General features: G+C 68.4%; 52 protein-coding genes and 2 pseudogenes (2 of these 54 only partly in view). 39 read left to right on the plus strand and 15 right to left on the minus strand.

Annotation, left to right across the window (positions count from 1 at the left end):
• From ACFOW8_RS07315 to ACFOW8_RS07365, 11 genes are all read left to right on the plus strand, one after another.
• A protein-coding gene (locus ACFOW8_RS07315) for a hypothetical protein (RefSeq protein ID WP_378547294.1) crosses the window boundary here: on the plus strand, window positions 1-457 show its 3' end. The gene continues 1,352 nt to the left of window position 1, outside the view; 457 of the gene's 1,809 nt are visible here — the last part of the coding sequence; its start codon lies off the left edge, out of view; it ends in the stop codon at window positions 455-457.
• Window positions 454-1,227: an ESX secretion-associated protein EspG gene (locus ACFOW8_RS07320; RefSeq protein ID WP_378547297.1), complete on the plus strand. Its 774-nt coding sequence runs from the start codon at window positions 454-456 to the stop codon at window positions 1,225-1,227. Before ACFOW8_RS07315 ends, ACFOW8_RS07320 begins: the two co-directional genes overlap by 4 nt.
• Window positions 1,228-1,236: 9 nt before the next feature.
• Window positions 1,237-1,569 carry a hypothetical protein gene (locus ACFOW8_RS07325; protein WP_378547300.1) on the plus strand — a complete coding sequence of 111 codons (333 nt, stop codon included), beginning with the start codon at window positions 1,237-1,239 and terminating at the stop codon, window positions 1,567-1,569.
• A gap of 25 nt (window positions 1,570-1,594) precedes the next feature.
• Entirely contained in the window at window positions 1,595-1,891 is a 297-nt protein-coding gene (locus tag ACFOW8_RS07330) for a YbaB/EbfC family nucleoid-associated protein (protein WP_378547303.1), read from the plus strand.
• 100 nt (window positions 1,892-1,991) lie between these two features.
• Entirely contained in the window at window positions 1,992-2,303 is a 312-nt protein-coding gene (locus tag ACFOW8_RS07335; RefSeq protein WP_378547306.1) for a type VII secretion target, read from the plus strand.
• A 2-nt stretch (window positions 2,304-2,305) separates the two neighbouring features.
• Entirely contained in the window at window positions 2,306-3,655 is a 1,350-nt protein-coding gene (locus ACFOW8_RS07340) for a hypothetical protein (protein ID WP_378547309.1), read from the plus strand.
• 28 nt (window positions 3,656-3,683) lie between these two features.
• Window positions 3,684-3,986 carry a PE family protein gene (locus ACFOW8_RS07345; RefSeq protein WP_378547312.1) on the plus strand — a complete coding sequence of 101 codons (303 nt, stop codon included), beginning with the start codon at window positions 3,684-3,686 and terminating at the stop codon, window positions 3,984-3,986.
• Window positions 3,986-4,960 (plus strand): PPE domain-containing protein, encoded by a 975-nt coding sequence (locus ACFOW8_RS07350; RefSeq protein WP_378547315.1) that lies wholly within the window; start codon window positions 3,986-3,988, stop codon window positions 4,958-4,960. Before ACFOW8_RS07345 ends, ACFOW8_RS07350 begins: the two co-directional genes overlap by 1 nt.
• On the plus strand, window positions 4,957-5,748 hold the full coding sequence (locus tag ACFOW8_RS07355) for an ESX secretion-associated protein EspG (protein ID WP_378547318.1): 792 nt from the start codon (window positions 4,957-4,959) through the stop codon (window positions 5,746-5,748). Before ACFOW8_RS07350 ends, ACFOW8_RS07355 begins: the two co-directional genes overlap by 4 nt.
• A 40-nt stretch (window positions 5,749-5,788) precedes the next feature.
• A complete protein-coding gene (locus ACFOW8_RS07360; protein WP_378547321.1) occupies window positions 5,789-6,121 on the plus strand; it encodes a WXG100 family type VII secretion target in 333 nt (110 codons plus the stop codon).
• A 45-nt stretch (window positions 6,122-6,166) separates the two neighbouring features.
• Window positions 6,167-6,460, plus strand: a complete 294-nt coding sequence (locus ACFOW8_RS07365; RefSeq protein WP_378547324.1) for a WXG100 family type VII secretion target — start codon at window positions 6,167-6,169, stop codon at window positions 6,458-6,460.
• Window positions 6,461-6,520: 60 nt separating this feature from the next.
• Here the strand turns inward: ACFOW8_RS07365 and eccE (ACFOW8_RS07370) are convergent, their stop codons facing one another.
• Window positions 6,521-8,257 (minus strand): type VII secretion protein EccE, encoded by a 1,737-nt coding sequence (eccE, locus tag ACFOW8_RS07370; protein ID WP_378547327.1) that lies wholly within the window; start codon window positions 8,255-8,257, stop codon window positions 6,521-6,523.
• 117 nt (window positions 8,258-8,374) lie between these two features.
• Here eccE (ACFOW8_RS07370) and eccB (ACFOW8_RS07375) point away from each other — a divergent pair, with 117 nt between their 5' ends.
• Window positions 8,375-9,880, plus strand: a complete 1,506-nt coding sequence (gene eccB, locus ACFOW8_RS07375) for a type VII secretion protein EccB (RefSeq protein ID WP_378547330.1) — start codon at window positions 8,375-8,377, stop codon at window positions 9,878-9,880.
• A 12-nt stretch (window positions 9,881-9,892) separates the two neighbouring features.
• Here eccB (ACFOW8_RS07375) and eccA read toward each other — a convergent pair whose 3' ends face one another.
• Window positions 9,893-11,725 carry a type VII secretion AAA-ATPase EccA gene (gene eccA / locus ACFOW8_RS07380; protein WP_378547333.1) on the minus strand — a complete coding sequence of 611 codons (1,833 nt, stop codon included), beginning with the start codon at window positions 11,723-11,725 and terminating at the stop codon, window positions 9,893-9,895.
• Between the two features lie 158 nt (window positions 11,726-11,883).
• Here eccA and eccD (ACFOW8_RS07385) point away from each other — a divergent pair, with 158 nt between their 5' ends.
• Genes eccD (ACFOW8_RS07385) through eccCa (ACFOW8_RS07395) form a run of 3 tightly spaced genes read left to right on the plus strand, consistent with a single transcriptional unit; the run spans window position 11,884 to window position 18,826 of the window.
• Entirely contained in the window at window positions 11,884-13,344 is a 1,461-nt protein-coding gene (gene eccD / locus ACFOW8_RS07385) for a type VII secretion integral membrane protein EccD (RefSeq protein WP_378547336.1), read from the plus strand.
• On the plus strand, window positions 13,341-14,750 hold the full coding sequence (mycP, locus tag ACFOW8_RS07390; protein WP_378547339.1) for a type VII secretion-associated serine protease mycosin: 1,410 nt from the start codon (window positions 13,341-13,343) through the stop codon (window positions 14,748-14,750). Before eccD (ACFOW8_RS07385) ends, mycP (ACFOW8_RS07390) begins: the two co-directional genes overlap by 4 nt.
• A gap of 8 nt (window positions 14,751-14,758) precedes the next feature.
• On the plus strand, window positions 14,759-18,826 hold the full coding sequence (eccCa, locus tag ACFOW8_RS07395) for a type VII secretion protein EccCa (protein WP_378547342.1): 4,068 nt from the start codon (window positions 14,759-14,761) through the stop codon (window positions 18,824-18,826).
• A gap of 3 nt (window positions 18,827-18,829) precedes the next feature.
• On the opposite strand, the gene ACFOW8_RS07400 is transcribed toward eccCa (ACFOW8_RS07395), so the two are convergent.
• Window positions 18,830-19,408, minus strand: a complete 579-nt coding sequence (locus tag ACFOW8_RS07400) for a GNAT family N-acetyltransferase (RefSeq protein ID WP_378547345.1) — start codon at window positions 19,406-19,408, stop codon at window positions 18,830-18,832.
• Between the two features lie 8 nt (window positions 19,409-19,416).
• A complete protein-coding gene (locus ACFOW8_RS07405) occupies window positions 19,417-20,226 on the minus strand; it encodes a GntR family transcriptional regulator (protein ID WP_378547348.1) in 810 nt (269 codons plus the stop codon).
• A 173-nt stretch (window positions 20,227-20,399) separates the two neighbouring features.
• Here ACFOW8_RS07405 and ACFOW8_RS07410 point away from each other — a divergent pair, with 173 nt between their 5' ends.
• Window positions 20,400-20,900 carry a DUF4254 domain-containing protein gene (locus ACFOW8_RS07410; protein ID WP_378547351.1) on the plus strand — a complete coding sequence of 167 codons (501 nt, stop codon included), beginning with the start codon at window positions 20,400-20,402 and terminating at the stop codon, window positions 20,898-20,900.
• 4 nt (window positions 20,901-20,904) lie between these two features.
• Here the strand turns inward: ACFOW8_RS07410 and ACFOW8_RS07415 are convergent, their stop codons facing one another.
• Window positions 20,905-24,543 carry a MinD/ParA family ATP-binding protein gene (locus ACFOW8_RS07415; RefSeq protein WP_378547354.1) on the minus strand — a complete coding sequence of 1,213 codons (3,639 nt, stop codon included), beginning with the start codon at window positions 24,541-24,543 and terminating at the stop codon, window positions 20,905-20,907.
• A 268-nt stretch (window positions 24,544-24,811) separates the two neighbouring features.
• Here ACFOW8_RS07415 and infA point away from each other — a divergent pair, with 268 nt between their 5' ends.
• The 16 genes and pseudogenes from infA (at window position 24,812) to ACFOW8_RS07495 (ending at window position 36,092) form a co-directional block, all read left to right on the plus strand.
• On the plus strand, window positions 24,812-25,033 hold the full coding sequence (infA, locus tag ACFOW8_RS07420; RefSeq protein ID WP_003418601.1) for a translation initiation factor IF-1: 222 nt from the start codon (window positions 24,812-24,814) through the stop codon (window positions 25,031-25,033).
• A 150-nt stretch (window positions 25,034-25,183) separates the two neighbouring features.
• Entirely contained in the window at window positions 25,184-25,297 is a 114-nt protein-coding gene (rpmJ, locus tag ACFOW8_RS07425; protein WP_025347279.1) for a 50S ribosomal protein L36, read from the plus strand.
• Window positions 25,298-25,476: 179 nt separating this feature from the next.
• Window positions 25,477-25,848 (plus strand): 30S ribosomal protein S13, encoded by a 372-nt coding sequence (rpsM, locus tag ACFOW8_RS07430; protein WP_019045109.1) that lies wholly within the window; start codon window positions 25,477-25,479, stop codon window positions 25,846-25,848.
• 9 nt (window positions 25,849-25,857) lie between these two features.
• On the plus strand, window positions 25,858-26,271 hold the full coding sequence (gene rpsK / locus ACFOW8_RS07435) for a 30S ribosomal protein S11 (protein ID WP_378547364.1): 414 nt from the start codon (window positions 25,858-25,860) through the stop codon (window positions 26,269-26,271).
• A gap of 21 nt (window positions 26,272-26,292) precedes the next feature.
• Entirely contained in the window at window positions 26,293-26,898 is a 606-nt protein-coding gene (gene rpsD / locus ACFOW8_RS07440; RefSeq protein ID WP_378547367.1) for a 30S ribosomal protein S4, read from the plus strand.
• Between the two features lie 124 nt (window positions 26,899-27,022).
• Entirely contained in the window at window positions 27,023-28,081 is a 1,059-nt protein-coding gene (locus tag ACFOW8_RS07445; protein ID WP_022567324.1) for a DNA-directed RNA polymerase subunit alpha, read from the plus strand.
• A gap of 44 nt (window positions 28,082-28,125) precedes the next feature.
• Entirely contained in the window at window positions 28,126-28,638 is a 513-nt protein-coding gene (gene rplQ, locus ACFOW8_RS07450) for a 50S ribosomal protein L17 (RefSeq protein WP_378547371.1), read from the plus strand.
• 157 nt (window positions 28,639-28,795) lie between these two features.
• Entirely contained in the window at window positions 28,796-29,626 is an 831-nt protein-coding gene (gene truA / locus ACFOW8_RS07455; protein WP_378547374.1) for a tRNA pseudouridine(38-40) synthase TruA, read from the plus strand.
• 155 nt (window positions 29,627-29,781) lie between these two features.
• Entirely contained in the window at window positions 29,782-30,834 is a 1,053-nt protein-coding gene (locus tag ACFOW8_RS07460; RefSeq protein WP_378547377.1) for a hypothetical protein, read from the plus strand.
• Window positions 30,835-31,237: 403 nt separating this feature from the next.
• Window positions 31,238-32,254, plus strand: coding sequence for a helix-turn-helix domain-containing protein (locus tag ACFOW8_RS07465; RefSeq protein WP_378547380.1), 1,017 nt, complete (start codon window positions 31,238-31,240; stop codon window positions 32,252-32,254).
• Window positions 32,255-32,267: 13 nt separating this feature from the next.
• Window positions 32,268-33,248, plus strand: coding sequence for a helix-turn-helix domain-containing protein (locus ACFOW8_RS07470; RefSeq protein ID WP_378547383.1), 981 nt, complete (start codon window positions 32,268-32,270; stop codon window positions 33,246-33,248).
• Window positions 33,249-33,320: 72 nt separating this feature from the next.
• Complete coding sequence (locus ACFOW8_RS07475) at window positions 33,321-34,241, plus strand: nitrilase-related carbon-nitrogen hydrolase (protein WP_378547386.1); 921 nt, start codon at window positions 33,321-33,323, stop codon at window positions 34,239-34,241.
• Window positions 34,242-34,260: 19 nt separating this feature from the next.
• Window positions 34,261-34,647: pseudogene (locus ACFOW8_RS07480) on the plus strand (AraC-like ligand-binding domain-containing protein); the annotation flags it as partial.
• Window positions 34,648-34,684: 37 nt separating this feature from the next.
• Window positions 34,685-34,936 (plus strand): hypothetical protein, encoded by a 252-nt coding sequence (locus tag ACFOW8_RS07485; RefSeq protein WP_378548617.1) that lies wholly within the window; start codon window positions 34,685-34,687, stop codon window positions 34,934-34,936.
• A gap of 12 nt (window positions 34,937-34,948) precedes the next feature.
• Window positions 34,949-35,095, plus strand: a pseudogene (locus ACFOW8_RS07490) (helix-turn-helix domain-containing protein); the annotation flags it as partial.
• 106 nt (window positions 35,096-35,201) lie between these two features.
• Window positions 35,202-36,092, plus strand: coding sequence for a nitrilase-related carbon-nitrogen hydrolase (locus ACFOW8_RS07495; protein ID WP_378547389.1), 891 nt, complete (start codon window positions 35,202-35,204; stop codon window positions 36,090-36,092).
• Here ACFOW8_RS07495 and ACFOW8_RS07500 read toward each other — a convergent pair.
• Complete coding sequence (locus ACFOW8_RS07500; protein ID WP_378547392.1) at window positions 36,049-36,390, minus strand: metal-sensitive transcriptional regulator; 342 nt, start codon at window positions 36,388-36,390, stop codon at window positions 36,049-36,051. The two genes, ACFOW8_RS07495 and ACFOW8_RS07500, sit on opposite strands and share 44 nt — an antisense overlap.
• 133 nt (window positions 36,391-36,523) lie before the next feature.
• Between ACFOW8_RS07500 and ACFOW8_RS07505 the strand changes: the two genes are divergently transcribed.
• Window positions 36,524-37,333 (plus strand): S-methyl-5'-thioadenosine phosphorylase, encoded by an 810-nt coding sequence (locus tag ACFOW8_RS07505; RefSeq protein ID WP_378547395.1) that lies wholly within the window; start codon window positions 36,524-36,526, stop codon window positions 37,331-37,333.
• Here the strand turns inward: ACFOW8_RS07505 and ACFOW8_RS07510 are convergent, their stop codons facing one another.
• Window positions 37,334-38,320, minus strand: coding sequence for a GAF domain-containing protein (locus tag ACFOW8_RS07510; RefSeq protein WP_378547398.1), 987 nt, complete (start codon window positions 38,318-38,320; stop codon window positions 37,334-37,336).
• A 108-nt stretch (window positions 38,321-38,428) separates the two neighbouring features.
• Between ACFOW8_RS07510 and ACFOW8_RS07515 the strand changes: the two genes are divergently transcribed.
• Entirely contained in the window at window positions 38,429-38,989 is a 561-nt protein-coding gene (locus ACFOW8_RS07515) for an NADPH-dependent FMN reductase (protein ID WP_378547401.1), read from the plus strand.
• 4 nt (window positions 38,990-38,993) lie between these two features.
• On the opposite strand, the gene eccE (ACFOW8_RS07520) is transcribed toward ACFOW8_RS07515, so the two are convergent.
• Entirely contained in the window at window positions 38,994-40,640 is a 1,647-nt protein-coding gene (gene eccE / locus ACFOW8_RS07520; RefSeq protein WP_378547404.1) for a type VII secretion protein EccE, read from the minus strand.
• An 83-nt stretch (window positions 40,641-40,723) separates the two neighbouring features.
• Here eccE (ACFOW8_RS07520) and eccB (ACFOW8_RS07525) point away from each other — a divergent pair, with 83 nt between their 5' ends.
• Complete coding sequence (gene eccB / locus ACFOW8_RS07525) at window positions 40,724-42,217, plus strand: type VII secretion protein EccB (protein WP_378547407.1); 1,494 nt, start codon at window positions 40,724-40,726, stop codon at window positions 42,215-42,217.
• Here the strand turns inward: eccB (ACFOW8_RS07525) and ACFOW8_RS07530 are convergent.
• From ACFOW8_RS07530 to eccD (ACFOW8_RS07540), 3 genes are all read right to left on the minus strand, one after another.
• Window positions 42,214-42,990: a potassium channel family protein gene (locus ACFOW8_RS07530; RefSeq protein ID WP_378547410.1), complete on the minus strand. Its 777-nt coding sequence runs from the start codon at window positions 42,988-42,990 to the stop codon at window positions 42,214-42,216. The genes eccB (ACFOW8_RS07525) and ACFOW8_RS07530 overlap by 4 nt on opposite strands.
• Before the next feature lie 65 nt (window positions 42,991-43,055).
• Window positions 43,056-44,453 (minus strand): type VII secretion-associated serine protease mycosin, encoded by a 1,398-nt coding sequence (mycP, locus tag ACFOW8_RS07535; RefSeq protein WP_378547413.1) that lies wholly within the window; start codon window positions 44,451-44,453, stop codon window positions 43,056-43,058.
• Entirely contained in the window at window positions 44,450-45,916 is a 1,467-nt protein-coding gene (eccD, locus tag ACFOW8_RS07540) for a type VII secretion integral membrane protein EccD (protein WP_378547416.1), read from the minus strand. The genes mycP (ACFOW8_RS07535) and eccD (ACFOW8_RS07540) overlap by 4 nt, the downstream gene beginning before the upstream one ends.
• Window positions 45,917-46,097: 181 nt before the next feature.
• Here eccD (ACFOW8_RS07540) and eccCa (ACFOW8_RS07545) point away from each other — a divergent pair, with 181 nt between their 5' ends.
• From eccCa (ACFOW8_RS07545) to ACFOW8_RS07560, 4 genes are all read left to right on the plus strand, one after another.
• Window positions 46,098-50,135, plus strand: coding sequence for a type VII secretion protein EccCa (eccCa, locus tag ACFOW8_RS07545; protein ID WP_378547419.1), 4,038 nt, complete (start codon window positions 46,098-46,100; stop codon window positions 50,133-50,135).
• Between the two features lie 152 nt (window positions 50,136-50,287).
• A complete protein-coding gene (locus tag ACFOW8_RS07550) occupies window positions 50,288-51,583 on the plus strand; it encodes a type VII secretion-associated protein (RefSeq protein WP_378547422.1) in 1,296 nt (431 codons plus the stop codon).
• 122 nt (window positions 51,584-51,705) lie between these two features.
• Window positions 51,706-52,020: a WXG100 family type VII secretion target gene (locus ACFOW8_RS07555; RefSeq protein WP_378547425.1), complete on the plus strand. Its 315-nt coding sequence runs from the start codon at window positions 51,706-51,708 to the stop codon at window positions 52,018-52,020.
• Between the two features lie 39 nt (window positions 52,021-52,059).
• The gene (locus ACFOW8_RS07560) at window positions 52,060-52,365 is read left to right on the plus strand and encodes a WXG100 family type VII secretion target (RefSeq protein ID WP_378547428.1); all 306 of its coding nucleotides are present in this window, start codon (window positions 52,060-52,062) and stop codon (window positions 52,363-52,365) included.
• 66 nt (window positions 52,366-52,431) lie between these two features.
• On the opposite strand, the gene ACFOW8_RS29135 is transcribed toward ACFOW8_RS07560, so the two are convergent.
• The 4 genes from ACFOW8_RS29135 to ACFOW8_RS07575 all read right to left on the minus strand — a co-directional run.
• Window positions 52,432-53,613 (minus strand): DUF7373 family lipoprotein, encoded by a 1,182-nt coding sequence (locus ACFOW8_RS29135; protein ID WP_449289756.1) that lies wholly within the window; start codon window positions 53,611-53,613, stop codon window positions 52,432-52,434.
• Window positions 53,614-54,777, minus strand: coding sequence for a DUF7373 family lipoprotein (locus ACFOW8_RS07565; RefSeq protein ID WP_378547431.1), 1,164 nt, complete (start codon window positions 54,775-54,777; stop codon window positions 53,614-53,616).
• Between the two features lie 69 nt (window positions 54,778-54,846).
• A complete protein-coding gene (locus ACFOW8_RS07570) occupies window positions 54,847-56,430 on the minus strand; it encodes a serine/threonine-protein kinase (RefSeq protein ID WP_378547434.1) in 1,584 nt (527 codons plus the stop codon).
• 131 nt (window positions 56,431-56,561) lie between these two features.
• Window positions 56,562-56,642, minus strand: the final stretch of a protein-coding gene (locus tag ACFOW8_RS07575; protein ID WP_378547437.1) for a DUF7373 family lipoprotein. 1,113 nt of this gene lie beyond the right edge of the window; only the last 81 of its 1,194 coding nucleotides appear in the window; its start codon lies off the right edge, out of view; its stop codon occupies window positions 56,562-56,564.

A 56,642-nucleotide genomic window follows, 5' to 3' on the forward strand; every position in this document is an offset into this window, starting at 1 on the left:
GGCGAGTTCGGCAGCCCAATCGGCGCTGGATCAGGCGACCAGCGCGGCCGAGCAGAGCGCGCTGTCCTCGGTGCCGGGTCTGGCCGGTCTCAGCTCCGCGCTGGAGGACCAGGCGAAGAAGATGACCTCGGCGGCCAAGAGCGGCGGCGGTGCCGGTGGCGGCGCGGGCGGCGGTGGCGCGGGCGTGCCGGGATCGAACCTGCAGAACGCGTCGAGCCTGTTCCCCCGTGCCGCGGTCACCTCCACCGGGATGGAGGCGATGGCGAGCCGGGCGGGCCTGGCAGGCGGGTCGGGGATGCCGATGGGCGGCATGCCGATGGCGCCGATGGGTGGCGCGGCGGGCCAGGGCGGGCAGCAGAAGGAGCACAAGCGCGCCGACTACCTCGATTCGGTGGAGCATCTGGAAGAGGCGATCGGCGCGGCGCCGATCGTGGCACGACCGGTCATCGAGCAGTGACAGCCGTTCTGGAGTTCAGCCCCGTCGAGTTCGCGGCGATGTACGAGGCACTCAAGGAGGAGGGCCTGCCCGCCCCGCTGAGCTATCGCGGTGCACCGCTGAGCTATTCCGAGAGCCAGTTCGTCAAGCGCGAAGCCTGGCAGGCGGTGCGCAGGCGCGGCGGCGCCGAACTCGAGCAGCTCATCGAGGCGCTGACCAGGCCGGATATCCGGGTCATCGCCCGCGGTGTGGACGGTCGCGAGCCCGAGAACCCGCAGCGGGCACTGCGGGTGCTCGCCGTCCGCAAGGGCGACGACGCGTTCGTGGTGCGCCAGCAGCCGGGCCCGACCATGCTTGATTCGGCCGGATTCACCGTCACCAGGCACGACGCGCTCTCGCTCGGCGGCGCGGTGGCCGCGGCGTTGCGCCCGGCCGAGGCGGGCAGGCGCAGGGACTTCGAGCTCGTCGACACCAGCGCGCCCGACCTGGACTTCTCGTTCAGCCGGTCGCTGGTGCACGACACCGGCGAGGAGATCCCGGGTGCCGGATTCCTGGCGGAGCCGGAGGATCTCACCGGCACCATCGAGATCGAGCAGGGCTGGTCGCGGTTCGGGCCGCGTGGCATCCTGCGGCTGTATCTCGTCTGGCGCGATGTGGTCGATGACGGTAGGTATGTCATCGTGCCCGGCTCGCCCGCGCGCGTGGTCCCCGCCGACCGGCGCAGGCTGGAGTCGCTGATCAACGCGCAGATCGCCGAAGTTGTCAGAGCCATCAGGGATGATCGGGCGTAGGGAGGGCAGATGAACGAGTTTCCCACCGAGTTCACGGCGGCGTCGCTGACCGGTGCCATCGAGGTCCGTACTACCGAGCAGGGGTTGCCGGTCGGCATCACCGTCGGCGCGGATCAGTTGCGTGGTGATCCGGGGGCGCTGGCCGCGGAGATCCTGCGGCTGTGCCAGAAGTCGGCCAAGCGGGCCGGGTTGGCACGGCGGAATCAGCTGGCGGAGGCCGGTTTCGATCCCGGCCTGCTCGCGGCGACCGGGCTGCCGACCGAGGCCGAGGTGGCCGCGGCGGAGATCGTCGAGGAGCAGGAGTACGACACCGAGCCAGACAGCTGGCTGCGGTCGGTCTAGGGAACGCGGACGGGAGGACTCGGCGATGGTCGAAACGATGGACGAGCTGATCGCGAAGGTGCGCGGTCAGCTGTACCGGCTGCAGGATCTGGCCGAGGCGACCAACGGCATCCGGGCGACGGAGACCTCGCCCGACGGTGCGGTGACGGCCGTCGTCGACGGTTCCGGCGCGCTGGTCGGACTGGAATTCGGCACCGCGATCGGCAAACTCGGCTCCGCCGAGTTCGAGCGGGTCCTGGTCGCGACGGCGCGCGCCGCGGCGCAACGGGCGTTCGGCGAGCGTGCCGAGCTGGTCACGGCTTACAACCAGCACGGCACGTGAGGTTCAACCGTTCTTCACCCACCGATTGGTGTGGCGCAAGTTTCCGACGGGTAGATAGAGTAACGAAACACCATGGGCTGTTTCGGGATTGGACATAGCCATGAATCACGTTGCGGTAGTTCCTGATGCGGTACGCGCGTACGCGGGTGCCTCTGCGGCCATGGCGGCTGGCGTGGCGCAGGCGGGCGCGGTCGACCAGGCGGCCACCATGGCCGCCGCGGTGCCGGTTTTCGGCCTGATCGGCCAGGAATTCCTGATGTCGTTCGCCTACGCGCAGGCCAATCACCTCAGCTCGGTGGCGGAGCTGGCCGCGGTGCACGCGGGTACCGCGCTGACCGCCACCCAAGCGGCCGCCACCTACGAGGGTGCCGACGGCGCGTCCAAGCTCGGCATCGCCTCGGTCGACAGGTAGCCATGACCGACCAAGGGGGAGCGACGGCCGGCGCCGCGGTGCCGGTCGATCCGACGGTGCTCGAGCTGCTGCGCGGTAGCGCGATGGCGCCCATGCTCGACCAGCCGGTGAGCCAGGTCCTCGGTTCGATGGGACTGCCGCAGCTGCCGCAGCTGCCCGAGTTCATCCAGCTGCCGGAGCTGCCACCGCTGCCGACGCTCGATCTGACCGCGCTCATGCAGCCGCTCACCGACCTGGCCGCGGCGTTCGGCACCGGCGCGCTCGGCGGCACCACGTCCACCTCGGACTCCGGCACGTCGACCAATCCGGCCGAGGCGCTGACGAATATCAGCTCGGTGCTCGAGACGGTGATGTCGCTCGGCTCCACCGCCTTGCAGACGGTGATGCAGCTCTGGCAGAGCGCGGCGGCGACCGAGGCGACGAACAAGGCGACCGCCGCCCAGTCCGACGGTGTCAAGCTCGCCGCCCAGAGCACGCAGGAGAAGGCGGTGCTCACCCACGCGGCAGGCAATGTCGCCATCGGTGGCGCGAAGCTCGCCGCGGTGATCGCGCGCTATTCGGCCACGCTGGCGCTCGCCCCGCTCTACGCGGCGACACCGGGTGGCCAGGCGGTCCTGATCGCGGCGACCATGGAGGCGATGGCCGAGGGCCTCGCCATCACGGCGGAGACCAAGGGCGAGATGATCGCCCGCAGCGGCGAGATGGCGCAGGCCGGGGAGAAAGTGCAGGTCACCAACGCGCCGACCGGTGTCGATGCGTCGTCGGACTCGATGTCGCAGCTGATGAGCCTGATCACGCCGCTGATCAGCACCGCGAGCACGGCGGTCTCGTCGTTCGGAACACTTGCCGAACAGGTGAACTCGCTGTCGGCGACGACCGGAATCACCACCGACACCCCGACCTCCGATGCCGAGATCAGCGCCGACGACGCGGCGTCCGCCGCCGCGGGCGGTGCCGGTGGTGTGCTCGGTGGGGCGGGGGCCATCGGTGGTCTCGGTGGCGCGGCGGCCGCCGCGTCCACCCCGCTGAGCCCGTGGCAGGGCGGTCGCGGCAGCGGCATGTCCACCGTCGGACTCGGCGGCATGCCGACGGCGGGGACCTCGGGTTCCTCCGGCGGCGCGACACACACGGGTACCGCAGGGACACCCGGCTACATGCCGATGGGCGCCGCCGGCGCGTCGATGGCGCGCGCGGCCGACGGCGGCGGCAGCGAGGCGGTGCACACCCAGCTGGTCACCGCCAATCACGGCGACGAGGTGGTCGGCCAGATCGCGGGCGTGTCCATGCCGGTGGTCGGCGCCGCCGAGCCGGCGACCACCGAAGCGCCGCCGGACAAAGAACTCACACTGTGACGCCTGCACGACCACGACAGGAGTGGCAATGAGCAACACCTTCGAATTCGATTCGGCCGCAGCGGCGAAAGCGGCCTCGGCCCTCGACGCGATCGTCGACCGGCTCTCCACCGAGATGACCGCCGTTGCCCCGGCGCTGCACGTGGCGCCGGCGGGCACCGAGGAGGTGTCGGCGCGGGCCGCCACCACCGCCAACGGGGTCGCCGACGACTACCTGACCGGTGCCGAGGCGGGAGCTCGCGAGATGAGCAAGCTCGCCGCGACCCTGCGCGCGCAGGTCACCGAGTTCGACCGGATGGAGACCGACAACGCGAGCGGCCTGCACGCCTGATGATCGAACCACCGCAGCCCGGCTTCACCGGTGTGGTGTGGGAGGCGCGCGAGCCCGAGCGGCTCGCCACCGAACTCACCACCGGTGCCGGACCGATGCCGATGGCCGACGCGGCCGCCGCCTGGACGCGGCTCGCCGCGGCCTTCGGCGCGGCCGTGCTCGACTACGAGCAGGTGCTGCAAACGCTGCGCGGATCCTGGCGTTCCGGCCGCAGCGACGAAGTGTGGGAACGGGTTTCCACCCTGCGCGACTGGCTGCTGGAAACCGCGGCCGCCGCCACGGCCAACGCGGCGAGGATGCAGGCCCAGGTGCTGGCCTACGAGGTGGCTGCCCGCACCATGCCCAACGCGAACGACATCGCCGCCATCACCGCGGCGCAGCGGGCCGTCGAGCAGATCGGCTCCGCGCTCGGCGCGCCGATCAAGGCCATCGCGGCCGAGACCGATGCCGAGTCCGATGTGGCCAAGGCCGTCGCCTCCAGGGTGATGCGCAGCTACGAGGCGGCTACCGAACCGCTGGCGACGCCGTGGCTGCATGTGCCGCCACCGCCGATCGTGCCGGAGGCGGCGCTGCTGGCGGAGCAGGCGGGCTCGTCGACACCGACGGAGGCCACCGGTTCCGCGGCGGCGGGTATGGGCATGATCAGCGGTGTCGGTGCCATGCCGGTCGTGCCCGCGCCGGTGCAGACCGCTTATCGCGCACCCGTTTTCGTGCAGTCGACGGCGGCCACGGTCACCCCGGCACCGCAGTCGGCGCCGGTGAGCACATCGGGGCACGCGACACCGCTGGTGCCGGGCGCCATGGCGGGCGCCGCCGCGCAGGACGCACCGCGTTTCCCGCGCGCCGGCATCGCCTACGAGGAATCCGATCAGCTGGTGGCCGAGGGCGAGATCCAAGCCGCGCCCGCGGTGCTCGGTGTCGCCGAACGGCAGGCACCGCAGACCGGAACGGCCCAGGCCGGTGGTGCGCAATGACCACGCTGACCAACGACTCCCTGCTCGCGGTCGCCGACCGGCTCGGCGTGCAGACCCTGCCGCTGGTGCTGGCCGTCGGGCCCGAGCAGGACTCGTTCGCGGCCTGGCAGGCCGCGCGCGACGAGGCCGTCGCCGGGCTCACCGCGGGCGGGGTGTTCGACGAGTACGGCGATGTCGAACCCGGTCTGGCCGACGCGCTGTTCACCCTCGCCAAGCCGGAGGCCGAGCTGGCCGCGCGCAGCTACGGCGGCAACGGGCAACGCCGAATCTGCCTGGCGCGCCGCGGTACTCAGCACGCCGTGGCCACCAGGGCGGGCTCGGCGTTCGAGATCACCGCGCCCTGGATCGACGGCTCCGAACGGGAACTCACCAGGCTCCTGCTCACCGCGCTGACGCCGTGCCCGCGGGCCGAGATCGGCACTGTCAGTGTGGCGGCCGACGATCTCGCGCGCAGGCTCGACGCCGCGACGACGACCTCCGACTATGTGGACGCGATGTACGCGCTCGGTATCGACGCGCACGAGGCGACCGTGCTCGGCGCTGCCTTCGGCTCCTGCCACGGCTACACCGAGATCACCGCCGCGATCCACCACGACGGGCTGACCACCCGAGCTCCTGGCGCGGTCGCGGTGTACGACACCGCGCGCGGCCGGATCGTCGTAGCGCCGATGACGGCGCCCGACGGGCAGGTGTGGTCCACCATCACGCCGGGCACCGATCACCGCCTCACCCAGGCGATCGGTGCGCTCCTCGAGGGGCTTCCCGGTGGGAGGTGGCTGCCGCAATAGCCATTTCCCGTGTCACCCATCAAGAAGGAAAGGTTCGACAATGCCCCCTCAGGGACCAGTAGGTGTAGAAGCCGGTGGCGTAAACAACGTCGTCTCCGCGCTGGAGACGGCGATCGGTAACCTGCGTCGTTCGGTCAACGAGATCGACGGTGCCGCTCAGGCCGTCGTTCGCGGCTGGAAGGGCGACGCGCACGACAAGTTCGTCGAGGTCGCCAACCTGTGGCACGACGAGGCCAACGCGCTGAACCAGAAGTTCGACCGGTTCAACGAGGCTATCAACGCAGGCAAGGACACCATCGTCAACATGGACACGGGCAGCTTCGGCGGCGGTGGCGGTTCCACCGGCGGCGTCACGCACACCAACCTCGTCTGATCGTTCGCGATCACATCCGGTTTCGATACGACAAGGAAACAGCGCATGACCATTCTTTACGATCCCTCGGCGATGAACGAGCTGTTCGGCGACCTGCAGACCTACGGCGGCAAGATGAAGGGCGAGATCACCGAACTCGAGTCGGCCGCCACCAACTTCAAGGCCGCGCTGCAGGGTGACAACGCCCACACCACCTTCGACGCCGCGCACAAGAGCGTGACCACCGAGCTCGAGGACACCCTCAAGCAGCTCGACGACCTGGCCGCCCAGGTCGAGCTCGCGCTCAACCGCGCGCTGGAGGCCGACGGCAAGGTCGGCGACGGTTTCGCGGATTTCTGAGCTCCGCGCCACCCGACGAAGGCCGATCGGAACGGGATTCCGGTCGGCCTTCGTCGTCGGCTAACGCGCGGCCAGCGATTCGCCGATGTAGTGCATCTCGTCGGGGGTGGTCACCATGGTCACGGTGGCGCTGCCGGTGCTGGTGCGCACGGTGATCCGGTTGGGCGCGGACGGATCCTGGACCAGCGTGACATCGGGGGAGACCGCGTCGGGTTCCCGCTCGGTCGTGCGCACCTCGACGATGGTGGCGCCACCGAGATGCGCGGTCGGCGCGATGCCGTCGAAAACGAGCACGGTGGTAGTCGGATACGGTGCGGCGGGCACCGGCGGCGGGCCCGGCTGCGGCTGCGGTGACGCGCCCGCGGCGCGCGGTGCGATCGAGAGCAGCTGCGGGGTGGCCAGATTGGCGACCATCGAGTGCCAGGCCTGCGGACGGTTGGTGTGCACGATCGCATGCGCGCCGAGCGCGGTCGCCCGCAGGATCACCTGCTGGGCCAGGTCCAGATTGCCGATCACATCCACATGCCTGGTGCCCGCCCCGATGAGCGGGACCGCGATGCCCTGGCCTCGTTCGTCGGCTCCGATCAGCTGACCGCAGCCGGTGGTCGGCACCGCGATATCGGTGAGCGCCGACAGCGACCCCCGGTAGCCGTCGCGACCACCGAGATCGTCGGCGGCGCCGATCGGCAAGGTGTCGAGCAGGATCCGGCGCTGGCTGCCGGGTAGCTCACGTAAGCCGGGCAGCGGCTTCTCGTCCAGCGGGACGGGGGTGTCGAAGCGGACGACCGCGTTGAGCACGACAGTGCCCGCCTTGTCGTCGCGGCGCCCAGCCGCACCCACACCAGGGTGCAGGCGCAGTGTCACCGTGGTCGACAGACTCGGTGTCGCCCAGATCTCGGCGAGACCGTTCGTGCCGATCATCGGGGCGGTGAGCTGGTAGTGCGTGAGATACCGGTACGCGGTGGACAATCCGTAGGCGGTCTCGGTGAGCTGCAAGGGGTCGAACCCGTGGGTGAGCTCACGCACGGCGCTGTTCATCTCGGTGGCGGTGAGCACCGCCGTGTCGATGCCGCTGGTGGCCAGCCGGTTCGCGACCCGGCGCGTCGCGATGATCATCGTGCGCAGCGCGCCCTCCGCGCCGCCGCCGCGCTTGTCCACCGCGGCGGCATTGGCGACCGGATCGAGGCGGAGCACCAGCCAGCAGGTGCGGTGCGCGATGGCGGGCAGCGGTCCGAGAATGCGGTCGTAGAGGTGGGCGGCGGCCCCGGTGCCCGCGGTCCGCGCGCCGGTGGAGATCACGTCGATCCCGGCCAGCTGCACGTCGAACTGATCGAGGCAGCGTGCGATCTCGGTGAGCGGCAGCAGCTGATCGGCGCTGAGCGATCCGCGCCGCAGCAGTGTCAGGGTGTCCGGTGGCGGATCGATGCGCAGCATGGTCAGCAGCAGGTCGCCGTCCCAGCGCACGCCGCAGCCACCGCCCTCGGCCAGCGGTACGTCGAAGGCGGGGGCTCGGTCGAGGGTGTCGGTGCGGCCGCGCAGCCTACGCGCCAGCCAGCCGCCGAACCGGACCGCGGGCGTGCGACGGCGGATCGGCACCAGCCCGATCAGCAGCACCAGCACCGCCGCGCCGATCGTCCACGGGACCGAATCGGTGGTCGCCAGCACCACCCAGGCCACGACGGCGGCGAGAATCGCGACGGGAACGCAGGACCAGAGCGGAAAAACGCGGAACAGCCAGAATTCCGGATCACGCAAGGTGTCGTAAACGTTGTCTTCGCCGGTTTCCCTGGCGTTCATCCCATTGTTCAAAATCGTTGTCCCTGGCTGGCATACGTCGAATCATGGTGCGGGGCCGTTCGGGAATTACGGTACCGTGTCGAACGAGAACGTGATCATCGCAGTAATGGAGTGCGTGTGCCGGCACAGCTGACGACCAAGGCCCAGGTCAACGGTTATCGGTTCCTTTTGCGCAGACTCGACCACGCGCTGATCCGCCGCGATGTGCGCATGCTGCACGATCCGATGCGTTCGCAGAGCCGGTCGATGATGGTCGGCGCGGTACTCGGGCTGATCGTGGTGGCCGGTGCCGCCATTCTCGGCTTGCTCAAGCCGCAGGGTTCGGTCGGTGATTCGTTGATCGTCACCGGCAAGCAGAGCGGCGCCATGTATGTCGTCGTGGAAAGCGAAGACGGTGCCAAGACCCTGCACCCGGTGCTGAATCTGGCCTCGGCCCGGCTGATCGCCGGTGCCGCGGAATCACCGAAATCGGTGAAGGACGACAAGCTCGGTTCGCTGCCGCGCGGCCCGTTGCTCGGTATCCCCGGCGCCCCTGGCGCCCTGCCCGGCTCCGATCAGGGCGACCGCTCGGACTGGACGCTGTGCGAGACCACCCAGCTCTCGGCCACCGGCGGCGCCGCGGGCACGACCGGTGGTCTCACCACCGCGATCGTCGGCGAGCCGACACTGGGGGAGCGGATCGGACCCGCGCGTCCCGACGACGCCCTGCTGGTGCGGCACGGCGACAAGACGTACCTGATGTACCAGGGCTCGCGCGCCGAACTCGATCCAGCCGACTCGGTGATCGCCCGTACGCTCGGCCTGTCGGACCGGCGGCCGCGCCCGATCGGCCCCGGCCTGCTCGGCGCCACCATCGAGGCGCCCGCGCTGGCCGTGCCGCAGATCGCCGGAGCAGGGGAGCCCGGTCCTGGCAAACTGTCGAATATCCCGGTGGGCGGCATCATCTCGGTGCCGAGCATGGCCGACGACGGCGCGGCGTCGCTGTTCGTCGTCCTCGCCGACGGTGTGCAGCCGGTCTCGGAGTTCACCGCCGAGCTGCTGCGCAACGCCGACTCCCACGACATGCGCGAGATCGCGGTGGTGGCACCGGACATGCTCGACCGCACCCCCGTCGTCCATCCGCTGCCGATCGAGGACTTCCCCGCACGCAAGCCGCGGTTGATCTCCGCCGAGGACGCCCCCGTCACCTGCCTGAGCTGGGCCAAGGACCCCGGCATCGCCGTCGCGCCCGGCAAGTCCGTCGACGGACCGGACGAGCGGGCGGTGCTCACCCTGCTGACCGGCACCGAGCTGCCGCTGGCCGACTCGGCCGAGCCGGTGACGCTGTCGAGCGCCGACGGCACAGGTGACCGGATCGACGCGGTGTACCTGCCGCCGAGCTCCGGTGAGTACGTGCAGGTCACCGGTACCGAGCCGGGCAGCCCGCGGCGCGAGTCGCTGTTCTATGTGGCCGACAACGGCGTGCGCTACGGCATCCCCGATGTCGCGACCGCAGCCGTGCTCGGCCTCGGCGACAAGCCCCGGCTCGCACCGTGGTCGATCATCGGCCAGCTGGTGCCAGGGCCGACGCTGTCCGAGCGCGACGCGCTCACCAGCTTCGACTCCCTGCCGCCCGCGAAGTAGCCGACGCGGCCGCTACGTCGGCCGACCGACGTTCAAGGTGGCGATGATGCCGCTCAGCGCGGTGCGCATATCGGATTCCTCGATCCGCATGAGCACATCGTCGTCGACCGCGGACAGGTCGAGGTCGGCATCGTTGGCGAGCCGGAACTCCCGCTCCTCCTCGGCCGCCTCGATCACATTGCGGATGAAGCGACCGTTACCGGCGAGGTCGACACCGCGCCGCGGCTGCCCGCTCTGATCGGTGCTCTCCAATTCGTAGAGGAACGTGCAGGATTCGACCAGCGCGTCCAGCGCCGCCGCCGACAGCTGGGAATCCCGGCTGCCCGCGATGATCTCGCCGATCTGCCCCAGCTCGGCGGGGGTGTAGGACGGGAACTGCAACCGCTTGGCGAAGCGCGAGGCCAGACCGTCGTTGGCGGCGAGCAGGCGGTCGATCTCGCCGTCGTACCCGGCGATGATCACGACCAGCCGGTCACGGTCGTTCTCCATCCTGGCCAGCAGGGTGTCGACGGCCTCGCGGCCGAACGCGTCACCACCGGAAAGGCCGGTCTGGATCAGTGTGTACGCCTCGTCGATGAACAGCACGCCGTCCATCGCACTGTCGATCAGCTTCTCGGATTTGATCGCGGTGCCACCGAGGTTCTGGCTGACGAAGTCGACGCGCTTGGCCTCGACCACCTTGTCGGTCTTGAGCAGCCCGACACCGCAGTAGATCTTGGCGACCACCCGCGCGATGGTGGTCTTACCGGTTCCCGGCGGCCCGGTGAAAGCCAGGTGCTGGCCGCGGGACTGGCTCGACAGCCCCTTCTCGGCCCGGATCTTGGCCAGCTGCGCCGAGGACTGCAGCTTGGCCACCTGGGTCTTCACCGAGGCGAGGCCGACCTGCTTGTCGAGTTCGGCGCGCGCCTCGGCCAGCACGGTTTTGGCCCTGTCCTCGGCATCGGCCTGGTCGAGCTGGGCCAGTGTCGGCGCCGAGGCCGGATCCCACCGGTCGGTCCTGGCGTCGATGGCCTCGCGGCTGGTGACCACGATCCGGAAGGTGCGGTCGCGCATGGCCGTCGTATTGGCCGCGAAATCGGGCAGCTGCGAATACACCTGCTCGAACAGCGCCTGCGCCTCGGTCTCGTTGCCCGCCTCGCGCAGGCACAGCCCCCGGTTGTACATGGCGGTGAAACGCGCGGACGGAATAGGTCCGGCCTCAGCGGCTTCCATCCGCCGGATGGCCTCGCCGAACAGGCCGAGCTGGGCGCAGGCGGTACCGACCATCACATGCGCGCCGGTCGCCAGATACGGGTCCTTCCAGTCCGCCGAGCCGGCGAGCACGGTCATCACATCGGACCAGCGCTGGGTGTTGTAGTGCAGGATGCCGCGGATGTAGGTGCTGATCCGGTCGTCGATCTGCTTGTCCGGATCGTCGGGCCTGGCGCGGCGCAGCTCGGCCAGCTCGTCGAGGATCTTCTCGGCCTGGTCGTAGTCCTGATCGGTGATCAGCTGCGCAGCCCACGCCAGCCAGATCTCGGTGAGCCCGGCCAGCGGGTAGTCGATGTAGAGGCCGGGCAGGAACCGGCCTGCCATGGCGCGCGGGGCGAGGCCGAGCCTGCGCTGTTCCCGGCCGAGCGAGTCGAGGCTGGTGCGGTGCAGGTTGAACAGAACTTCCTTGGTGACCTCGCCCGCGGCGGCCCGGCCGAGCCAGGCGTCGCACATCGAGGGATCCCATTCGGTGGCCCGCTGGAATGCCAACTTGGCGTATTCGCTGTCGCGCGCCGACTCCTGGCCATCGATGGCGAGACCGAGCGACAGAACGCCTGCGTCGAAGGCCCGCTGGGCTTGGCGAATGTCTGGCATATGCGTCTGCGACCCCGAAATCTTCGTCTGGTGTATGCATTACGTTCAACTGGACGTCCCGGCTGCGATCGCGCCGACTTGCCCTGTCCGTTAGATTAGGTAACGCTGCCGGGTGGTCGCAACGGAAGTAGTCAGCTACGACTGAGAGTTCATCACTGGTGTCGACGTTGTTAGGCAATGAGCCCGAACTATGCCGGGTTTCGGTGATCGGGGGTGACACGCAGCTCGACATCGGCCTGCCCGCCACGGTGCCGATCGCGGGATTCATCGGCGATCTCGTGGCATTGATCCGCTCCCGCGATCCCCGCCTGCCCGACGGCGACGAGGACGCCGCGCCTGCGCGCGCCCAGCACTGGACGCTGGCACGGCTCGGGCAGGACCCGCTCGCGCCGAGCCGCACGCTCACCGAGGCCGAGGTCTACGACGGCGAGCTGCTGGTGCTGAGCCCGGTGACCCGTAAGGAATCCCCGGCCCTGTTCGACGACGTGATCGATGCCGTATCGCGGCTCACCGCAGGCGAATTCCGCAGCTGGTCGGGGCCGGCGGCGCGACTGACCGGCCTGGTGCTCGGCACCGTCGCGATCCTCGCGGCGCTGGCCCTGCTGATCGTCTCGCGGGCCGACAGCGATCCGCTCGCCCCCGCGTTCGCGCTGCTCGGCACCGGGATCGTGGCCAGTGCCGCGGCCGGGATCGCGGCGCGTAAGTACCTCGACCCGGTGACGGGGAACTGGTTGTCGCTCGACGCCCTGCTGCTGTTGTTCGGCGGCGGCGCGCTGGTGGTTCCCGGTCAGCTCGGGTCGGCGCACGTGTTGCTCGGCAGTGTCGTGGTGCTGGTCGGCGGGATCGTCGGCTATCGCGTCACCGGGATCGGGGCCGGGCTGTTCGCGGCGGCGATCACCATGAGCGTCATCGCGGCCGTGACCGCGACCGTCCACCTGATCTGGCATCCGGGACTGCCGAAGCTGTTCGCAGGCGTGCTGATCGCCGCGATCGTGCTGCTGTCGTCGGTGCCGAGACTGGCCGCGCTGGTCGCCCGGCTGCCCATCCCGCCGGTGCCGACCGCGGGCGGCGCGATCGACCCCGCCGACCACGAGCAGCGTCCGACCATCGAGGGCATCGGCGCGGTCGGCGCGATCGCGCTGCCATCGGCCGCCGGACTCGGCGAGCGCGCACGGGTGGCCAATCAGATCCAGACCGGACTGGTCGCCGCCTGCGCGGTCGCGGCCGGGATCGGTGCCGTTGGGGCCGCCGATCCGTTGGGGCCGTTCCATTCCGGCGGTGTCGCGCTCGCGGTGATCACCGCGATCATCCTGTGCCTGCGCGGCCGTTCCTTCGCCGATCTCGGCCAGGCCGCGACCCTGATCGCGGGCGGCGGGCTGACCATGCTGGCGGTGGTGGCAGGCCTCGGTCTCGGGCACGGCTCGCTCGAGTTCGGCGCGGTGGCGCTGCTGCTCGTCGCCGCGCTGGCCGTGGTCTGCTTCGGGGTGATCGGCCCGCACGTCGAGGTGACCCCGGTGACGCGGCGGATGATCGAGATCTTCGAATACCTGCTGATCATCGCGCTGATCCCACTGGCACTGTGGGTCATGGACGTGTACTCGACCGCGCGCAACATATGACCCGCCCGCCCCAACGGCGCGCGCTCGTCCGGCTGACCTGCGCGGCCGCATTGCTGTCCGCGGTGGCAGGCGTGCCTGCGCCCGCCGCCGCCATCGCGCCGCCCGCCATCGATCCCGGCGCGCTGGAGGCCGCGGTCGTGCTCAGCGCCAGGCCCGCGCCGCTGGAACCGACCGAACAGCGCGAGCTGTGCGCCGAGCCACTGCTGCGCGGTTCCCCGCCGAGTGAACCGCCGATCGCGCAGCAGGTGCTCGACCTGCCCGCGGCCTGGCAGTTCAGCCGCGGCGGCGGCCAGAAGGTGGCGGTGATCGACACCGGGGTGAATCGGCACCCGCGGCTGCCCGCACTCCAGGCAGGCGGCGATTACGTCAGTGACACCGACGGCACCGTCGACTGCGACGGCCACGGCACGCTGGTGGCGGGCATCATCGCCGCCAGGCCGTCGCCCGACGACGCGTTCGTCGGGGTCGCGCCCGACGCCGAGATCCTGTCCATCCGCCAGCTCAGCCTCGCTTACGAACCGAAGGACCGGCGGGGCGGTAACAAGCCGCCGGGCGAACTGCGCAGCGACGGCTACGGCAGTGTGCTCACCCTGGCCGCGGCCGTGGTCCGCGCGGTCGATATGGGCGCCACCGTCATCAATATCTCCGAGGTCGCCTGTACCGCGGCCGGTTCCGATACCGCCGACAGCTCACTCGGCGCCGCGGTGAAATACGCCTACGACCGCGATGTCGTGGTGGTGGCCGCGGCGGGCAATGTGGAGACCGGCGGCGCGTGTGAGACCCAGAACGAGGGTTCGGGGTGGGGTTCGGTCGCGACTATCCCCACCCCGGCCTGGTTCACGCCGTACGTGCTGTCGGTGGCCTCGGTAGACGCCGACGGCACCCCGTCGGCGCTGTCCCTGCGCGGCCCGTGGGTCGGCGCCGCCGCGATCGGGCGCAATATCGTCTCGCTGGACAGCAAGCCCGGTGGCACCGGCCTCGTCGACGGCGTACAGACCATGCAGGGCGTGCAGCCGGTCGACGGAACCAGTTTCGCCGCACCGTATGTCGCCGGCTTGGCGGCCCTGGTGCGGGCCAGGTTCCCCGAGCTCGGTGCCGGGCAGGTGATCGAGCGGATCACCCGTACCGCGCACGCGCCGGGCCGCGGTCGCGACGACGCGATCGGGGCGGGGCTGATCGACCCGCTCGCCGCGCTCACCGCGCCGCTGCCCACCGATCCGGTGAGCGTCGGCGCCGACCGCGGCTATGCCTTTCCGGCACCGACCCCACCGCCACCGCCGGACCCACGGCCGCGCCAGGTGGCGATCATCGGCTCCCTTACCCTGCTCACCCTGCTCGGAGTCGGTGCCGCACTCGGCTTTCCGTTCCGCAAACGGCGAGCAGACCTGAATTCGGAATTCGAGTAGAGGCAACGATGGCTACCGAAGGTTTCGTCCGCCGACCCAGGATCGCGCCGCCGCGCGCACCTGGTGGCGAGGTCGCGCTCACCCCGCCGCCGGAGTTGCAGCGCGCGATCCCGGCGCCGCTGATGATGAAGATCATGCCGGTGATCATGGTGATCGCGGTCGTCGGCATGATCGCGATGATGGCGACGATGGGTCGCAATCTGCTGGCGAACCCGATGATGATGATGTTCCCGATGATGATGCTCATGTCGATGGTCGGCATGATGGCCGGCATGCGCGGCGGTGGCCCCAAGCGCGCCGTCGAGCTCAACGAGGAACGCAAGGACTACTTCCGCTACCTCGACCAGGTGCGCAAGGATGTGCGAAGCACCGGCGTCAAACAGCTGGAGACGCTGGGCTGGAGCCATCCCGAACCCGCCGACCTCGCCGCGCTGGTCGGCAGCAGGCGGATGTGGGAGCGGCGCCCCAACGATCCCGACTTCGGGCACGTGCGGGTCGGCGTCGGCAGCCACCGCCTCGCCACCAAACTGGCCAGGCCGGAGACCGGCCCGCTCGAGGACCTGGAGCCGGTGTCGACGGTGGCGCTGCGGCGTTTCGTCCGCACCCATTCGGTGGTGCACGGACTCCCGACCGCGGTGTCATTGCGTGCCTTCCCCGCGGTCAATATCGGCGGCGACCTGGCGCAAGCGCGGAAACTGGTGCGCGCCATGGTGATGGAGCTGACCACCTTTCACGGGCCGGACCATCTCGCGGTCGCCATCGTGGCCGCCGACCCCGACGTGCACTGGGGCTGGGCGAAATGGCTTCCGCACGTGCAGCATCCGACCCAGCGCGACGGCATGGGCTCGGCCAGGATGATGTACACCTCGCTGAGCGAACTGGAAACGGCACTGCAGACCGAGTTGCTCGAGCGCGGCCGTTTCATGCGCAATCCGCAGCCGACACAGGGCAGGCTGCACCTGGTGATCGTGATCGACGACGGCTATATCAGCGGCAACGAGCGGGTCATCAGCGAATCCGGCCTCGACTCGGTGACCGTGCTCGACCTCACCGCCCCCGAGAACGGCCTGGCCGCGCGCCGTGGTCTGCAGCTGGTGGTCGGCGACGGCGCGGTCTCGGCGCGCAGCGCGGCCGGCGTCGAACGGTTCGCCACCGCCGACGACGTGAGCGTGGCCGAGGCGGAATCCTTCGCCCGTAACCTCGCCCGCTACCGGCTGGCCACCGCGGCGCAGATCGTGAGCCTCGGCGAGGGCACGGCCAGCGATCCGGGCCTGATGGCGCTGCTGCGCATCCCCGACGCCGCCCAGATCGATCCGGCCAGGGTATGGCGCCCGCGCACCGCCCGTGAACGGCTGCGGGTGCCGATCGGGATCACCCCCGACGGCTCACCGGTCGAGATCGACATCAAGGAATCGGCCGAGAACGGCATGGGCCCGCACGGTCTGTGTATCGGTGCCACCGGCTCCGGCAAGTCGGAATTCCTGCGCACGCTGGTGCTGTCGATGGTCACCACGCACTCGCCCGACGCACTCAACCTGGTGCTCGTCGACTTCAAGGGCGGTGCGACCTTCCTCGGGCTCGACTCGCTGCCGCACGTCGCCGCGGTGATCACCAACCTCGAGGAAGAGCTCTCCCTCGTCGACCGCATGAAGGATGCGCTGGCCGGTGAGATGAACCGCCGCCAGGAACTGCTGCGCTCGGCGGGCAACTACGCCAACGTCACCGACTACGAGAAGGCGCGCGCCGCCGGTGTCCCGCTGGACCCGCTGCCCGCGCTGTTCGTCGTCGTCGACGAGTTCTCCGAACTGCTCTCGCAGAAGCCGGACTTCGCCGAGCTGTTCGTGATGATCGGCAGGCTCGGCCGCTCGCTGCACGTGCACCTGCTGCTGGCCTCGCAGCGGCTGGAGGAGAACAAGCTGCGCGGCCTGGAATCGCACCTGTCCTACCGGATCGGTCTGCGCACCTTCTCCGCCAACGAGTCGCGCGCGGTGCTCGGCATCACCGACGCCTACCACCTGCCGAGCGTGCCCGGCGCGGGTTACCTGAAAAGTGATGCGTCCGAACCGCTCCGGTTCAACGCCAGCTATGTCTCGGGTCCGTACGTGGCGCCGGTGGGCACCGTCGTCGACGACGAGGGCGCCCCCGTCGGTGGCCGGCGTCCCGTCGTGTTCACCGCGGCCCCGGTGGAGGTGGCCGAGCCGGAGCCGGAGCAGGCAGAGGAGCCGGTGCTGCGCGGCAGGCCGGAGCTGCCACCACCACCCCCGCCCGGCGGCGCCGCGCCCGCCGAGGAGGGCATCCCCGATTCGCTGCTCGATGTGGTGGTCAAGCGGCTGACCGGGCACGGCCGCCCGGCCCATGAGGTGTGGCTGCCGCCGCTGGAGGAGTCGCCGACCGCCGACATGCTGCTGCCCGACCCCGACTGGCGCTCGCCGGTGAACCGGCACGGCCAGCTGTGGATGCCGATCGGCGTCATCGACAAGCCCTATGAGCAGCGTCGCGACGTGCTCACCATCAATCTCGCAGGCGCGCTGGGCAATGTCGCGGTGGTCGGTGGTCCGCAGTCGGGCAAGTCGACGACCCTGCGCACCATCGTCATGGCCGCCGCGGCCACCCACACGCCCGAACAGGTGCAGTTCTACTGCCTCGACTTCGGTGGTGGCAGCATGGCGGGCCTGTCGGGCATCCCGCATGTCGGTTCGGTCGCCGGACGTCTCGACGGAGATCGGGTGCGCCGCACCATCGCCGAGCTCACCACGCTGATGCGTCAGCGCGAGGAACGCTTCGCCGAACTCGGCATCGAATCCATGCCGGAGTTCCGCAGGCGCAAGTTCGCCGCGCTGGAGGCTCGCCAGATCAACGGCACCACCGCGGCTCCCGGTGATCCGATGGCCGCCGACCACTTCGGTGACGTGTTCCTGGTGATCGACGGCTGGGCCGCGATCCGCGAGGAATTCGACATGCTCGAAGGCCAGATCAACGCCATTGCCGCGCAGGGTCTTTCCTTCGGCATCCACGTGATGCTCGGCGCCTCGCGCTGGGCGGAGATCCGGCCGGTGGTCAAGGACCAGATCGGTACCAGGATCGAGCTGCGCCTCGGCGATCCGAGCGACTCGGAGATGGGCCGCCGGATCGCGCACCAGGTTCCAGTCGGCAGGCCGGGCCGCGGTCTCACGGCCGAGCACCTGCACATGCTGATCGCGTTGCCGCGTCTGGATTCCGACTCCGACCCGGCCACCGTGGCCGACGGCGTCACCAGGGCGCGCGAGGAACTCGTCGCGCTCTATCCCGGCCGTCGCGCACCGGAAGTGCGCATGCTGCCGCTGAGCTTCCCGCGCGAACAGGTGATGCACACCGCAGGCGAGCACGGCGTCACACTGGACCGGACCAAGATCGTCGTCGGCCTCGGCGAGTCCGAATTGCAGCCGCTGGTCCTGGATTTCGGTGTCGAACCGCACTTCATGGCCTTCGCCGACGTGGAATGCGGCAAGACGACGCTGCTGCGCAATATCGTGATGGGCATCGCCGAGCAGTCCACCGCCGACGAGGCGCGGGTGATCCTCATCGACTACCGGCGCACCATGCTCGGCGTGCTGGAAGGCGATCAGCTCGCCGGCTACTCCACGTCGTCGCAGACCTGTGGGCCGATGATCGCCGAGGTCGCCACCTACCTGTCCAAGCGCATTCCCGGTGCCGACATCACCCAGCAGCAGTTGCGGGACCGGAGCTGGTGGTCGGGTCCGGAGATCTACGTCGTCGTCGACGACTACGACATGGTGGTCACCGGTTCGATCAACCCCTTCGCGCCGCTGCTCGAATACCTGCCGCAGGCCCGCGACATCGGTTTGCACCTGGTGGTGACCCGCCGCATGGGCGGAGTGTCGAGGGCCCTCTACGACCCGGTCCTCGGCGCCATGAAGAACCTGTCGGTGCAGACGCTGATCATGAGCGGGTCGCGGGACGAGGGCAAGCTCATCGGCGAGATCAGGCCGAGCAAGCTGCCGCCGGGCCGTGGCACCCTGGTTTCGCGTAGTCAGGGCGTCGAGATGGTCCACATCGCCGACCTGCCCCCGCTGTGACGCTCAGCCGGGCAGCTGCCCCGCGACCGGGCGCACCTGCCGTCGTCTGGGATGCCTGCACACCGGGGGGAACCAGCTGTCGGTGCGGCGCTCGAACAGTGCGCACGAGGGCCCACTGGCCAGCGGGTCCGCGATCCTCGCGAGGGTGAATCCGGCCCTGCGGTAGTAGTCGTGCAGGTCGCGATTGGCCGTCCAGGCGTCGAGCCGTACCCAGTCGCGGTGCTTCTGGTCGGCGAGTCGGGCGGCGTGCTCCAGCATCCGATGCCCGATCCGCAGGCCGGCGAAATGCAGGTCGACGATCATGAAGTGCACGATCAGCGATTCCGCCAGCTCCCATGGTGTCCACAGCCCCCGATCGGCCCGTTGGTTGACGGTGATGGTTCCCGCCGCGGCACCGTCGACCTCGGCGATCCAGGTCTCGCCCGCGTCGAGTGCCCGGCCGACCGCGCCCGCGAAGATCTCGATGGGGCGCCCACGCCCGGCGACTGTCCACTGATCCGAGCCACGGGCGGTGAGCCAGGCGGTGCGCTGCACCCGGAGGCGGCAGATCAGCGGTAGGTCGCCCAGGGTCGCCGGGCGCATCCCGACGGTCATGGCAAGGCGACGGCGGATCCGGGAGCGATGCCGAGGGTGTGGGCGATGACGGCGGTGCCCGCCGCGTCGCCGAGTTGGTAGGCCAGCCGGTTGCGGCCGGCCAGACAACGATGCCGGGTCGCCCGGGTGACCCGTTCGTGGTTGGCGCCGATGCGCAAGTGGTCGAGCAGGACGGTGCCCGTGGCGACGCCGAGTACGGTCGCCTCCTCGGCGGTGGCGGGGCGGGCGGCCAAGGTGTCGCGATGGGCGGTTTCGCCGTAGCCGCGGTCGGCGAGGCGGCGGGTGGTGCCTTCGGGGATGTCATGGGGAGAATCGATGCTCGCCGCTTCGGCGAGATCGCGTGGGTAGAAACTCACCTCCCATGACCACGGTTCGTTGTCCAGATACTGCACCACGGTGCGGGCCAGCACCCACGAGTCGACGGGCACCCCGAGCCACTGCGCGACCTGGGCGTCGGCGGGCTCCATCCTGGTGCTGAACTCCTTGGCGGGTTCGCGGTTGGCCGCGCGCGCGATCTCCTCGAAGATGTCGTGCGCCGAGCGCGGCCGGTCGGGCCGGATGTGGTCGGTGACCACGGATTCCAGCACTTCCTGGTTTCGGACGATGGTGCCACGGGAAGTAGCTGTGTAGACGAGGTTTTCGGCGACCAGCACCTGGATCGCGTTGCGCGAGGTGGTGATCGAGACCTGCATCTGCTCGGCCAGCTCGGAGTGGCTGGGCAGCCGGTCGCCCGGTTTCCACGTGCCCGCGCGGATCTCCTCGCGGAGGAGGTCTGCGATCCGGAGGTAGGTCGGACCGTCCGCCATCATGCTCCTCGGTAGGTCGTGCAGGTAACGAAGTGTACTCGTCTGGGTTACCTACGGCCGAGTAATGCTTGACAGAGAGCTTGCGAGGTTTATTGTAATGAACGTCCTGATCCGGTGCTGTGCGGCGACGACGGCGAGGCAACGTGGCTGGTGCGGAGAGTTCTACGGTCATAATGGCTTTCCCCGACACATTGCGGTGTGTCGATCCCGCCGGGCCGCCGGCGACTACCGGGTTACTTCCGCTCTCCGATCTGCTCGTCCGGGCGTGTCGCGGACATCGGGTGGTGGGGGGACCGCTGCTGTGGTTCGCGCGCGATCTGGCGGTGCTGCACGAGAAGCGCATCGTCGGGCGCGGCGGATTCGTCGACACCGATCCGGTGGTGCTGCGTGAGGTCGACTGCCGCAGGGCCGAACTGGTGCTCGCCATCGACGACTGGGTGCACCGCGGCGTCCCGCAGCACCGCCTCGGCGCGACCTTGCACACCGAGACGATCGGCGCCGTCATCGACCGGCTGGCCGAGTCCTCGGTGCGCGCCCACCACGCCCTGATGACGCTGGCCGCGCACGACGAGCTGCTGCACAGCGCCTGGCACCACCTCGCCGAGCTCGCCGACGCCTACGACGACCTGGTACGCGATGTGAGCGCCGGTCGTCGCAGGCTGCCGGAGTGGTGAGCGTTCAGCCGTAGCGGCGGTGCTCGACGCCGAACTCGTCGGCCACCGTGGCGGCCAGCTCCACATACGCCCGCTTGGTGGACTTGTGCAGGCGGTGCAGGTCGATCTCGGCGCCCTCGGACAGGTGCTCGTCGAACGGGATGATGTGCACCGCCCGGCAGCGCGACAGGAAGTACTCGCGCAGCTGCTGCACGCCGACGTTGGGTGAACCCTCGCGCGGCAGATTGATCACCACCACCGCGTTGCGGACCAGATGGTCGTGCCCGTGCAGGGACAGCCAGTCCAGGGTCGCGGCCGCACTGCGCGCACCGTCGATCGCCGCCGAGGAGATCAGCACCAGCGAATGCGCGAGGTCGAGGACCCCGCTCATCGCCGAGTGCATCAAGCCGGTGCCGCAGTCGGTGAGGATGATGTTGTAGAACCGCTGCAGGATCCGGGCCACCGCCCGGTACTCCTCGTCGTTGAACGATTCCGACGCCGCCGGATCACGTTCGCTGGCAAGCACTTCCAGCCTGCTCGAACTCTGCGAGGTGTGCCTGCGGACATCGGAGTACCGCTCGATCGCCGGATCGAGCAGCAGATCGCGCACGGTGGAGCGGGTCTGCAGCGACACCCGCTGGGACAGCGTCCCGAAGTCGGGATTGGCGTCGACCGCGATCACCCGGTCACCGCGGATCGAGGCGAAGATCGAACCGAGGCCGGTGGTGGTCGTGGTCTTGCCGACGCCGCCCTTGAGCGAGAGCACCGCGATCCGGTAATCGCCGCGCACCGGCTGCCGGATCCGGGCAACGAGTTCCTGCAGCCGCCGCTCCTCGGCCGACATGCCAGGGTTGATCGCGCCACCCGAAACATGGTGCACCGCTTTACGCCAACCGCTGCCCGGCGCCTTCTTGGCCCGCTTGACCGGCACATTGTCCAGGGAGGGTGGCTGGAAGCCGTGCTGGGGCGGATGCGCGCCCCACTGGCCGTGCGGATGCTGGTATTGCTGCGCACCGCCATGGAACGGCTGCTGAGGTGGCTGGTTCCACGGTGCGGCGGTGCCATCGGGCTGAGCCCAGGTGCCGCCGGGGCGCTGAACCGGTGCCTGCGATTGCTGGTACTGCTGCCCGCCGTCGGGGTGCGGCTGCTGGGGTGGCGCACCGTCCGGCTGGTATCCGTTGGGCTGCGCCCAGGTGCCGTCCGGGCGCTGGATCGGCAGTTGCGGTGAACTCACCGGCTGCTGCGGTGCCTGGTTCCACGGTGTGGCGGTGTCGCCGGGCTGGGCCCAGGTTCCGTCGGGCGGCTGGTGCGGGCTCGGGTGCTGTGGTGCCTGCGGCTGCGCGAATTCGCCTGAGCCGTAGGTGGATTGTGGCCCCTGCCCGGGATCGGAGCCCGGCGCCTGGTTGTGGCCTGCTTGCAGGCGCGGGTCGTCGTGGTGGTATACCTCGGTGCGTCCGTCCGGAGCAGGGGTTCCCGCGCCGGGCGACGGGTCGCCGGGGACCGAGTTGTACTGCGCACCGGGCTGCGCGGGTGCCTGCGTCGCGTACGGCGACTGTGGGCCGGGCGGCACCGGACCGGTCGGTCCCGAGCTGTACGGCGAGACCTGGGACTCGCCGGTGGCATACGCGGACCGGGAATCCGGCTCAGCACCCCAGCCCTGAGTAGCCGGACTCACCGCGTGCGGCCCTCGAGCCGTCGGCGAATGCGCCTGCGCGGCAGCGTCGGTGGTCCGCGCCGCGAACCCGGCGGACGAATCGGCCGCAGCGGCATAGCCGGTCGCCCCAGCCTGCGGTGCCTCGCTCGGCATCGAGGTCTCGGCTGACCGAGTGGCCGACTGGTCCGTGCCGCCGCCCTGCTGTGGTGCGTGGCCGGGCGGGTGCAACGGATGCCGGTTCTCGCCGGTTGTGCCCATGCCGTCGGCGGGTACCTGCCCGGTGCCAGTGGCGACGGGGTCAGCCGACTCGCTCCGCGGCTCACCATCGGCAGGCGTCGCCTGAGCCGGGGCAGGACCGCCGGCGGCGCCGTCGGACGGATCGGGACGACGGCGGCGGTTCGGCATCCGGCCGTCGGCCGAATCCGATTCGGGCGCACCGATTGCCGCCGAATCGGCACCGGGGTCGCCGTGGTGTTCCGGCTCGGCGAGGCTGTGCCTGCCACCGGTCGCACGCGGCTGTGCGGCAGGCGCGGGGTCGTGTGGCGCTCGGGTGCCGGTGGATGCCCCTGGGTCTGTGGTGTTTCGCGGCGTCGGTGCGCTTGCAGACGACGCGGAGTCAACGGGAGTCGACTCCGGGTGCGCGGTGTCGATCGGGCCCGCGGCGGTGCCGGAGCTCGCCTCGGCCGCGGCGTCCGCGGGCATCGCCCACGCTCCGGCGGCAAGCTGCGGGTCCGTTGCGGCCGGGCTTGCGGCCCCACCCCGCGAGCCCGCGCCACCCTGCCGGGCTGTCTCGGCACCGGTGTTCGGCGGCGTCGGGGAAACCTCGGGACTCGGGGTGGAGTCGGCGGCCGGAGTCGGCCTGGCATCCGCCGGCGTGGTCAGCCGGGGCGGCACCTGCGACGAGTCGGCCGGACCCGGCTGCGAGCGCCCGCCCGCGACCTGGGTCACGTCCGGTCCCGCGAGCGGCGAGGCGTCTGCCGCCCCATCTGCGGTCGGCGCACGGGTCGCGTCGACGGCCGTCGGGTGGCCGGCCTGAGCGGAATCGGTGAGCGGACGGCCGGAGTCGGCCGCATCGGCAGCCGGGCGAATGGTCTGATTCGGGTCCGGGCGGTTGGCGTCGGCCGAGCCGGTGGCCTGGGCCGGATCGGTCGCCGGGCGGCTGGTGGCTGCCGGATCGGTCCTCGGGTGAGCGGTGCTGTCGGCCGGGCCGGTGGCCTGAGCCTGATCGTCGGCCGGGTGGCTGGCGTCACTAGGGCCGGTGACCGGGCGGGGAGCCTCGCCCGCCGGGCGTTGCGCGGGGGTGGTGAGGCGCGGTGGTGCCTCAGTGGGGCGTGCGGGCGGGTCCGGCAGGGGCGGTGGCGGCGGAAGGTCGGGGAGTTGCCGCCGGTTGGTGCCGAGCGGGGTGAATCCGGTGGACGGCGGTGCCGGGGTGCGTGCGGGCAGCGCCGAGCCCGATGCGGTGCTCGCTTGGGTAGTCGAGCCGGCCGAGCCCTGGCTTTGTCCCGGGTGGCCGGGCTGCTGGAACGGGGGCGCGGCGTTGCCGGTGGCCGGGAACTGCGCTGCGCCGGGGTTCGGGCGCTCATGGTCGGGCCAGGACTGATGCGGACCGGCGTCAGGTGGCGTCGACGCGGACGGTCCGGGCCGGGCATTCGACCGGTCGGCAGGGCCGGCCTGCGGGTGACCGCCGATCGGTGGGTTGCCCGCGTCGGCGCCCCAGCCGGACTGGCGGGCCTGCGGCTCGGCGGACTGCTCGGGTCCTCGGCGCCCGGACTGCTCGGCGGGGCTGGATGCCTCGCTCGGCGCGGGATCCTCGGACTTACGCCGACGGCCGCGCTTCTCCTTCTTCTCGTCGCCGCCACCACGGCCCATGAAGCGCCGCCGTTTGGGAGCCTCGTCGATCAGGTCGTCCTGCGGCAGGTTCTGGACCGGAGACTCGTATCCCGATTCTGTGACTTCGCTCTCCGACAGCCACGGCGGCAACATGGGGAGGCTGTCGTTGTTGCGGCTCACCGGTGCGCTCCGCTCACCAGGGTCCCCCGATCTGCTCGACCCACATCTGGACGCCGGTGAGTTTACGCGACAACCCCGACGCCGCGGCGGGCGGTCCGGGCGCGCGACTGCCCCGCCGCTGGGTGCGGCACGGGGCGTTTTTGCCTCCGCAGGGCCGGACCGGTAGGCTTGAGCGGCGGTGCACCCATGCGCCGACTGCTCGCATGCCAGCGAGCAGCTACGAGGCAATCCAACTCAGGTTAGAAGCATAACCGGGATCGCGGAGGATATGGCGAAGAAAGACGGGGCCATCGAGGTCGAGGGTCGAGTTGTCGAGCCGCTGCCCAATGCGATGTTCCGGATCGAGCTCGAGAACGGTCACAAGGTTCTCGCGCACATCAGCGGAAAGATGCGGCAGCACTACATTCGCATCCTTCCGGAGGACCGGGTGGTCGTCGAGCTGTCGCCGTACGACCTGTCCCGCGGCCGGATTGTCTACCGCTACAAGTGATGCCTGCCTGACGCCGCGAGCCTGACCGGCACGCGGCGTCGCATGGTGTTCCGGCCGAGGTCGGAGCGCGCTACAAGACTTCCCCAGCCGTCGGCTGGGGAAAAACTGTGTTCACGCACCTGCGTGGACCAAGGAAAAGATTGGACGGACGTGAAGGTTCAGCCGAGCGTCAAGAAGATCTGCGAGAAGTGCAAGGTGATCCGCCGTAACGGCCGGGTCATGGTGATCTGCGACAACCTGCGCCACAAGCAGCGTCAGGGCTGATCCAGCAGCACCACCGGGCACCGATCGTCTGATCGGACTGACCGAAAAAGAAGAACTCCCAGCTCCAGCACGCACGCACGCGGTGCGCGCCAACCACCGGTACGGAGGCCGGTGCCCCCACCTCAAGACGGGGGGACGGACAGGGAGCAGACCTCCGCAACCATTAAGGAACCTGCCACATGGCACGTCTGATGGGCGTCGATCTCCCGCGCGAGAAGCGCATGGAGATCGCGTTGACCTACATCTTCGGAATCGGGCGCACCCGCGCCACCGAGATCCTGGCTCAGACCGGCGTCAGCCCGGACCTGCGCTCGAAGGATCTCAGCGACGACGACCTGACCAAGCTCCGCGACTACATCGAGGCCTCGGAGTTCAAGGTCGAAGGTGACCTGCGCCGCGAGGTCCAGGCCGATATTCGCCGCAAGATCGAGATCGGCTGCTACCAGGGCATCCGCCACCGTCGTGGCCTGCCCGTGCGTGGTCAGCGCACCAAGACCAACGCGCGTACGCGCAAGGGTCCGAAGAAGACCGTCGCCGGCAAGAAGAAGTAGGGATAGCGTATGCCTCCGAAGAGCCGGGCCGCTGGCCCGAAGAAGTCTCAGAAGTCGCGTCGCCGGGATAAGAAGAACATCCCGCACGGCCACGCGCACATCAAGAGCACGTTCAACAACACGATCGTCTCGATCACCGACCCCGAGGGCAATGTCATCTCGTGGGCGTCGTCGGGTCACGTCGGCTTCAAGGGTTCGCGTAAGAGCACCCCGTTCGCCGCGCAGCTCGCCGCCGAGAACGCTGCCCGCAAGGCGCAGGAGAACGGTGTCAAGAAGGTCGACGTGTTCGTGAAGGGCCCGGGTTCGGGCCGCGAAACCGCGATCCGTTCGCTGCAGGCCGCAGGCCTGGAAGTGGGCTCGATCTCCGATGTCACCCCGCAGCCGCACAACGGCTGCCGTCCGCCCAAGCGGCGTCGCGTCTAGCGGGAAAGGATTTAGCGAAAAATGGCTCGTTATACAGGCCCCATCACCCGCAAGTCGCGTCGTCTGCGCGTCGACCTCGTCGGAGGCGACCAGGCGTTCGAGCGTCGTCCTTACCCGCCCGGCCAGCACGGCCGCGCGCGGATCAAGGAGTCCGAGTACCTGATGCAGCTGCAGGAGAAGCAGAAGGCTCGCTTCTCCTACGGCGTCATGGAGAAGCAGTTCCGCCGCTACTACGAAGAGGCCAACCGCCTCAAGGGTAAGACCGGTGACAACCTGCTCCGCCTGCTGGAGTCGCGTCTGGACAACGTCGTGTACCGCGCCGGTCTGGCCCGTACCCGCCGTCAGGCCCGTCAGCTCGTGAGCCACGGCCACTTCCTGGTCAACGGCATCAAGGTCGACGTCCCCAGCTACCAGGTCTCCCAGTACGACATCATCGATGTCAAGGAGAAGTCGCTGCCGACTCTGCCGTTCCAGGTCGCGCGTGAGACCGTCGGCGAGCGTCCGGTTCCCGGCTGGCTGCAGGTCGTCCCCGGCCGCCTGCGGATCCTGGTGCACCAGCTCCCCGAGCGTGCCCAGATCGATGTGCCGCTCCAGGAACAGCTCATCGTCGAGTACTACTCGAAGTAGTCGTAACGCGGGTGGGTCGCTCCAGGGCGGCCCACCGCACGGTGAACGGCCCGTCGGAATACGGCCGTTCGCAATCACTGATTAGGCGTCAAATAGCGGACGCCCTGACAGGAAGTAGATCCTCATGCTGATTTCCCAGCGTCCGACACTGACCGAAGAGGTTGTGGCGGAGAACCGCTCGAAGTTCACCATCGAACCGCTCGAGCCGGGCTTCGGTTACACCCTCGGCAACTCGCTGCGGCGTACCCTGCTGTCCTCCATCCCGGGGGCCGCGGTCACGAGCATCCGCATCGACGGTGTCCTGCACGAGTTCACCACCGTTCCCGGTGTGAAGGAAGACGTCACCGACATCATCCTGAACCTCAAGGGTCTGGTCGTGTCCTCCGAAGAGGACGAGCCGGTCACCATGTACGTGCGCAAGCAGGGCCCTGGCACCGTCACCGCCGGTGACATCGTGCCGCCCGCCGGCGTCGTCGTGCACAACCCGGACATGCACATCGCCACCCTGAACGACAAGGGCAAGCTCGAGATCGAGCTCGTCGTCGAGCGGGGCCGCGGTTACGTGCCCGCCGTGCAGAACAAGGCGACCGGCGCGGAAATCGGCCGGATCCCGGTGGATTCGATCTACTCCCCGGTGCTCAAGGTGACCTACAAGGTCGAGGCCACCCGTGTCGAGCAGCGCACCGACTTCGACCGTCTCATCCTCGACGTGGAGACCAAGAACTCCATCACGGCGCGGGACGCGCTGGCTTCGGCCGGTAAGACCCTGGTCGAGCTCTTCGGGCTGGCCCGCGAGCTCAACGTCGAAGCAGAGGGCATCGAGATCGGCCCGAGCCCGGCCGAGGCGGATCACATCGCCTCCTTCGGGCTGCCGATCGAGGACCTGGACCTCACCGTCCGGTCCTACAACTGCCTCAAGCGCGAGGGTGTGCACACGGTGGGTGAGCTGGTCGCCCGCACCGAGTCGGACCTGCTGGACATCCGCAACTTCGGCCAGAAGTCCATCGACGAGGTCAAGGTCAAGCTGCACGCGCTCGGCCTCTCGCTGAAGGACTCGCCCGCCTCGTTCGACCCGTCCTCCGTGGTGGGTTACGACGCGAGCACCGGCACCTGGAGCGACTCCGGCACTTTCAGTGACACCGACGGCGGCGAGCAGGACTACGCCGAGACCGAACAGCTCTAGGTCTTCGGGGGGCACCCCGGTAGACCTTCCTCAAGGAGAATCCAATGCCTAAGCCCAAGAAGGGTGCCCGCTTCGGCGGGTCGGCGTCGCACCAGAAGGCGATCTTCGCCAACCTGGCCACGGCGCTTTTCGAGCACGGTCGCATCACGACCACCGAGGCCAAGGCCAAGGCGGTGCGCCCCTACGCCGAGAAGATCATCACCAAGGCGAAGGGCGGCACCCTGGCCGACCGTCGCGAGGTGCTGAAGGTCATCCGCAACAAGGACGTCGTGCACGCCCTGTTCGCGGAGATCGGCCCCTCGTTCGAGGGCCGCAACGGTGGCTACACCCGCATCACCAAGGCGCTGCCGCGCAAGGGTGACAATGCCCCGATGGCGATCATCGAGCTGGTCCGCGAGAAGACCGTGACCAACGAGGCCGACCGGGCTCGTCGCGTCGCCGCGTCGCAGAAGGCCGAGGCCGCCCCGGCCGCCGAGGCCGAGGAGACCGTCGTCGAGGAGACCGTGGCCGACGCCCCGGCCGCCGACGAGGCCACCGAGGACAAGAAGGACGCCTGATCCGCTCAGGGCCCGAAGGCGCCAGCCTGCGTAACCACGTAGGGCCGCGAGGATCAGGCGAGTCGAGCACGGCCTGATCTTCGGGAGTTCTGCCGAGCCCGTCACCCCGCGTGGGGTGGCGGGCTCGGTGCTTTTGCCAGTGAGAACGGAGGATGCGATGGACGACACCGCGGCGACCCGGGTGCGGCTCGGGATCAGCTACGACGGCACCGACTTCACCGGCTGGGCCCGCCAGCCCGGCCTGCGCACCGTGCAGGGGACGCTGGAGGAATCGCTGTCGAAGGTGTTCCGCGAGACGATCCAGCTCACCGTCGCCGGCCGCACCGATGCCGGTGTGCACGCCGAGGGGCAGGTCGCGCACTTCGACACCACCGGCGAGCTCGATGCCGACAAGCTGCTGCACCGGATGGCGCGCTTCCTGCCCAAGGACGTGCGCATCACCGAGGTGACGGTCGCGCCCCCTGATTTCGACGCACGCTTCTCCGCGATCCGCCGCCATTACGTCTACCGCCTGACGACCGCCCGCTACGGCGCCGAGCCGCTCCGGGCCCGCAGTGTCGTCGCGGCCAAGCCCGGACTCGACCTCGCCGCGATGCGCGCCGCGTCGCGGGAACTGCTCGGCCTGCACGACTTCGCGGCGTTCTGCCGCCGCCGCGAAGGCGCGACCACGGTGCGCGAACTGCAGCGGTTCGATTGGGAGCGCCAGGGCGACCTCCTGAACGCGCACGTGAGCGCCGACGCGTTCTGCTGGTCGATGGTGCGCAGCCTGGTCGGCGCCGTGCTCGCGGTGGGGGAGGGCCGCCGGACGCCGGAGTGGGTGGCGAGCCTGCTCACCGAGACCGAGCGGTCCAGTTCGGTCACCGTCGCTCCGGCGCACGGCTTGAGCCTGGTGCGCGTCGACTACCCGGCTGACGCCGATCTCGCCGCGCGCAATGTCCAGACCAGGGAGACCCGGACGCTGCCCGCGGCCGGGTGCTGTGGCGGGTAGGCGGTCCCGGCCTCGCGCTTGGCGAACACTTTTCCGCCAATCGGTCACACAGGCGTGCCTTCGAGCGATTGGTGTGTGCTCAACGCGGTGTCGGCGGACCTCGGCAAGCCGCGCTGCTGAGAGTTAGCGTCCCTCGCCTGGTCGGCGAGGATACGATGGCCGGAGTCGACCTCAGCGTGAAAGCCGGGCAGATGACAGGTGATTCTGGTGGCCGTATCCCGCTCCTGCGGCGAGTTGCCGTGTCCTTGCTGGTGGCCGCGGCAGCGTTGCTCATGCTGCTCGCTGTCGTCGCCGTGGTGCTGCGGTCCCAGCTGCTCGACACCGACAACTATGTCGCGACGATGGCCCCGCTCGCCGACGATCCAGCGGTGCAGTCCGCCGTCGCGGACGCGCTGACGGAGGCGGTGCTGGCGAGGGTCGACGTCGCCGGGGCCGCCGCTGACCTCGGCGCGGCGATCGAGAATCCGTCCGAACGCAATCCACTCGTCGCGCTCACACTGCGCAATCTGTCCTCGGTCCTCGGTACCTACACCGAAGAGCTGGCTGCCGACGCCGCGGCCACCCTCGTCCACAGCGACGCGTTCTCGCGCACCTGGGTGATCGCGAACCGACAGGCACACCGCGGGGTCGTCACGGTGCTCACCGGCGGGGAGGGTGGGGTGGTGCGGACGGATTCGCCCGGCGTCGTGACGATCTCCCTCGATCCGATGCTCGCTGAGATCGGTGACGAACTCGACAGTCGCGGATTCGTGCTCCCCGACCGCGAATTCGAGCTCGGCACCGAGTTCGTGCTGTTCGAGTCACCGGAGCTGGCGAAGGCTCAACGTGCTGTGCGCCTGCTCGATCAGGGGGCCATCGCCGTGACGCTCGCGGCTGTCGGCTGCGCCATCGGCGCGGTTCTGCTGGCGGGCAGTGGATTTCGGCGACGGGCCGTGCTCGCGGTCGGGGCCGGTGTGCTGCTGGCGATGGGTTTACTCGGGGTGGTGCTGTTAGTCGCCCGGATGGTGTATCTCGACCGGGTGCGAATGCGCGATGACGTCGCCGCCGCGGTGTTCGGCACGATAGCGCACCCCTTCTGGGTGGCACTGTGGGTGACGGCGGCCTTCGGCGTGTTGCTCGTCGCGGTGGCCTATGTCGCCGGGCCTTCGGTGCGGGCGGTGCGAGTGCGGGCGACGGCGCGACAGGTGCTCGCGCGAATTCGCCGATAGCCCAATGCCGTTCTCGTGCGGGTGCGTGAAAGTTGCTGGACGACACCCGGTTCCGGTGAACTGTATCGTGCCCGCGGCGACAGTGTCCGCGCGGAGTGCCCGGCGTGATGTCGAACCCGAAGCGGTAGCTGGAGCTGTCGGGTGGGTACCTCTGTCGTGCTGACGGACCGTGACCGCGACCGCGCCACGCCGGTGTCGCTGGTGAGGAGCGTCACAGGTGTGCGAGTGGGATCGGCGCCGAATCACCGGTAGCCGCAGGTCCGGATTGAATATTCAAGATGGGCTCTCGTTTTTTACTACGGTTTTGGTGGAAAACCCGCGGTCGATCTGGCAGGCTCGAACACCAAGTGACGGGCGAATCCAGGGACGCCCTGGGTTTGCTGGTCTGCGGTAGGAAGGTGGGGTGGGTGGCGTGGAGGCGTCGGATCCGCTTGTCGAACTGACCTTGACGGACAGCCCGGAGTTGCCGGTGGGCGAGGCCTTCGCGCAGTGGGAGTCCTTTCTTTCGGAAAGTTATGTTCCGCTCGCCGTCGAACCTGGACAGGAGCGGCCGTTCCACGGCCGGATCGTGCGCGGCGGCGCGATGCCCGGCTTCGAATTGTCGACGGTCGGCGGGAGCGCCCAGCGGGTTCGGCGCACCAGGAGCGGCATCGCCGACACCGACGGAGAGTTCCTCTTCGTCAGCATCCTCACCGCCGGTTTCGGCCGGATGCACCAGGACGGGCGCATCGGCGTGGTGCGCCCGGGCGACATGGTCTTCTACGACACCACCCGCACCTACCACTGGGATCTCGAGGGCTCGTGGGAGCAGGTCGTCGCGCGCGTCCCGCTCGACCTTCTCGACGAGCACCTCTCGATTGATCGCGCCGCGCTGCCGACCGCGACGACGATCCCGGCCGGGAGCGCGGGCGGGGTGGTCGCCGCGTTCTTCCGCGACCTGGCCCGCATTCAGCGGTCCGCGCCCGCCGATGCCGCGGTGCTGGCGGGCAGCGGCGTGAAGCTGGTGGCGTCGGTGATCGCCCTGGCCGGTGGCGAGCGTCCGTCCGGTCAGTCGGCGCAGGCGCTGACCCGCGAACAGGTGCTGTCCTATATGCGCACGAACTGCGGCGATCCCGGGCTGACAGTGGACTCGATCGCCCATGCGTGTCTGATGTCACGGCGCAGCCTCTACCGGCTGTTCGACGAGCAGGGCGAGGGGCTGAGCACGGTTTTGCGGCGCATGCGGATCGAACGGGCGAAGAGCATGCTGGCCCTCGATACCCAGCGTCCAGCGGCCGCCATCGCACACGCCTCCGGGTTCGCGTCCGAGCGCCACTTCTTCCGTGCCTTCCGGGTCGCGACCGGCATGACGCCCGGCGAGTACCGGCTCGGCGCCACCGCGAGAACGGATCGGGGCGCACCCGATCGTCACTCGGCCTGATGGCTCGACGCCGATGACCGAGCACACCACGATCACCGTGCGCGCCAGCCCCGGCCAGCCGCCCGGCCAGGCGGTCGAGCAGTGGGAAGCGCTGCTGAGCGACACCTACATCCCCCTCGCCGTCGCGCCGGCAACGATCGAGGGTTTCGGCGGGCGGATCGCCGCGACCGAGTTCGACGGCCTGCTCGTCACCTCGGTGCAGACGGCCGCCCAGACCGTGCGCCGCACCCCGCGGCTGATCGCGGCCGCCGATGACCGCTACATCCTGGCCAGCATGTACGTCGCGGGCCGTGGCATCCTGCACCAGGACGGCCGGGCCGCGCACGTGGAAGTGGGGAGCATGGTGTTCTACGACAGCACCCGGCCCTATCGCTGGGAGATCGACGAACCGGTCGACAAGGTCGTGGTACAGGTGCCGATCGATACGCTCGAGGCGGCGGGAGTGCCGATGAGCCGGGTTCCGTCGGCGATCGCCCTCGGCCCCGACCATCCCGCCTCGGCGGTGGGCACCTACTTCTGTGGCCTTGCCCGCGTGCAGCAGGCCGACCCCGTCGTCGCCGAACTGGCCGGGCACGGCATCGGCATGCTGGCGTCGGCGCTGTCGCTGGCTGCCGGTTCGGTGCCGCGCGGGCCCGGCGCCGACGAGCTCACCAGGGCGAGGATCATCGCGTTCATGCGGCGCCGCTTCGCCGACGCCGACCTCACCGTCGACGCGCTCGCACACCGCTTCGCCATTTCGCGCCGCACTCTCTATCGTCTCTTCGAAGGCGAGGAAAGCCCAGCGCGTCGGCTGCTGCGGATGCGGCTCGACCACGCCTGCCAGCTGTTGCGCGAGGGTGGAATGCGGATCGAGGAGGTGGCCGCGGCCGCCGGATTCAGCGCGGAGCGCCATTTCTACCGTGCCTTCCGCGCCGAATTCGGGATGGCGCCCGGCGAATATTCGCATCGGGCTATCCGATTTGGCACAGATAGTCAGTTGCCTGGCACGGCATGACAGTTTGCCCCGCTGTGATCTGCGAGAGAGTGAATCGAACACTCTTCACCGATCAGCGACAAGGGGACGATGATGGGTCCGGTACGCGTTGCCGCCGTGCAAGCAGAGCCGAAGTGGCTGAATCTGTCCGCGGGAGTCGAACAGGTCATCGGCTACATCGATGAAGCCGCGGATGGTGGTGCGCAGCTGGTCGCCTTCCCCGAGACTTTCCTGCCCGGATTCCCGTGGTGGATGTGGCTCAATTCGGTCGACTGGGGTGAGGAGTTCCTGGCGCGCTACCTGACCAACGCGCTCACCGCCGAAGGACCGGAGCTACGGGCCATCGCCTACGCCGCGCGCCGGAAGGGCGTTCACGTGTCCCTCGGCTTCGCGGAGCGGGCGGGCGGCGATGTCTTCATGTCGCAGGCCATCGTCGATGTCGACGGTACGATCGCGATCGCCCGCAAGGCCGAACCCACCGGCCTCGAACGCACCGTCTTCGCCACCGCCACCGAGGAGCGGCTGCTCGTCCGCGATACCGCCCTCGGCCGCGTCGGTGTGCTCGGCGGCGCCGACCACATGCGCCCTTCCGTGCGGACCCGCATGCACGAGGTACGCGAACAGATCCATATCGCCGCCTGGTCGGGGTTCACCGTGTACTACGGCGAGGGCAAGGAGTGGGGTCCCGAGCTCAACACCGCGGCCAGCGTGCGATACGCGATGGACGGTGCCACCCACGTGATCGCCCCGGTCGCCGTGGTGCCGGTCGCGGGCTGGGAGGTCGTCGACGCCCGCCTGCCCGACCGCAGACTGCTGCGCGGTGGTGGCGGCGTCTCCCGGATCTTCGGCCCTGGTGGCCTCGAGCTGGCCACGCCCCTGCTCGAAGGAGAGGAAGGGCTCCTGTTCGCCGACCTCGAGACGAACCGTGCGATTCGCCCCATGCCGAAGCCGCGCGCTGCCGAATGCCGGACACCGAGCGGACGGATCGCACGTCGGGAGCCGGTGCGGACGTGAGCTCCGGTTCACAGGAGCCGTGAAAGAGGTTCTTCGGCCGCGCCACTTCCGGCGAGATCGCCGCCGACTGCATCTGACGACCCTGACCGGAACGAACCACGAGTTTCGGCGCTCGCGGCGGCATATCGCCGAGTCCGCCGACGAGTACCTGCTGGCCGGCATCCAGATCGAGGGCCGTGCCCGGCTGCATCAGGACGGTCGCTCGGCGCTGGTCCTGCCCGGCGAGATGACCTTCTTCGACACCTCGCGGCCCTATCGCTGGACCGACTGCGCACGGTTCGACATGGTGACCGTGCAGGTGCCGATCCGGGTGCTGCGCGAGTTAGCCGGGTTGGGCAGGCTCGCGCTGCCGACGGCAGTGACGCTCCCGGCGACCGGTTCGGCCGCCGTGGTTGCGAACTTCTTCCGTGACCTGGGGCGGATCCGGCTGACGGTACCGTCACATGTCGACCTGCTCGGGCGCGGTGCCGCTCGACCTGTTCGGTTCCGCCGTGCTGCTGGCCGCGGGAGCACGACCGGTCGACACGCCCGCCGAGACCCTCGGCCGCGAGCAGGTCCTGGCCTTCCTGCGCGACCACTGCACCAATCCCGAGCTGACCATCGACGATGTCGCTCGCGCCTGTCTGCTGTCGCGGCGCAGTCTGTTCCGCCTGTTCGACGGCCCGGGCGACAGTCTGGGCACCACGCTGCGCTAACTACGGGTACGGCACGCGAAGACCCTGCTGACCCGGGACGACACGCTGTCGCTGACCACCGTCGCCATCCGCTCCGGATTCACCACCGAACGCCATTTCTACCGCGTCTTCCAGCAGGAAACCGGGATGACGCCGGGGGAGTTCCGCGATCGGAGCTGATCCTGGCACGGATTGTCAGTGGCCTGGCACTTCAGGACTGCACCCGGCCGCTTCGGCTGGGCGACACTGGTTCTCAGCGATCGGTTGAGTACGAGGAGCGGTCACCATGGCGGTTCGGATTCGGGTGGCCGCCGTGCAGGCCGAGCCCGCGTGGTTACAGCGTGAGGTCGGCCTGGAGCAGACGCTCGGGCTCATCGACGAGGCCGCGGCGGGTGGTGCGCGGCTGGTGGCATTCCCGGAGACGTTCCTGCCCGGTTATCCGTGGTGGTTGTGGCTGAACGCGGTGGACTGGGGGAGCGAGTTCCGCAGCCGGTACCTGGCCAACGCTGTGACCAGGGACGGGGTGGAACTGCGCACGATCGTGCACGCGGCGAGGCGCACCGGGATGTGGGTGTCGCTCGGGTTCGCCGAGCGCGAGGGCGCGACGGTGTACATGGCGCAGGCGCTGGTCGGGCCCGACGGGCAGGTGGAGATCTCGCGCAAGCTCGCACCGACGGCGCTCGAACGCGAAGTGTTCGCCGCGGGCACCGAGGCGCCGTTGGTGCACGAGACCGAGCTCGGCCGCATCGGCGTCCTCGGCGGCGCCGACCACCTCAGCGCCGACCGGCGGGTGGATTTGTGGTGGGAGCAGATCCACATCGCCGCGTGGTCGGGGTTCACGGTGTATCACGAGGTCGGTGACGACACCGTGACGGCTGTGAACAGCACTCTGAGCGCCGATTACGCGCGCGGCAATCGGGTCGTGGTGATCGCGCCGACGGCGCTGGTCCCGATGACGGGCTGGGAGGTCGTCGACGCGCGTTCGCCGGAATACCGGCTGCTCAGTGGCGGCGGCGGGGTCGCGAGAATCCTCGGCCCCGACGGGCATGACGTCGTGGCGCCTCTGCCTGCCGGAACCTCGGGGTTGCTGTTCGCCGACATCGATCTCGGTGACGACGACTGGACCGGCGACCTCAGGAACGAACCAGGCGGGCGATCGCGTCGGTCGCCTCTTTGATCTTGGCCTCGGCCTCCGGCCCGCCCGCTACCGCGGCGTCGACCACGCAGTGGCTGATGTGGTCTTCCAGCAGGCCCATCGCCACGGCCTGCAGCGCCTTGGTCATCGCGGAGACCTGGGTGAGGATGTCGATGCAGTACTTCTCGTCTTCGACCATCCGCTGCAGGCCCCTGGCCTGCCCCTCGATGCGGCGCAGGCGCTTGAGGTAGTCGTCCTTGGCTGTGATGTAGCCGTGGCTCGCGTTGTCCGTGTGGCACGCTTGCTCGTCGCCGGTGGTGTCTGGGGTCGATGCTGTCACCGTTGGTCTCCTCGCCGGAATCGCGCGCGTGCTGCGAACTGATACCCCCCTAGGGTACAGCTTCCGGCCTGGATTGTCAGCTGAGGCGATCCCGGTGCTGCACGCGGCCCGGCCGGACGGGAGAATCAATCCTATGAGGTTGAACGCGCGCCCCGCACTCGCCGTCATCGGCGGCAGCGGCTTCTATGACTTCTTCGACAACGACGCCACCCACGTCGAGGTCGACACACCGTACGGCGCGCCCAGTGCGCCCGTCGCGGTCGGTGAGGTCGACGGGCGCGCGGTGGCCTTCCTGCCCCGCCACGGAAAACAGCACGAATTCGCCCCGCACACCCTGCCCTACCAGGCCAATATGTGGGCGCTGCGCTCGCTCGGCGTGCGCCGGGTGTTCGCGCCGTGCGCGGTCGGCAGCCTGCGGGCCGACTGGGGTCCCGGCACCGTCGCCGTGCCGGATCAGCTGGTCGACCGCACCTCGGGTCGCCCGCAGACCTACTTCGACGGCGGCGGTGTGCACGTGTCCTTCGCCGACCCCTACTGCGACGAGTTGCGCACGGCCGCGGTGAAGTCGGGCGGCGGCGAGCTGCGCATGGAGGATTCCGGCACCATGGTGGTCGTGCAGGGCCCGCGGTTCTCCACCAGGGCCGAGAGCCGATGGTTCGCGGGCCAAGGCTGGGACCTGGTCAATATGACCGGTCACCCCGAGGCCGTCCTCGCTCGCGAACTCGAGATGTGCTATGCCGCAGTCGCTCTCGTCACCGATCTGGACGCGGGTCTGGAAGAGGGCGACGGTGTGCACGCGGTCGACGTGTTCGCCGAGTTCAAGAAGAACCTCGGCCCGTTCAAGGAGCTCATGCGCCGCGCGGTCGCCGCGGTCGACGGCACCGGCACCTGCGAGCGCTGCCGGGTGCACGCGGGCGTCTCGCTGCCGTTCGAACTGCCCTGATCACCCAGGCGACGGACTGATCTGCAGCTGGGCCAGCACAAACGAGGGCACGTCGCCGTCGACACCGGCGGGCAGCGGGGTCAGCTCGACGTCGGCGACCAGCCAGCCGCCGGTCTCGGCCGCCAGCCGCACCCCGCTCAACCCCGAACTCGACGCCCCGGCCAGGATCTGCGCGCGCGCCGCCGCGATCCTGGACCGGTCGTCGGGATGCGGGATCAGCCGCTCGTCCACGCCACGCCAGCGCAGGCCAGGCACCGGCTCGGTGACCCATCTGACCTGCCTGGCCTGCGCGGTGTCCAGGATGCACAGGTACAGACCCGGCTTGCTGTCGCGGAGCAGTTCCAGCGCCGCCGCCTCGAACGACTTCTGCTGCGGGGGAATGGAATCGGTGACGTCCACCGCGAGGCCACGCCAGGCGAACCGCTGCTCGCCCGCACCGTTGCGGGCGGCGACGAGCAGCGACCGCAACCCGATCGCCGAGTACACGGTGGCCACCCCGGACCACCGGCTGAGCGGCTCCGAACGGTTCAGCGCGGCAACGATCTCGAGCGCGCGATCGAACCGCTCGATGCGCTGAAACGGTTCGGCCCCGGCGTATTCGACCGGCTCCGTACCGAAATGGGGACCGAGTCCGGCGGGCCGGGAACGCACCACCCTGGTGCGGGCGTCGACCTGGAATACCCCGACCCCGAGCCGCTCGTCCGGCGGCCGCTCACCCACCCAGACCTTGACCGCATGCGGCGGTGCTCCCGGCCAGGTCACCGGTTCGGCCCGGAAACACAGTCCCGACCAGGCCTGCCGGGACTTCGGCAGGGTCCGCTCGACCGGCTGCCCGGAATCGTGCGCGGCCGCGACCAAGGGCTGCAGCGGTGTGGGGACGGCGCGCGGGTAGGACGCCCAGTCTCGCGGCGTTGTGCCCGCGGTCAGCATCGACCACGTGTCCGGTGCGCCCAGCGTCTCCACGAGCTGCCACCGTCCGATGATCACCCTTGCTGTTCCCTTCGCGATCGGCCCCACCTGCGGAAATGGGAAGAACTGGTCCATCGTGCCCGATCGGTGCGCCACCGGGTGGGGTGGGGTCGATAGGCTCGGCGGATGGAGACACCGCTGCGGTTGGAGGTCGTCGTCGCCAGTACCCGTCCCGAACGGTTCGCGCCCGTGGTGGCGGACTGGTTCCTCGGGCTGGTCGCCGCGCGGCCGGAATTCGAGGTCGGCGTGCTGGACCTGCGCGATATCGCGTTGCCGGTCGACCTCACCGGGACACCGGAGGTCGACGCGTTCCGGGCCAGGCTGGCCGCCGCCGATGCGTTCGCTGTCGTCACCTCCGAGTACAACCACGGCTATCCGGCGTCGCTGAAAACGGCGCTCGACAGCGCCAAACACGAATGGCGGGCCAAGCCGATCGGTTTCGTGTCCTACGGCGGGCTCTCCGGTGGCCTGCGCGCGGTCGAACAGTTGCGGCAGGTGGTCGCGGAACTGCACATGGTCTCGGTGCGCGAGTCGGTGAGTTTCGCCCAGGCCAAACGCCGCTTCGACGCCAACGGCGCGACCGATGATCGTGCCGCGATCGACGCGAGCGCCAGGATGCTCGGCCAGTTGGCATGGTGGGGGCGGAATCTACGCGCCGCCAGGGTCGCCGACCCCTATCCGGGCTGAGCGGTCAGACGCCCGCCATGGACCGCTGCTGCCCCCGCGGCTGTCCGATGTAGGTGGCCTCGCGCGGAATCGAGACCAGGGTGAGATTGACCCTGGTCGTTCCGGTCCGCAGTACCACCCGGTTGCCGATCGCGCCCGGCTGGAAGATCTCCAGATCGGGCCGCGAGGCGGGCCAGCCGTTCGGGTCACCGGTGAGATAGATGGTGGTGACACCGGCGTGCGGCGCGGGCGCGAGCACACCGTCGACGACGGTGGCGGTGAAACCGGCGTCGGACTGGTGGGTCTCGACGGCGATGGTGAGCCGTTCCGGATTGCCGACGGTGTTCACCAGCTGCTCCCAGGCATGCGCCCGGTCGGTGCGCACCAGGACCCGCTCGCCGACAGCGAGCGCCCGGAATACCAGCTGCTGGGCCAGATACAGCTCGCCCGCCACATAGACCGAGGAGATACCCGCGCCGATGATCCTGGCGGCGACGCCATTGCCCTCGTCGTCGGAGCCGAGTAGCTGGCCGCACCCCGCCGATGGCAGGTGCAGCGCCCCGATGACATCGATCGGGTATTCGGTGGTCGGCACCGTGTCGTCCAGGCCGGGCACCGCGATCGGCAGATGCGCGAGCAGCGCGTCGCGATGCCTGCCGTTCATCGACACCATGCCCTTGGTGTTGCTCTTGTCCGGCAGCTCCCGCGCGGTCAGCCGCCACGCGGCGCCGACGCTCACCGACTCGGCATCGCTGCCTGGGCGCAGCCGCACCGCCACCGTTGTCCCGCGCGACGGCGCGACCCACAGCTGCGCCAGCAGATCCGAGCCGAGCTGCTTGGGGTCGACCGCGCTGCCGATATTGATCGAGTTGCCGATCTCGGCGTACTTCCACCGCTGGGTCAGCGTCCGCGGATCGAGACCGGCGGTGATCTGCTGGACGGCCTTGCGGATCTCGGGCGCGGTCAGGATGCGCGCGCTGCAGTCGGCGTCCTCCAGCGTGCGCATGATCCGCTGGGTGGCGATGGTGACCGCGCGCGAAGCACCGTCGACACCGCCGCCACGGCGTTCGGTCGCGTCGGGGCAGCGCACCGCGTCGTAGCTGATCGCGAGCCAGACCGTGCGATGCGCGGTGGCGGGCAGCGGGCCGAGCAGCGATTCGTAGATCGCGCCCGCCGGCGTGCCGGAGCGGCTGCGGTGGCCGTGGCTGATGATGTCGATGCCGCTGAGCAGGATGTCGTGCTGGTTGAGGCAGGCGGCGAGTTCGGGCAGCGGGAGCAGGTGCGAGGCGTGCACGGTGGTGCGGGCGATCCTGGTGAGCCCGCCGCGCGGCGGCAGCACCTCGACCACGGTGACCACGCGGCTGCCGTCCCAGTACAGCCCGAGCGAACGGCCGTCGGTGTCGCGGAAGTCGACGGTGTCACCGAGGGTGTACTCGCGCTTGCCCGCGTAGCGGCGCAGGGTGCCGAGCCAATCGAGGATGGTTCGCTTGCCGATCGGGATCAACGGCAGCAGGGCGACAACGACAGCGATGCCGAGGGCGGGCAGCGGTCCGAGACCGGCCACCAGTGCGACCGTACCCGCGGTAAGTCCGAGCACCTGGGCGATGAGCAGCTGCGGCAGCGAGATACGTCCGAACAGCGGACGCGGACCGGCACCGGTGAACTCGGCCATTGGTTCCTCCCCCGAATGTGAACAAGTGCTGCCGGGAACTGTACTGTGTTGCCCGGACAAGAGCACTGTTCGGGGGAGGAACCATGCCTTCAAAACCCACTACGCGCTGGCAGGTCAGCGGTTACCGCTTCCTGGTGCGGCGGATGGAACACGCCCTCGTGCGCCGCGATGTGCGCATGCTGCACGATCCGATGCGCGCGCAGAGCCGGGCATACGCGGTGGGTCTGGTACTCGGCCTTGTCGTGCTCGCGGGCTGTGGCATCCTCGCGCTGCTGAAACCGCAGGACAAGATCGGCGACAGCACGATCCTGATCGGCAAGGAATCCGGCGGCGTCTACGTGGTGATCGACAATGTCGTCCACCCGGCGCTCAATATCGCCTCGGCCCGCCTCGCCGCCGGTAACGCGGCCGAGGCCGCGATCGTCAAGGAATCCGAACTCGGCAAGAAGCCGCGCGGGCAGCTGATCGGGATCCCCGGCGCCCCCACCTCGATCCTGTACGACAAGGACGGCACCGGCCGCCCGTGGTCGGTGTGCGACCAGCTCAAGTCCGACGGCAGCTCCGCCATGACCACCTCCGTGCTCGCCGGTTCGCCCGACCTCGGTGACAAGGCGTCGGAGCTGGAGCAGGGCAAGGCCATGCTCGTCCAGGGCAAGGACTCGGTCTACCTGATCTACGACAACAAGCGTGCCAGGGTGAAGCTGGACGACGCGCCGGTCGTCCAGGCGCTCGGGATCGGCGGCGTGACTCCGCGCCCCATCAGCGAGGGTCTGCTCAACGCGATCCCCGAGGTGCTGCCGATCATCACCCCGACGATCGACAACCCGGGTGGGGTGCCCACCTACAACGTGAGCGGTCACCGGATCGGCGATGTTGTCCAGGTCTTCAACGAGCCCAACCAGAACTACGTGGTGCTCCAGGACGGTCTGCAGCCGGTCTCCGCACTCACCGCGCAGATCGTCCGCAACTTCTATCCGACGGTCATGAACGGCACCACGATCCAGTCGACCGACCGCACCTACGCGCCGGCCGTGCGTAATCCGCTGAAGGTCCAGAACTACCCGAACGACCGGCCGACCCTGGTGACGGCGAACGACAAACCGGTCAGCTGCATCACCTGGAAGCCGATCGCGGGCGCCACCGACAACAACGACGCCACCGCCCGCGCCGAACTGGACGTACTGATCGGCATCGACCTGCCGATCCCGGACAACGCCAAGCTGGTGAACCTGGCCCAGGCCGACGCTTCGGGCCCGAACGCCGACACCGTCTATATCCCGCCGGCCACCGGCGCGTACGTCCAGACCACCGGTATCGAGCCCGACAGCAGGCGCAAGGACAGTCTGTTCTACATCGCCGACACCGGCGTCCGCTTCGGCATCAAGAACGCCGACGCGGTCAAGGCACTCGGCCTCGAGAGCGTGCCGGCCGAACCGGCACCGTGGCCGATCGTCGGGCTGCTCGCCGGCGGGCCGAGCCTTGGCCGTGAGGACGCCATGGTCGCCCACGACGGCATCGCACCCGACCCGTCACCGGCCAAGCAGCCGGTCGCCACGGTCAACCCGGCCGCCAACTAGGTCGGCGAGTCCCGGCCCTGCGGTTCCTGCGCTCCCCGCAGCTCGGCGACCTCGGTGCGCAGCGCGCGGACCTCATCGACCAGTTCGGTGAGCGAGCGTTCGGTGCGATCGGCGGCGTCGTCGACGGTCTTGAGCTGTTCGACGACCCAGCTGGTCATGGTGCCGATGGCGAAGGAGATCAGGCCGATACCGAGGAACATCAGCACCAGCGAGACCAGCCTGCCCTCGGCGGTCACCGGGTAGACGTCGCCGTAGCCGACGGTCGTCACCGAGACGGCCGACCACCACAGCGCGTCGCCGAAGGTCTTCACCTTGCTGTCGGGCGCGCCGTACTCCGCGTCGAAGAACGCCAGGCTCGACAGCACCACGATCAGTAACGAGGTGGTGCCGACGAAGGTCGACAGCCGGGTGCGCGGCTTCGTCACCCGGTTGAGGCCGTCGATCAGCAGCAGGGCGGCGCGGACCAGTCGCAGCGGCCGGAACGGCGGAACCAGCACCACCAGCAGGTCGAGCAGGTGGTTGCGGACGAAACGCGGCCGGGCGGTGGACAGCCGCAGCCGCACCACGTAGTCGACCGCGAAGGCCAGCCAGATGGCGATGTCGGCCCACAGCAGGGCGGTGTCGAGCCGAGGGGAGACGTCGGTGTCGAGCACCCGCCACGCGTAGATGGCGAGGAAGAACACGGCCAGCACCGTCAGCGGCAGGTTGGTGGTGCGCTCCCAGCGTTGACGGCGCGTGAGCGGGGCGCCGGTGCCGGTGGTCGTCGAAAGCATGCGGTTACCTGGGTCGAGGGGCAGATGCAGCGACGACGGTACCGCCTCGTCCCCGCCGCCGCGGTTCAGATGTCCTCGCGCACGCCCATCCGGCGGCGGATCGGGAACGAGGCCAGCATGCCGAGTACGAACAGGAAGCCGACCACGCCCGCGGCGATCAGCGACACATTCCGCGCGGTGTTGTCCGGTGCCGGTGCCGGTGCGGGCACCGCCAGCTGCACCTGCGCGGCGGGCGACGGTCGCTTGGGCGGCAACGGCCCGGTCACCTCGGCGGTGAGCGCTGCCATCGGGTCGACGCTGCCGTACCCGATGTACTGGTTCCATCCTTCGGCGGGCGCGTGCGCTGTCGCCTGGATGCGTTTCATCACTTCCTTGGCGCTCATCTCCGGGAACCGGGCCCTGACCAGCGCGACGACCCCGGAGACCAGCGGGGTGGCGAAGCTCGTGCCGCTGATCGGGTTGGTCTGTCCCTGCTGGTTGACCGTCCCGACCGCGGTGCCTGCCCCGCGCGGATTCAGCGACACCATGTTCTCGCCCGGCGCCGCGACGCTGAGCCACGGCCCGGCGACGGTGAACTTCGACGGCGCGCCGTTGGCATCGATCGAACCGACCGCGAGCACATAGTCGTCCCAGCGTGCCGGGCTCACGTTCATCTCGGTCTTGGACCACGGATCGGCGGTGGGATCGAGCGGGTCGATCACCGTATTGGCCGTCTTACATGTGTCCGAATTGCCCGCGGCGACCACCGGGACGGCGTTCTTCACCTCGACGGCGTACTGCAGTGCCGCGCCGATCGCGCCGTCGTCGACGTTGTGGGTGCCGCACCAGACCTCGGACACATTGATGACGGTGGCACCCATGTCCGCGGCACGGACGATCGCCGAGGCCATCGTCCCCAGGTTGCCGTAGCCGTCGGGGAGATCGTCCGGCGCCTTGTTCCGGTTCGCGCCTTCCTTCTGATACATCTTGCTGGTCTGGCGGATGGTGAGGATCCTGGCCTCCGGTGCGACCCCGGAGAAGCCCTGGCCGTCCACTCTGGTCGCGGCGATCAGCCCGGCGACGAAGGTGCCGTGCGCGTCGCAGTCGTCGGCGCCGTCACCGGAGTTGGCGACGAAATCGCCGCCGGCGATCATGTCGGGCAGCCGATCGTTCCTGGTCACGCCGGTATCGATGACGGCGACCAATTGCCCTGCGCCACGGGAGAATTCCCACGCGCGGTCCAGGCCGAGCGAGCGTTGCGCGTCGGGGATGGTCGGCCCGTCGCCACCGGTGGCCACGGTGGTGCACACCGCGTTCGACCCGACCTCGGTCGGTTCCGGCGGCGCGGCCGGATCGCCCGCGGGCAGTCGGCCCGGATCGACGGCGGGCGGACGGTCGGCCGCGGCGGGCGCGGCCCCGAGCCCGAACGACACACCGACACCGAGCGCCACGGCCGCCGCCGCGACGCGCAGGCTCGCGCTCACAGCCCGCGAACGAGGGAGTAGAGCTCGGTCACCCAGAACACCAGCGGCAGCACCGCGGCGACGAACCCGTACTCGAGCAGTTCGACCGCCTTGCGCATGGGCGGTGTGGCCGTCTGGTTCGGCACGATCAGGCCGAGCACCAGCGCCGCGACCAGGATCGCCAGCGCGGCACCGAACACCACCAGCGGCTGGCGCATCTCGAGCGCCACCCCGCCCAGCATGATCAGCACGATCGCCGCACCACCCGCGATGAGCACGACTGCCTGTTCGGCGCCCGCGTAGGTGCGGCTGCGGAACATCAGGACCACGGCGCAGATCAGCGCCAGCGCGATGCCGGGCCAGTACGGATCATCCGCGGCGGCGTCGACCGCGAGCAGCGCGCCGACGACGGTGACCAGCGTGGTCGCGGCGACCAGACCGGCCAGGTAGTTGCGGGCCCGCTCCGACCTGGCGCGCAGCGCGTCCAGGGTGGGCAGCGCGCGGTGGTCGTCCGGGTCGTCCTCGGTCGGGTCGATCGGGGTGCCGGGGGAGGGGACCGGCGGCAGCGGCAGTTTGGCCAGCAGCATCGACACCCGCGGCGCCAGCGCAAGCCCGAGCAGTCCGCACGCGGCAACACCGGCGCCGATCGACTTGACCGGCAGCGCGGTGAGCAGCCCGACCATCGCCGCCGGGATGGTGAACACCGACGCTGTCGCCGCCCCGATGAACAGCGCGAGGCCGACGCCGGTCACCCGCCAGGCGAGCACCGCGGTCGCGCCGAGCAGAGTGGCCCCGAGCAGCAGATGCGCCCAGCCGTAATGGTCGGGGACGAGCAGCATGCCCGCGGTGAACGCGGTCGGCAGCGCGCAGCCGCCGAGGACGAGTGCGGCCGAGGTGTCGCCGTACATCCGGCTGAGCACGGTGCCCGCGATCACGCACAGGATCGCGACGAGCAACGAGAGCGATCCGGTGACCCAGAACGGCAGCGCGTCCGGTGCGGCGAGCAGCCCGAAGCAGCCGACCAGCACCGTGATCGCGGCGAGCACCGAACCGGTGATGCGCGCGGTCCTCGGGGTCCAGCTCCGGTAGTGCTCGGCATCGGCGATGGCGACGTTGTACATGATGTCGTCGAACAGCGGAGTCGGCGCGGTGTTCGACGCGCTCTCCAGCATGAGCAGCTCGCCGTCGCGGACGTTCTGCTCGCCGAGGCTGAGCGAGTTCGAGAACGGGGGATGACCGATCCTGGCGAGGACCCACTCGGCGGGCTCGTAGCGTTCGCCCTCGTTGTCGAAGTCGTTCGACCGGCTGTGCTGAGCCACCATGTCGACCACGCTCGGGATGACGAGAGCGACCGGCACATCGACCGGAATCGCCATGTCGACCTGCGTGTGCTTGGCCAGAATCGTCACCCGGGCCAGGTCCGGTGCGCGAACGATACCGCGCGCGGAGTCCTCTTCCAGATGATCGAGTCGCGCGTGCGTCAAAACTCCCCCAACTCCGTCTCTACCTCGTGTTTCCGCCGGCCCGCTCGGACGAGGAGACAGTTTGCGGAACCCACCGTTCGGACAGCAGAATGCCTGACGAACCATACGACATGTCGGCCGCGACCTCTACACTGAGCCCGTCGCGAGGACAGCGAGTAGTCAAGCAGGGGGAGTCTCGACCATGAGCACAGTCCGGTTCCAGCGCCGTGCCCGGCGCGAGATGCCGCGTACGCCAGGTGGCGAGGTCACCCTGCAACCACCTCCCGAGATCCCCCGGATCACCCCGGGAAATCTGCTGATGAAGCTGATGCCGGTGGTGATGGTCGTCGGCATGGTCGGCATGATGGCGCTGATGTTCACCCAGGGTGGCGCCATGCTGCGCAACCCGATGTCGATGATGTTCCCGCTGATGATGATCATGTCGATGGTCATGATGTTCGGTCAGGGCAGCGGCAAGGGGGCCAAAGCCGCGGAGGCCAACGAGGACCGCAAAGACTATCTGCGCTACCTCGATCAGGTCCGCAAGGATGTCGACGAGACCGCCAAGCAGCAGCGCGCCGCCGTCGAGTGGAGCCACCCCGAGCCCGGCCTGATCTGGATGCTGGCAGGCACCAGCCGCATGTGGGAGCGCCGCTCCGGCGACAAGGACTTCTGCCACGCCCGCATCGGCCTCGGTGGGCAGCGCCTGGCCACCCGCCTCGTCGCTCCCGAGACCGGCCCGGTCGAAGAGCTCGAGCCCATCGCCGCGGTCTCCCTGCGCCGCTTCGTCCGTGCCCACTCCACCGTTCCCGACCTGCCAACCGCCATCGCGGTGAAGGGTTTCGGCACCATCGCCCTCGACGGCGACCGCGCCCAGGCCAGGGACATGACCCGCGCGATGCTGTTGCAGCTGTGCATGTTCCAGGCGCCCGACCAGGTGCTCGTCGCCGTGGTCTGTGGCCCCGACACCGCCCGCGAGTGGGAGTGGACCAAGTGGCTCCCCCACACCCAGCACCCCGAAGTGTCCGACGGCATCGGCACCCAGCGCATGTTCTACGGCTCCATCCGCGAGGCGCTGAGCAGCCTGCACCCGCTGCTCGGCAACCGCGTGCGCTACTCGCGCAACCAGCCGAACAACCCCAACCTGGTGCACGTGGTGATCGTCGTCGACGGTGGCCTGCTCGAGGCCGAGGACGATCAGCTCCGCGAATCCGGTTTCGAGGGTGTCACCATCATCGACCTGTGTAATTACGCACCGCGCCTTGCTGTTTCGCGCGGAATCAAAATGGTCGTCGAGGACGGTGAATGCCTCGGCCGCGGCGCCACCGGCAACCAGGAGCGGTTCGCCACCATCGACAGGGTGAGCGCCGAGCAGGCCCAGCAGGCCGCCCGCCGCCTCGCCCCCTATCGCGCGGCGACCCAGCGCAGCAGCGACGTGGAGACCGACGACAACGAGGTGATCTCCACCTGGTCGCAGTTGATGTCGCTCGGCGATATCGGCAACTTCAACCCCGCCAGCGCCTGGCGCCCCCGCTACGGCCGCGAGCGCCTGCGTGTGCCGTTCGGTGTCGGCGCCGACGGCAACCCGGTCGAGCTCGACATCAAGGAAGCCGCCGAGAACGGTATGGGCCCGCACGGCTTGTGCATCGGCGCCACCGGTTCCGGCAAGTCGGAGTTCCTGCGCACCCTGGTGCTCAGCCTGCTGGCCACCCACTCGCCCGATCAGCTGAACCTGGTCCTGGTCGACTTCAAGGGTGGCGCCACCTTCCTCGGCCTCGACGGCGTCCCGCACGTCGCCGCGGTCATCACCAACCTGGAAGAGGAAGCCGACCTCGTCGACCGCATGAAGGACGCCCTGGCCGGTGAGATGAACCGCCGCCAGGAGGTCCTGCGCCAGGCAGGCAACTTCGCCAACGTCTCCGAATACGAGAAGGCCCGCGCCGCGGGCGCCGACCTCGACCCGCTGCCCGCGCTGTTCGTGGTGCTCGACGAGTTCTCCGAACTCCTCACCCAGCACCCCGATTTCGCCGAGCTGTTCGTGATGATCGGCCGCCTCGGCCGCTCGCTGCACGTGCACCTGCTGCTCGCCTCCCAGCGCCTCGAAGAGGGCAAGCTCAAGGGCCTCGAGTCGCACCTGTCCTACCGGATCGGCCTGAAGACCTTCTCCGCCAACGAATCCCGCCAGGTCCTCGGTGTCCCCGACGCCTACAACCTGCCGAACTCGCCCGGTGGCGGCTACCTCAAGGCCGACTCCGGCGAGATCCAGCGCTTCCAGGCCTCCTACGTCTCCGGCCCGTATGTCGGCGGTGGCCCGCAGCGCGAGGTCACCAGCGCCGGCATCGTCGGCGGTGAGATCGACGTCAACGCCAGACCGTTCCACGCCACCCACGTCGATTTCCGCACCTCCGACCGGGTCCCGGTGCCGGTGGAGTCCTCGTTCGAGCCGGAACCGATCAGCGGCGACGACGGCGAACAGGTCTCGAACGTGAACATGCTGGTCTCCCGCATCCAGGGCCACGGCCGCCCGGCCCACGAGATCTGGCTGCCGCCGCTGGACGAAGCCCCCACCCTCGATCAGCTCGTGCCCCGCTCGATCATCACCGGCGAATGGTCGGCCACCGCCACGCTGCGTGCCCCGATCGGCATCGTCGACCGGCCCTACGACCAGCGCCGCGATCCGTTGATGGTCGACCTGTCCGGTGCGCGCGGCAACGTCGCGATCGTCGGCGGTCCGCAGTCGGGCAAGTCGACAGCGCTGCGTTCGCTGGTGATGTCGATGTCGCTCACACACACCGCCGAGCAGGTGCAGTTCTACTGCCTCGACTTCGGTGGCGGAACTTTGGCCAGCCTTGCGGGCCTGCCGCATGTCGGCTCGGTCGCCAGCCGGCTCGACCCCGACAAGGTGCGCCGCACGGTCGCCGAGATGACCACCCTGGTCCGCCAGCGCGAGAAGCGCTTCCACCAGCTCGGCATCGAGTCCATGGTCGAGTACCGCCGCCTGCGCGCGACTGACCCGAACAGCAGCCCCGCCGCGGCAGGCGCCCACGCCGACCCCTATGGCGACGCCTTCCTCGTCATCGACGGTTTTGGTACCATCCGCCAGGACTACGAAGCCCTCGAACAGCAGATCACCAACCTTGCCCTGCAGGGCCTTTCGTACGGCGTGCACGTGGTCATCGCGTTGTCGCGCTGGATGGAAGCCCGCCCCGCCCTCAAGGACCAGATCGGCACCCGCATCGAGCTGCGCCTCGGCGACCCGATGGACTCCGACATCGGCCGCAAGTTCGCCACCCTGGTCCCCCAGGGCCGCCCCGGCCGCGGCATCACCCCCGACGCCCTGCACATGCTGATGGCCCTGCCCCGCGTCGACGGCAACTCCGACCCGCTCGACCTGAGCACCGGCGTCGCCAATGCCGTCGAGCTGATCGCCCAGCGCACTCCGGGCCGCCCGGCTCCGGGCACCCGAACCCTGCCGGAACTGCTGGAACGGCATTCGCTGCTGCAGTCGATGAACAACTGGCCTTCGGGGATGGATACCTCCCGGCCGAACCTGCAGGTGCCGATCGGCGTCAACGAATCGGAACTGGCGCCCGCGATGCTGAATCTGGCTGAGACTCCGCACTTCTTGGTGTTCGGTGATAGTGAGTGCGGTAAGACTGCGCTGTTGCGGGGGATCGTGCAGGGGCTTGTTGAGTCGAACGTTCCTGGCCAGGCCAAGATCATCTTGGGCGACTACCGGCGTACATTGTTGGGGACGATCGAGGGCAATCACCTGGCTGGGTATGCGCCCTCCTCAGAAGTCCTTACGCCGTTCGTGCAGCATCTCGTTCAGATCCTGAAGTCTCGGATGCCCGGCGCGAACATCACACAGCAGGAACTTCGGGCTCGGTCCTGGTGGTCTGGACCTGAGTGGTATCTCATCGTCGATGACTACGACCTGGTCGTGACTTCCTCTGGGAACCCGCTTTCGCCGTTGGTCGAGTTCCTTCCGCACGCCAAGGACATCGGCTTCCACCTGATCATCGCCCGTCGTTCCGGCGGCGCCTCTCGAGCCCTGTACGAGCCTGTCATCTCGCGGATGCGCGATGTCGGGTGTATCGGATTGGTGATGAGTGGTAGCCGCGACGAAGGCCAGTTGTTCGGCAACGTGCGTGCAAGCGCGATGCCTCCCGGCCGCGGCACCCTGGTCACCAGGAACGCGATCGATCTGGTGCAGGTGGCATGGAGCCCGGCCTTGTGACCGATATCGACGTTGTGGTCAGCGATTCACGCGTCCTGGCGCGGACCGCTGCTCGGCACGCGGATGTCGCGCCAACGGTCATGCCGGTGCGTGAAGGCATCGTGGTCGGCGCACCGGTCGGCCCGATGCAGCCCGCGATCTCGGCGTTCGGCATGGCGGATTCGGCCTGGATCGGCTTCGAACCGCAGCCGATCTCCCTGGCCGCTGCGACCGATGCGGTGATCGACCAGCTCATGGGCGACCTGTCCCCGGCGACACTCGGCGGGGCGATCAGTGTCGCCCACCCGAGCTCGTGGTCGTCGGCCGCGCGAGCGAATATCGCCCGGTCCTTCGGCCGCTACTCGGGTTCGATCGAACTGGAGTCCCTCGCGGTCCGGGTGGCCCGCTCGCGTCAGTCGTTCGCGGCATCCGAACTCATCGCTGTCATCGAGATCGAGCTGCTCGGTGTCACGATCACCGCGGTGAACCGCTCGAGAGACCAGATCGAGGTCACCGCCACCGAACTCGAGCCAACCCTCGGCGTCGGTGGCTGGGACGGCGACGCGATCGAACTGCTGCTCGACATGATCCGCAAAGTCCTCGACGACTACCGCCCGTCATCGGTCATCGTCGTCGGGCCGCACGCGGAATCGCTGCTGGACCGCCTCCGCCAGTTCGTCACGGCATCGTGGACAACGCAGCCGGCACCACTGGTCCAATCTGTGCCGCTGACAGGGCTGACGTTGTCACCATCGGCACGGGGCGACCGGCTGGCCCACCCGGTGCATGAGGACGCCTCCAAGTGGGTCGGTACCCTCCGTGAACGAGCAGCCGCCACGGCCACGTCTCCGCGCTGCGCGACAGCGAAAATCGTTGGTGCAGCTGCAGTCCTGATCGCAGTCCTCAGCATCGGTGCCGTCGCAATCGCGACCACTCGCGACAGTGGCACCGAGACGTCGACCGCCGTCTCCACAACGACCGACACGATCTCACCTACCCTGCAACCCGCCGTGACGTCGACCGCACCACCGACCACACGCGCCACCCCGAGGCCCCACGCGATGGGCCGCGTAACCTTCGACATCCCGGCAGAGTGGCAGCTCAACGCCGGATCCACGCCGGATCGAGCCGCGCTCGTTCCGCAGACAGCCACCCCCGCCCGGATTACTGTGACATACAACACTGTTGCAGAACAGGCTGGATATGATGAAGTGCTAAGGGACATCACAGCACGGGTCTCGAAGGCCGAACCAGGACGGTTCGGTACCCCCGAGCCGGATGTGGTGTTCGCTGGGCGCCGGGGGATCGGCTACCAAGAATCTCCTGGCGACGGATCCGTCGTCAGGTGGTACGTCCTACTCGACCACGGCATCCAGACCAATGTCGGTTGCCAGTACGGCTCGGGAGGATGGGGGACTGTCAGCACTGCATGCGAGGAAGTGATGAGGACTGTCACGATCTCGCCGTAGGTTCGGAAAATTCTTCCGAAGATGATGGAACCGAACGCGTCGATGGCGCGTCCAACCAAGATGAAGGGCTCAGATCGCCAGCAGGGGGGTCTGGTCCACCTTGACCACGAAGGAGCCAGAGAATGGGTTTTAACGCCACTCCTGATCAGATCCGGGCGTTCTCCGACAAGATGAACACCAAGCATGCTGAGATCCAGGGGATGATCACTCGCGCTGAGGCGCACGCCAACGATGTCAACAGCCCCGCGTTCCAGGGCGAGGCCGGCCGGGCTTTCCAGACGTCGATGCAGGAGTACCTCAGCAATGCCAAGAAGCTGAACGATGCGCTCGATGCCGCGGCTGACACGGTCGGCACGATTGCTGGCACGATCGACGACACCGAGGTTGACAACGCCCAGCAGATCATCCAGGCGCAGCAGCTGAATACGGACGTCTAGTCCACATAACCTCGCACCTCACACTGGAAAGGGACCACAATGGCTGACATCGGTTCGATCAGGTACGACTTCGCCGCGATCGATGACGCGGGCTCGGGTCTGAAGGCCCAGGCTCAGAACATCACCAACGCCTTGCAGGACTACGAGAACGAGTTCCAGAACTTCATTGAATCGCACTGGTCGGAGGGTGAGGGCTCGGCGGCCTTCACCATCATGCAGACGAAGTGGTCGAATGATTCGCTGAATCTGAACGCGAGTCTGCAGAAGATCGGCGCGACCACGCTGTCCGGCGCTGAAAACATGCGTGCTACCGACGCGCGGCTCGCAGCGATGCTCGCACCCTGACGAGCATTTTCGTCGAGGGGTGGGTCCAAGCGGGAAAGCTTGGACCCACCCTTTTCTGTAGCGGGATCAGTTTTGGTCGGCCAGTAGCCGATACTGTGCTCCAACACGTTGATATGTGTCCTGCAGATTGGCGCCAGAAATTCGGACGAGGTATCGGCCAACGGTGAACCTGCAAACCGGGAACTGGGATTGATCAGGGTCGCCAGGGCTGCAACTAGCTGTCGGCAAGTTCGGAGGTGGGGCGGCCTCCTCGGCGGGTTGCTCCGCACTCAGTACGCCGTTCGCAAACGCGGCCGACAGACGCTCCGCCGCTGCTGCGTCCTTTGCGCGATATACTATCGCGCCACCATGGACAACGACATCTACGCCAGCATCCGTGAAAGCTGCTTTGGTTGGAACTGGCATTTGCGTTTGCGAGACTGCAACGTGTGCAGGATATGCGGCAGTTCTGCTCGTAACCTTTTCGGCAGGGAAAGTGCGGCTCAACAGCCCGTCGATATCTAGCGGGAGTTGAGCAATTTCAATCAGCGGAGTTCGGGAGTACGTTTGCAGCCGTCGGATTTGCTCGCCGTAGAAGCTTCGAATTATTTCAGTGTTGTCGCTCATGTCAATCGGGCGACTCACTGGATCGGTAATATGAACGATGAGAAGCATATCCTCATGTGCAAGCCAAGCGTAAATCTTGGCGGAGCCTTCTGACTCCGGCGGCAGTATCTTAGCGGCGGCTTGGGGGTAGCCATCGATTGGATGGGCATCGCCAGGGGCGAGTCTCCACATTTTGCTTGCGGCGTTCTGTGCATTATCTGGCGAATCGAATCGCGCCGTGTACGTGTCGATGTTCCGACCCGTACCCGAGTTGAGTCGACGTGTCGCGTGAGTACGCCACCCCGCGACCAAACCTGGAAACTCTGTCGTGAATTGATTCCGTTTGAGGTCGATCCCGAATTCATCGGGATATGGCGGCTCGTCTGGGGTGATGATCTGGCTTCTGGGGTAGTCGAGTCCGAAAGCAAATCTGCTGTCGTACTCGAATGGTATAGGAGTTAGGTTACCTATGTGAATGGCTTCGCGTACAGCGCCTGAGGAGGGCTGACGAAGAGACTCGACATCCAGAGGTTCCGTTGAATAGTTGCCAACATCAAGTTTGGTCGCATCGACTGTTGGGACTGCGGGTTCATGTCCACCGCTGCATGCTACGAGCGTAACCATAAGGCTGGCCGCAAGAGCGGAGTGTCGTGTCCTCATCATCTACTCGCATTTCTGCAGGATGGCATATTGGGCAGCGGCCCTTTCTTGGAGGCCGCTATCGAATTGTGCGTGTCCGATCGATTTCGTGGCGACTACGGCCACGAATCTTCCGTAGACGACTGCGCAGAAGGCATTGTTTCCGCGCTCATCGACCTCGTCAAAACGAACGCATTGCGCATCTGCAATTCCGAGCGGCGGGTCGAGCGGACGATCGTCTTTGCCTGGCTTCGCGAGGAAGGTTTGCAGTCGAAACGCGGCTGCAAGATCGCGCGTTCGGTAAACGGTACTAGCTCGTTGGCCTACGGCATCAACGCCGGCGTCTTCGAAGGCTTTGCGCGCTGCTGCCGGATTCCTCGCGAAATGGAGAATTCCCGAAGGGCGGTACGGGCCAAAGTCGTCCGTGGATACGGTCGCATCTCGGCTGTTGTGGTTCATCGTCCGTCTAACTATGTTTTCGGGATCGAGGGGACGATCGAGGACATCATCCAAGGGTGTAGGCGCTTGAAGATCCAGCGCATAGTTTTGCGCCAGAAGTGCGTCCTTTACTTTCGAGACGGTATCGTCGAATTCTGCAGCCGATCTCTTTACGCTTACAAGGATCACATATGGGCCATAACTTTGCCACGAATCAATTTGAGTTCTATCCAACGCTGAAGAATGAGTGTTGGATGCGCCGGGAACGATTATGCTGGATCGGCCGATGGCCTCCATTGAGATCCGGTTGAACTCCTCGGCTGCTCGGCTGCTTTCTGAGTTGGAGTCGAATTGCAGGACGGCGACACTTACTTCTTTCGGGTCTCGAAGACTGCCGTTGGTGCGGCTCGCGGCTACTCCGGCGATGAAATGTACGTTGTATTTGACTACTTGTTTGTGGGTATCGGAAATGCCTTGAATTTCGGGCATTCCTAAATGTGTGGCAAAGACCTCAGTGTCCCGCAGCTTCTGAACGTCGGTGTCGATATCAATGGGCTGGATGAGATAATTCAGTAGACGTCGGCCTTCTATTAATCGAACTTGTTCTGGCGCGCCGTACCCATCTTTTAGTTCGAAAGCTTCTGGTTCTGCAATGAATGGTCCGGGACGCAGGGATTCGATGTCGACCGATGTCGCGGCTGGCTGCGGATTTCCTATTATGGTTGCGCCGCAGCCGCTACACGTCAGCATGGCTATTGCTATACCGGCTAACCTTATCCATCGTGCCCGATATTCCGTGCGTAGCAACTCTTCCCCGCCCTACTTGAGTACCTGTGATATAGCTGGCACAACATTATCGATCAAAATCTGCTGCGACTGGTGGCTCCATACTTGGAATGCTTGAACCGTCGACGGATGGTCGATCACGACAATCTTGCCTTTTCCGCTGGTGAGGGAGTATGGCAGGCCACGGAATCCGCCGTTTCCGGCTTGGCTGTCTGTGCGGAAGATGAGAGTGACATCAGTATCACTTCTGACGGTGTAGTCCCCGACTGACAGAGCGCGCGGAGAACTTTCATCACCCACGGCTTTGAATTCCGAATTGTAGTCGAAGTCCAAGTCGCGCAGGAACTTCCACTGATCGCTCGGGTTGAGTACGACGGAAAGCGTCGAGTTGCCGAAGTTGTAGGCGGTGATCGTCTTACCACTGAATTCAGGGTGATCGGCACGAGCCTCGGCCATTAGATCCGTACCGGCACCTGGCGAATCATTCGGTCTGCTCAGGACAAAGATCCCGGTGCCTACCAGCGCCGCGACCATAAGGGAGATCAACGCAGGAATCAAGAACTTCTTGGCACGCTTCTCGCGATAGGGCGTGGGATTGCGGGCGGTGAGGAGGTCGGATTCGGCGACACCACCGGGATAGGCAGGCTGGCCGACGATGGCGCGGCCGGGGTCGGTACCCCATTGGGCGACCGGCCGGCCGGGGTCGGTGCCCCACTGCGGATTGACCACATCGGTGGCGGCCGTGACTGGACCGTTGATCGGCATGCGGGGGGCGGTGGAGAAGCCCTGGGAGGCCGGGGCCTGCATGGGGGCGCCGTAGAGGGCCGCGTGGGCGTCCTGCATGAATTCGCGGCAGGTGTTGTAGCGGTCGTTCGGGTCCTTGGCCATCACCTTGGCGATGACGTGGTCGATCGCGGGTGGGAGGTCGGGGCGGACCGCGGTGGGGCGTGGGGGTGGTTCGTGCAGGTGGCCCATCATGACCATGGCGGGGACCGTGGCGGGGTACGGGTTCTGGCCGGTGAGCAGTTTGTAGAGGGAGCAGCCGAGGCTGTAGATGTCGGCGCGGTGGTCGAGGGTGGCGCCCATCAGTTGTTCGGGTGGGGCGTAGGCGACGGTGGCCATGAAGTTGCCGGTGGCGGTGAGGTCCTGGCCGTCGTCGGTGGACTTCGCGACGCCGAAGTCGGTGAGCAGGACGCGTTCCTCGTCGCCCTCTTCGGCGGCGGCGATCATGAAGTTGGCGGGCTTGATGTCGCGGTGCAGCAGGCCGCGGCGGTGGGCGTAGTCCAGGCCCTTGCCGACCTCGGTGATGATGCGCAGTGCGCGCTGCGGCGGCATGGCGGCGGGGCCCTTGGCGACCTCGGCCGACGCGTCGGTGCCGTCGACGTACTGCATGGCGATCCAGAGTTGACCGTCCTCGTCGCCGCGGTTGTAGACCGCGACGATATTGGGGTGGTCGAGGCCGGCGGCGAGATTGGCTTCGCGTTCGAAACGACCACGGAACTCGGGGTCGGTGGACAGGTCGCCGCTGAGCACCTTGAGGGCGTCGCGGCGGGGGAGACTGGGGTTCTGGGCGAGGTAGACGGTGCCCATGCCACCGGCACCGAGGACCTTGATCACTCGGTATCCACCCACAATTGCGCCGGGCCGCAAGGCCATTCGCATCTCCTCATCCTTCGCGCGCCCCGCTGTGCACGTGCCAACCAGGGCAATCTAACAGGTGACGGGTTACCGCACCGCGTACGTACTCATCAGCTGAAACCGTCCAGTAGCTTGTATTGCGCGGCGAGCCGCTGGTAGGCGTCCTGCAGATTCATGCTGCGGGATTTGAT

The sequence above is a fragment of the Nocardia rhizosphaerae genome (assembly GCF_042650365.1).
GTDB classification, from domain to species: Bacteria; Actinomycetota; Actinomycetes; order Mycobacteriales; family Mycobacteriaceae; genus Nocardia; species Nocardia rhizosphaerae.

Bases quoted from the DNA above. Each gene is read 5' to 3' on its own strand.
- rpsD (WP_378547367.1), top strand. From the start codon at position 26,293: ATGGCTCGTTATACAGGCCCCATCACCCGCAAGTCGCGTCGTCTGCGC.
- ACFOW8_RS07335 (WP_378547306.1), top strand. From the start codon at position 1,992: ATGAATCACGTTGCGGTAGTTCCTGATGCGGTACGCGCGTACGCGGGT.
- truA (WP_378547374.1), top strand. From the start codon at position 28,796: ATGGACGACACCGCGGCGACCCGGGTGCGGCTCGGGATCAGCTACGAC.
- ACFOW8_RS07565 (WP_378547431.1), bottom strand. From the start codon at position 54,777: ATGCTGACGTGTAGCGGCTGCGGCGCAACCATAATAGGAAATCCGCAG.
- ACFOW8_RS07550 (WP_378547422.1), top strand. From the start codon at position 50,288: ATGGCGGATTCGGCCTGGATCGGCTTCGAACCGCAGCCGATCTCCCTG.
- ACFOW8_RS07350 (WP_378547315.1), top strand. From the start codon at position 3,986: ATGATCGAACCACCGCAGCCCGGCTTCACCGGTGTGGTGTGGGAGGCG.
- ACFOW8_RS07560 (WP_378547428.1), top strand. From the start codon at position 52,060: ATGGCTGACATCGGTTCGATCAGGTACGACTTCGCCGCGATCGATGAC.
- eccB (WP_378547407.1), top strand. From the start codon at position 40,724: ATGCCTTCAAAACCCACTACGCGCTGGCAGGTCAGCGGTTACCGCTTC.
- ACFOW8_RS07330 (WP_378547303.1), top strand. From the start codon at position 1,595: ATGGTCGAAACGATGGACGAGCTGATCGCGAAGGTGCGCGGTCAGCTG.
- ACFOW8_RS07365 (WP_378547324.1), top strand. From the start codon at position 6,167: ATGACCATTCTTTACGATCCCTCGGCGATGAACGAGCTGTTCGGCGAC.
- ACFOW8_RS07400 (WP_378547345.1), bottom strand. From the start codon at position 19,408: ATGCGCCCGGCGACCCTGGGCGACCTACCGCTGATCTGCCGCCTCCGG.
- infA (WP_003418601.1), top strand. From the start codon at position 24,812: ATGGCGAAGAAAGACGGGGCCATCGAGGTCGAGGGTCGAGTTGTCGAG.
- ACFOW8_RS07325 (WP_378547300.1), top strand. From the start codon at position 1,237: ATGAACGAGTTTCCCACCGAGTTCACGGCGGCGTCGCTGACCGGTGCC.
- ACFOW8_RS07345 (WP_378547312.1), top strand. From the start codon at position 3,684: ATGAGCAACACCTTCGAATTCGATTCGGCCGCAGCGGCGAAAGCGGCC.
- mycP (WP_378547339.1), top strand. From the start codon at position 13,341: ATGACCCGCCCGCCCCAACGGCGCGCGCTCGTCCGGCTGACCTGCGCG.
- ACFOW8_RS07555 (WP_378547425.1), top strand. From the start codon at position 51,706: ATGGGTTTTAACGCCACTCCTGATCAGATCCGGGCGTTCTCCGACAAG.
- ACFOW8_RS07340 (WP_378547309.1), top strand. From the start codon at position 2,306: ATGACCGACCAAGGGGGAGCGACGGCCGGCGCCGCGGTGCCGGTCGAT.
- rplQ (WP_378547371.1), top strand. From the start codon at position 28,126: ATGCCTAAGCCCAAGAAGGGTGCCCGCTTCGGCGGGTCGGCGTCGCAC.
- ACFOW8_RS07405 (WP_378547348.1), bottom strand. From the start codon at position 20,226: ATGGCGGACGGTCCGACCTACCTCCGGATCGCAGACCTCCTCCGCGAG.
- ACFOW8_RS07460 (WP_378547377.1), top strand. From the start codon at position 29,782: ATGGCCGGAGTCGACCTCAGCGTGAAAGCCGGGCAGATGACAGGTGAT.
- eccA (WP_378547333.1), bottom strand. From the start codon at position 11,725: ATGCCAGACATTCGCCAAGCCCAGCGGGCCTTCGACGCAGGCGTTCTG.
- ACFOW8_RS07355 (WP_378547318.1), top strand. From the start codon at position 4,957: ATGACCACGCTGACCAACGACTCCCTGCTCGCGGTCGCCGACCGGCTC.
- eccCa (WP_378547342.1), top strand. From the start codon at position 14,759: ATGGCTACCGAAGGTTTCGTCCGCCGACCCAGGATCGCGCCGCCGCGC.
- ACFOW8_RS29135 (WP_449289756.1), bottom strand. From the start codon at position 53,613: ATGATGAGGACACGACACTCCGCTCTTGCGGCCAGCCTTATGGTTACG.
- eccCa (WP_378547419.1), top strand. From the start codon at position 46,098: ATGAGCACAGTCCGGTTCCAGCGCCGTGCCCGGCGCGAGATGCCGCGT.
- ACFOW8_RS07445 (WP_022567324.1), top strand. From the start codon at position 27,023: ATGCTGATTTCCCAGCGTCCGACACTGACCGAAGAGGTTGTGGCGGAG.
- ACFOW8_RS07410 (WP_378547351.1), top strand. From the start codon at position 20,400: ATGGCTTTCCCCGACACATTGCGGTGTGTCGATCCCGCCGGGCCGCCG.
- ACFOW8_RS07515 (WP_378547401.1), top strand. From the start codon at position 38,429: ATGGAGACACCGCTGCGGTTGGAGGTCGTCGTCGCCAGTACCCGTCCC.
- ACFOW8_RS07475 (WP_378547386.1), top strand. From the start codon at position 33,321: ATGGGTCCGGTACGCGTTGCCGCCGTGCAAGCAGAGCCGAAGTGGCTG.
- ACFOW8_RS07360 (WP_378547321.1), top strand. From the start codon at position 5,789: ATGCCCCCTCAGGGACCAGTAGGTGTAGAAGCCGGTGGCGTAAACAAC.
- rpsM (WP_019045109.1), top strand. From the start codon at position 25,477: ATGGCACGTCTGATGGGCGTCGATCTCCCGCGCGAGAAGCGCATGGAG.
- eccE (WP_378547404.1), bottom strand. From the start codon at position 40,640: ATGGCCGAGTTCACCGGTGCCGGTCCGCGTCCGCTGTTCGGACGTATC.
- ACFOW8_RS07470 (WP_378547383.1), top strand. From the start codon at position 32,268: ATGACCGAGCACACCACGATCACCGTGCGCGCCAGCCCCGGCCAGCCG.
- eccE (WP_378547327.1), bottom strand. From the start codon at position 8,257: ATGAACGCCAGGGAAACCGGCGAAGACAACGTTTACGACACCTTGCGT.
- ACFOW8_RS07495 (WP_378547389.1), top strand. From the start codon at position 35,202: ATGGCGGTTCGGATTCGGGTGGCCGCCGTGCAGGCCGAGCCCGCGTGG.
- ACFOW8_RS07485 (WP_378548617.1), top strand. From the start codon at position 34,685: ATGTCGACCTGCTCGGGCGCGGTGCCGCTCGACCTGTTCGGTTCCGCC.
- ACFOW8_RS07505 (WP_378547395.1), top strand. From the start codon at position 36,524: ATGAGGTTGAACGCGCGCCCCGCACTCGCCGTCATCGGCGGCAGCGGC.
- ACFOW8_RS07530 (WP_378547410.1), bottom strand. From the start codon at position 42,990: ATGCTTTCGACGACCACCGGCACCGGCGCCCCGCTCACGCGCCGTCAA.
- rpsK (WP_378547364.1), top strand. From the start codon at position 25,858: ATGCCTCCGAAGAGCCGGGCCGCTGGCCCGAAGAAGTCTCAGAAGTCG.